Source organism: Bradyrhizobium sp. USDA 4341 (genome assembly GCF_054063755.1).
Genome location: NZ_JBSSGO010000002.1, coordinates 3,031,964 through 3,088,708, shown reverse-complemented (window position 1 = coordinate 3,088,708; position 56,745 = coordinate 3,031,964). Strand labels below are relative to the sequence as shown.

52 protein-coding genes and 2 pseudogenes (2 of these 54 only partly in view) are annotated in these 56,745 nt (G+C 65.3%); 38 read left to right on the top strand and 16 right to left on the bottom strand.

The annotated features are described in order from the left end of the window. The 5 genes from ACVIGB_RS20640 to ACVIGB_RS20620 all read left to right on the top strand — a co-directional run. Positions 1–506 carry the 3' portion of an NAD(P)H-dependent flavin oxidoreductase gene (locus tag ACVIGB_RS20640; RefSeq protein WP_456721266.1) on the top strand. Its footprint begins 469 nt before the window's first position, so only the last 506 of its 975 coding nucleotides appear in the window; its start codon lies off the left edge, out of view; it ends in the stop codon at positions 504–506. Positions 507–534: 28 nt separating this feature from the next. Then, on the top strand, positions 535–1,752 hold the full coding sequence (locus ACVIGB_RS20635; RefSeq protein WP_456721267.1) for an ABC transporter substrate-binding protein: 1,218 nt from the start codon (positions 535–537) through the stop codon (positions 1,750–1,752). 167 nt (positions 1,753–1,919) lie between these two features. Next, on the top strand, positions 1,920–2,408 hold the full coding sequence (locus ACVIGB_RS20630) for a DUF417 family protein (protein WP_456721268.1): 489 nt from the start codon (positions 1,920–1,922) through the stop codon (positions 2,406–2,408). Between the two features lie 531 nt (positions 2,409–2,939). After that, positions 2,940–4,070, top strand: coding sequence for a serine hydrolase (locus tag ACVIGB_RS20625; RefSeq protein WP_456721269.1), 1,131 nt, complete (start codon positions 2,940–2,942; stop codon positions 4,068–4,070). A gap of 152 nt (positions 4,071–4,222) precedes the next feature. Then, on the top strand, positions 4,223–4,555 hold the full coding sequence (locus tag ACVIGB_RS20620) for a hypothetical protein (protein WP_456721270.1): 333 nt from the start codon (positions 4,223–4,225) through the stop codon (positions 4,553–4,555). Between the two features lie 7 nt (positions 4,556–4,562). Here the strand turns inward: ACVIGB_RS20620 and glgA are convergent, their stop codons facing one another. Together glgA and glgC are read right to left on the bottom strand one after the other, a co-directional pair. Then, complete coding sequence (gene glgA / locus ACVIGB_RS20615; RefSeq protein ID WP_456721271.1) at positions 4,563–6,017, bottom strand: glycogen synthase GlgA; 1,455 nt, start codon at positions 6,015–6,017, stop codon at positions 4,563–4,565. Continuing rightward, positions 6,014–7,277: pseudogene (gene glgC / locus ACVIGB_RS20610) on the bottom strand (glucose-1-phosphate adenylyltransferase). The gene glgA and the pseudogene glgC overlap by 4 nt, the downstream one beginning before the upstream one ends. Positions 7,278–7,524: 247 nt before the next feature. Here glgC and ACVIGB_RS20605 point away from each other — a divergent pair. After that, positions 7,525–8,757 carry a rhodanese-like domain-containing protein gene (locus tag ACVIGB_RS20605; protein WP_456721273.1) on the top strand — a complete coding sequence of 411 codons (1,233 nt, stop codon included), beginning with the start codon at positions 7,525–7,527 and terminating at the stop codon, positions 8,755–8,757. Positions 8,758–9,173: 416 nt separating this feature from the next. On the opposite strand, the gene ACVIGB_RS20600 is transcribed toward ACVIGB_RS20605, so the two are convergent. Then, complete coding sequence (locus tag ACVIGB_RS20600) at positions 9,174–10,103, bottom strand: hypothetical protein (protein WP_456721274.1); 930 nt, start codon at positions 10,101–10,103, stop codon at positions 9,174–9,176. A 347-nt stretch (positions 10,104–10,450) separates the two neighbouring features. On the opposite strand from ACVIGB_RS20600, the gene ACVIGB_RS20595 reads away from it, so the two are divergent. Then, the gene (locus ACVIGB_RS20595; RefSeq protein WP_092124662.1) at positions 10,451–10,651 is read left to right on the top strand and encodes a hypothetical protein; all 201 of its coding nucleotides are present in this window, start codon (positions 10,451–10,453) and stop codon (positions 10,649–10,651) included. Positions 10,652–10,667: 16 nt separating this feature from the next. On the opposite strand, the pseudogene ACVIGB_RS20590 reads toward ACVIGB_RS20595, so the two are convergent. Together ACVIGB_RS20590 and ACVIGB_RS20585 are read right to left on the bottom strand one after the other, a co-directional pair. Further along, positions 10,668–11,967 (bottom strand): annotated as a pseudogene (locus ACVIGB_RS20590) (serine hydrolase domain-containing protein). A gap of 106 nt (positions 11,968–12,073) precedes the next feature. Further along, positions 12,074–13,450, bottom strand: a complete 1,377-nt coding sequence (locus ACVIGB_RS20585) for an aminotransferase-like domain-containing protein (RefSeq protein ID WP_092124663.1) — start codon at positions 13,448–13,450, stop codon at positions 12,074–12,076. 75 nt (positions 13,451–13,525) lie between these two features. Here ACVIGB_RS20585 and ACVIGB_RS20580 point away from each other — a divergent pair, with 75 nt between their 5' ends. Continuing rightward, the gene (locus ACVIGB_RS20580; RefSeq protein ID WP_456721275.1) at positions 13,526–13,987 is read left to right on the top strand and encodes a DUF983 domain-containing protein; all 462 of its coding nucleotides are present in this window, start codon (positions 13,526–13,528) and stop codon (positions 13,985–13,987) included. A gap of 120 nt (positions 13,988–14,107) precedes the next feature. Here the strand turns inward: ACVIGB_RS20580 and ACVIGB_RS20575 are convergent, their stop codons facing one another. Further along, positions 14,108–15,307 (bottom strand): multidrug effflux MFS transporter, encoded by a 1,200-nt coding sequence (locus ACVIGB_RS20575; protein ID WP_456725118.1) that lies wholly within the window; start codon positions 15,305–15,307, stop codon positions 14,108–14,110. A 315-nt stretch (positions 15,308–15,622) separates the two neighbouring features. Between ACVIGB_RS20575 and ACVIGB_RS20570 the strand changes: the two genes are divergently transcribed. Beyond that, positions 15,623–16,957: an MFS transporter gene (locus ACVIGB_RS20570; protein WP_456749197.1), complete on the top strand. Its 1,335-nt coding sequence runs from the start codon at positions 15,623–15,625 to the stop codon at positions 16,955–16,957. A gap of 35 nt (positions 16,958–16,992) precedes the next feature. Here ACVIGB_RS20570 and ACVIGB_RS20565 read toward each other — a convergent pair whose 3' ends face one another. Beyond that, positions 16,993–17,187, bottom strand: a complete 195-nt coding sequence (locus tag ACVIGB_RS20565; protein WP_456725119.1) for a hypothetical protein — start codon at positions 17,185–17,187, stop codon at positions 16,993–16,995. A 249-nt stretch (positions 17,188–17,436) separates the two neighbouring features. On the opposite strand from ACVIGB_RS20565, the gene ACVIGB_RS20560 reads away from it, so the two are divergent. Then, complete coding sequence (locus tag ACVIGB_RS20560; RefSeq protein WP_456721277.1) at positions 17,437–20,796, top strand: ATP-binding protein; 3,360 nt, start codon at positions 17,437–17,439, stop codon at positions 20,794–20,796. 22 nt (positions 20,797–20,818) lie between these two features. Here the strand turns inward: ACVIGB_RS20560 and ACVIGB_RS20555 are convergent, their stop codons facing one another. The 4 genes from ACVIGB_RS20555 to ACVIGB_RS20540 form a co-directional block, all read right to left on the bottom strand. Continuing rightward, entirely contained in the window at positions 20,819–21,454 is a 636-nt protein-coding gene (locus ACVIGB_RS20555) for an aspartate/glutamate racemase family protein (protein WP_456721278.1), read from the bottom strand. 90 nt (positions 21,455–21,544) lie between these two features. Beyond that, entirely contained in the window at positions 21,545–22,555 is a 1,011-nt protein-coding gene (locus ACVIGB_RS20550) for an amino acid ABC transporter substrate-binding protein (protein ID WP_092124669.1), read from the bottom strand. A gap of 13 nt (positions 22,556–22,568) precedes the next feature. Next, on the bottom strand, positions 22,569–23,918 hold the full coding sequence (locus tag ACVIGB_RS20545) for an aspartate aminotransferase family protein (RefSeq protein ID WP_456725120.1): 1,350 nt from the start codon (positions 23,916–23,918) through the stop codon (positions 22,569–22,571). A gap of 17 nt (positions 23,919–23,935) precedes the next feature. Continuing rightward, the gene (locus ACVIGB_RS20540; protein ID WP_456721279.1) at positions 23,936–24,811 is read right to left on the bottom strand and encodes a MurR/RpiR family transcriptional regulator; all 876 of its coding nucleotides are present in this window, start codon (positions 24,809–24,811) and stop codon (positions 23,936–23,938) included. Positions 24,812–25,005: 194 nt separating this feature from the next. On the opposite strand from ACVIGB_RS20540, the gene ACVIGB_RS20535 reads away from it, so the two are divergent. From ACVIGB_RS20535 to hemC, 14 genes are all read left to right on the top strand, one after another. After that, positions 25,006–26,118: an amino acid ABC transporter permease gene (locus ACVIGB_RS20535; RefSeq protein ID WP_456725121.1), complete on the top strand. Its 1,113-nt coding sequence runs from the start codon at positions 25,006–25,008 to the stop codon at positions 26,116–26,118. 1 nt (position 26,119) lies between these two features. After that, positions 26,120–27,241 (top strand): ABC transporter permease subunit, encoded by a 1,122-nt coding sequence (locus ACVIGB_RS20530; RefSeq protein ID WP_456721280.1) that lies wholly within the window; start codon positions 26,120–26,122, stop codon positions 27,239–27,241. A 126-nt stretch (positions 27,242–27,367) separates the two neighbouring features. Continuing rightward, complete coding sequence (locus ACVIGB_RS20525) at positions 27,368–28,162, top strand: FadR/GntR family transcriptional regulator (protein WP_456721281.1); 795 nt, start codon at positions 27,368–27,370, stop codon at positions 28,160–28,162. A 44-nt stretch (positions 28,163–28,206) separates the two neighbouring features. Then, positions 28,207–29,625 (top strand): amidase family protein, encoded by a 1,419-nt coding sequence (locus ACVIGB_RS20520; RefSeq protein ID WP_456721282.1) that lies wholly within the window; start codon positions 28,207–28,209, stop codon positions 29,623–29,625. A gap of 39 nt (positions 29,626–29,664) precedes the next feature. Beyond that, entirely contained in the window at positions 29,665–31,095 is a 1,431-nt protein-coding gene (locus ACVIGB_RS20515; RefSeq protein ID WP_456721283.1) for an amidase family protein, read from the top strand. 219 nt (positions 31,096–31,314) lie between these two features. Further along, the gene (locus tag ACVIGB_RS20510) at positions 31,315–32,535 is read left to right on the top strand and encodes an ABC transporter substrate-binding protein (protein ID WP_456721284.1); all 1,221 of its coding nucleotides are present in this window, start codon (positions 31,315–31,317) and stop codon (positions 32,533–32,535) included. A gap of 494 nt (positions 32,536–33,029) precedes the next feature. Next, positions 33,030–33,782, top strand: coding sequence for a 2-amino-5-chloromuconate deaminase CnbZ (cnbZ, locus tag ACVIGB_RS20505; RefSeq protein WP_456721285.1), 753 nt, complete (start codon positions 33,030–33,032; stop codon positions 33,780–33,782). A gap of 123 nt (positions 33,783–33,905) precedes the next feature. Next, positions 33,906–35,498 (top strand): flavin monoamine oxidase family protein, encoded by a 1,593-nt coding sequence (locus tag ACVIGB_RS20500; protein ID WP_456721286.1) that lies wholly within the window; start codon positions 33,906–33,908, stop codon positions 35,496–35,498. Further along, positions 35,498–35,905, top strand: coding sequence for a c-type cytochrome (locus ACVIGB_RS20495; protein ID WP_456749380.1), 408 nt, complete (start codon positions 35,498–35,500; stop codon positions 35,903–35,905). The genes ACVIGB_RS20500 and ACVIGB_RS20495 overlap by 1 nt, the downstream gene beginning before the upstream one ends. 19 nt (positions 35,906–35,924) lie before the next feature. Next, complete coding sequence (locus ACVIGB_RS20490) at positions 35,925–36,413, top strand: Rid family hydrolase (RefSeq protein ID WP_456721288.1); 489 nt, start codon at positions 35,925–35,927, stop codon at positions 36,411–36,413. A gap of 143 nt (positions 36,414–36,556) precedes the next feature. After that, positions 36,557–37,975, top strand: a complete 1,419-nt coding sequence (locus tag ACVIGB_RS20485; protein WP_456721289.1) for a M20/M25/M40 family metallo-hydrolase — start codon at positions 36,557–36,559, stop codon at positions 37,973–37,975. After that, positions 37,975–38,793: an aspartate dehydrogenase gene (locus ACVIGB_RS20480; RefSeq protein WP_456721290.1), complete on the top strand. Its 819-nt coding sequence runs from the start codon at positions 37,975–37,977 to the stop codon at positions 38,791–38,793. Before ACVIGB_RS20485 ends, ACVIGB_RS20480 begins: the two co-directional genes overlap by 1 nt. Continuing rightward, positions 38,793–39,413 carry a bifunctional nicotinamidase/pyrazinamidase gene (gene pncA / locus ACVIGB_RS20475; RefSeq protein ID WP_456721291.1) on the top strand — a complete coding sequence of 207 codons (621 nt, stop codon included), beginning with the start codon at positions 38,793–38,795 and terminating at the stop codon, positions 39,411–39,413. Before ACVIGB_RS20480 ends, pncA begins: the two co-directional genes overlap by 1 nt. Positions 39,414–39,478: 65 nt before the next feature. Beyond that, positions 39,479–40,489: a hydroxymethylbilane synthase gene (gene hemC, locus ACVIGB_RS20470; protein ID WP_456721292.1), complete on the top strand. Its 1,011-nt coding sequence runs from the start codon at positions 39,479–39,481 to the stop codon at positions 40,487–40,489. 8 nt (positions 40,490–40,497) lie between these two features. On the opposite strand, the gene ACVIGB_RS20465 is transcribed toward hemC, so the two are convergent. The 3 genes from ACVIGB_RS20465 to ACVIGB_RS20455 are packed head-to-tail and all read right to left on the bottom strand — an operon-like array spanning position 40,498 to position 43,042. Next, complete coding sequence (locus tag ACVIGB_RS20465; protein WP_456721293.1) at positions 40,498–41,187, bottom strand: DUF1045 domain-containing protein; 690 nt, start codon at positions 41,185–41,187, stop codon at positions 40,498–40,500. A 20-nt stretch (positions 41,188–41,207) separates the two neighbouring features. Continuing rightward, positions 41,208–42,380, bottom strand: a complete 1,173-nt coding sequence (locus ACVIGB_RS20460; protein WP_456721294.1) for an alpha-D-ribose 1-methylphosphonate 5-triphosphate diphosphatase — start codon at positions 42,378–42,380, stop codon at positions 41,208–41,210. 23 nt (positions 42,381–42,403) lie between these two features. Further along, the gene (locus ACVIGB_RS20455; protein ID WP_456721295.1) at positions 42,404–43,042 is read right to left on the bottom strand and encodes a chloramphenicol acetyltransferase; all 639 of its coding nucleotides are present in this window, start codon (positions 43,040–43,042) and stop codon (positions 42,404–42,406) included. A gap of 209 nt (positions 43,043–43,251) precedes the next feature. On the opposite strand from ACVIGB_RS20455, the gene phnC reads away from it, so the two are divergent. From phnC to phnE (ACVIGB_RS20435), 4 genes are all read left to right on the top strand, one after another. Continuing rightward, positions 43,252–44,067, top strand: a complete 816-nt coding sequence (gene phnC / locus ACVIGB_RS20450; RefSeq protein WP_092126925.1) for a phosphonate ABC transporter ATP-binding protein — start codon at positions 43,252–43,254, stop codon at positions 44,065–44,067. A 75-nt stretch (positions 44,068–44,142) separates the two neighbouring features. Continuing rightward, a complete protein-coding gene (phnD, locus tag ACVIGB_RS20445) occupies positions 44,143–45,072 on the top strand; it encodes a phosphonate ABC transporter substrate-binding protein (RefSeq protein WP_456721296.1) in 930 nt (309 codons plus the stop codon). Between the two features lie 81 nt (positions 45,073–45,153). Then, positions 45,154–46,038 (top strand): phosphonate ABC transporter, permease protein PhnE, encoded by an 885-nt coding sequence (gene phnE / locus ACVIGB_RS20440; RefSeq protein ID WP_173641362.1) that lies wholly within the window; start codon positions 45,154–45,156, stop codon positions 46,036–46,038. Continuing rightward, entirely contained in the window at positions 46,035–46,883 is an 849-nt protein-coding gene (phnE, locus tag ACVIGB_RS20435; RefSeq protein ID WP_456721297.1) for a phosphonate ABC transporter, permease protein PhnE, read from the top strand. Before phnE (ACVIGB_RS20440) ends, phnE (ACVIGB_RS20435) begins: the two co-directional genes overlap by 4 nt. A gap of 177 nt (positions 46,884–47,060) precedes the next feature. Here the strand turns inward: phnE (ACVIGB_RS20435) and phnF are convergent, their stop codons facing one another. After that, a complete protein-coding gene (gene phnF / locus ACVIGB_RS20430; protein ID WP_456721298.1) occupies positions 47,061–47,786 on the bottom strand; it encodes a phosphonate metabolism transcriptional regulator PhnF in 726 nt (241 codons plus the stop codon). Positions 47,787–47,902: 116 nt separating this feature from the next. On the opposite strand from phnF, the gene phnG reads away from it, so the two are divergent. From phnG to ACVIGB_RS20385, 9 genes are read left to right on the top strand one after another with little or no spacing between them, the layout of a single operon-like run. Then, complete coding sequence (gene phnG / locus ACVIGB_RS20425) at positions 47,903–48,364, top strand: phosphonate C-P lyase system protein PhnG (protein ID WP_092124689.1); 462 nt, start codon at positions 47,903–47,905, stop codon at positions 48,362–48,364. 4 nt (positions 48,365–48,368) lie between these two features. Next, positions 48,369–48,977, top strand: a complete 609-nt coding sequence (phnH, locus tag ACVIGB_RS20420; RefSeq protein ID WP_456721299.1) for a phosphonate C-P lyase system protein PhnH — start codon at positions 48,369–48,371, stop codon at positions 48,975–48,977. A 3-nt stretch (positions 48,978–48,980) separates the two neighbouring features. After that, positions 48,981–50,084, top strand: a complete 1,104-nt coding sequence (locus tag ACVIGB_RS20415) for a carbon-phosphorus lyase complex subunit PhnI (RefSeq protein ID WP_456721300.1) — start codon at positions 48,981–48,983, stop codon at positions 50,082–50,084. Further along, a complete protein-coding gene (locus tag ACVIGB_RS20410) occupies positions 50,081–50,965 on the top strand; it encodes an alpha-D-ribose 1-methylphosphonate 5-phosphate C-P-lyase PhnJ (RefSeq protein WP_456721301.1) in 885 nt (294 codons plus the stop codon). The genes ACVIGB_RS20415 and ACVIGB_RS20410 overlap by 4 nt, the downstream gene beginning before the upstream one ends. Further along, positions 50,958–51,755: a phosphonate C-P lyase system protein PhnK gene (phnK, locus tag ACVIGB_RS20405; protein ID WP_456721302.1), complete on the top strand. Its 798-nt coding sequence runs from the start codon at positions 50,958–50,960 to the stop codon at positions 51,753–51,755. Before ACVIGB_RS20410 ends, phnK begins: the two co-directional genes overlap by 8 nt. 8 nt (positions 51,756–51,763) lie before the next feature. Then, positions 51,764–52,462: a phosphonate C-P lyase system protein PhnL gene (gene phnL / locus ACVIGB_RS20400; RefSeq protein ID WP_456721303.1), complete on the top strand. Its 699-nt coding sequence runs from the start codon at positions 51,764–51,766 to the stop codon at positions 52,460–52,462. A gap of 13 nt (positions 52,463–52,475) precedes the next feature. Further along, entirely contained in the window at positions 52,476–53,630 is a 1,155-nt protein-coding gene (locus ACVIGB_RS20395; RefSeq protein ID WP_456721304.1) for an alpha-D-ribose 1-methylphosphonate 5-triphosphate diphosphatase, read from the top strand. After that, complete coding sequence (phnN, locus tag ACVIGB_RS20390) at positions 53,627–54,220, top strand: phosphonate metabolism protein/1,5-bisphosphokinase (PRPP-forming) PhnN (RefSeq protein WP_456721305.1); 594 nt, start codon at positions 53,627–53,629, stop codon at positions 54,218–54,220. The genes ACVIGB_RS20395 and phnN overlap by 4 nt, the downstream gene beginning before the upstream one ends. Positions 54,221–54,255: 35 nt before the next feature. Beyond that, complete coding sequence (locus ACVIGB_RS20385; RefSeq protein ID WP_456721306.1) at positions 54,256–54,867, top strand: pyridoxamine 5'-phosphate oxidase family protein; 612 nt, start codon at positions 54,256–54,258, stop codon at positions 54,865–54,867. A 211-nt stretch (positions 54,868–55,078) separates the two neighbouring features. Here the strand turns inward: ACVIGB_RS20385 and ACVIGB_RS20380 are convergent, their stop codons facing one another. Further along, positions 55,079–55,678: a TetR/AcrR family transcriptional regulator gene (locus tag ACVIGB_RS20380; protein ID WP_456721307.1), complete on the bottom strand. Its 600-nt coding sequence runs from the start codon at positions 55,676–55,678 to the stop codon at positions 55,079–55,081. Between the two features lie 203 nt (positions 55,679–55,881). Between ACVIGB_RS20380 and ACVIGB_RS20375 the strand changes: the two genes are divergently transcribed. Next, a protein-coding gene (locus ACVIGB_RS20375; RefSeq protein WP_456721308.1) for an efflux RND transporter periplasmic adaptor subunit crosses the window boundary here: on the top strand, positions 55,882–56,745 show its 5' portion. The gene runs 381 nt beyond the window's last position; 864 of the gene's 1,245 nt are visible here — the first part of the coding sequence; the start codon lies at positions 55,882–55,884; the stop codon falls past the right edge of the window.

The following is a 56,745-nucleotide window of genomic DNA, read 5'->3' as shown; positions in this document are numbered from 1 at the left end:
GGCAGACCGGCTGGGCCAATCCATTCGCCTTCGTGCGCGCGGTGCGCGCCATGTTCGATGGCCCGGTCGTGCTCGCGGGCGGCGTGACTGATGGCACCGCGCTCGCCGCGGCGCGGCTGCTCGGCTGCGATCTCGCCTATATGGGAACGCGCTTCATTGCAGCGCGCGAGAGCATGGCGAGCGATGCCTATCGGAGGATGCTGGTCGACAGCTCACTCGACGACATCATGCTGACGAAGGCCTTCACCGGCCTCGAGGCCAGCATGCTGCGGCCCTCGATCGTCGCGGCGGGTCTCGATCCCGCAAATCTCGATGAGTCCGTGTCGGAGGCGCGCGCGCGCGAAAAGTTCGGCGGAAAGGGCGACGCGGGAGCGCCGCGGCGCTGGATCGAGGTCTGGAGCGCCGGTCATTCGGTCTCCGGCGTGCGCGCGGTGACGGGAGCGGCCGACATCGTCGACGAGATCGCCGCGCAATATCACGTGGCATTCGAAAGAGGCGCCGCATAAGGCGCCCTAAATCCAGTGGAGGAAACCGATGAAGACGATCAGCCGTCGAACGCTGCTCGGGACGGCAGCGGCTGGGCTCGCGGCATGCATTGGCGGCAAGGCACTTGCCGGCGCCTCCTATGATCCCGGTGCCAGCGATCAGGAAATCCGCATCGGGCAGTTCGGCCCGCTCAGCGGCCCGGTGTCGTCGTTCGGCGTGCTTGCGAACGCCATGGATGCCTATTTCCGCATGCTGAATGACGCCGGCGGCATCAACGGCCGCAAGATCAAGTTCATCAACTATGACGACGCCTACAGCCCGCCGAAATCGGTTGAAGCGGCGCGGCGCCTGGTCGAGGGCGACGAGGTGCTGTTCATCGCGGGCGCGATGGGAACGCCGGGCAACATCGCCGTGCAGAAATACATGAACGCGCGCAAGGTCCCGCAGCTGTTCCTTGCGGCAGCCGCCAGCAAGCTGTCGGACCCGGCGGCCAATCCATGGACCATGGTCGGCGGATCGACCTACGAGATCGAGGGAGGTGTCGTCGGCCGCTACATTGCCGCCACCATGCCCGATGCGAAGATCGGCCTGTTGTATCAGAACGACGATGCCGGCAAGGCAACGCTGGCAGGCCTGAAGACCGGTCTCGGCGCCAGGACCGCGCAGATCACGTCGGAGCTGAATTACTCGGTCGGCGATCCGACCATCGATTCCCAGATCGTCCAGATCAAATTGTCCGGCGCCGACGTGGTGTTCCTCATCACCATCCCGAAGATGGCGAGCCAGGCATTGCGCAAGATGGCCGCGCTCGAATGGCGGCCGCAGATATTTCTCGGTGCCGGCAATGCCTCGGTCCGCGCGACGCTGAAGCCCGCGGGCTTCGCGACCGCGCAGGGCATTCTCGCTTTCGCGACGAGACAGGACCCCGGCAATCCGCTCTGGGCCGACACGCCGGATATGAAGCAATACATGGCGTTCCTCGACCGTTACGTCCCGAACGCCGATCGCGCCGACGACCTCTACGCTATCGGCTACACGGCGGCGGCTACCGCCGCCCACGTGATCAGGCAATGTGGCGACCAACTGACGCGGGCCGATATCCTGCACCAGGCGACCAGTCTGAACAGCTTCGCCGCGCCGCTGCTGATTCCCGGGATCACCCTCAACACCACGCCGAACGACTATGTGCCGATCAAGCAGTTTCAGCTGATGCGGTTCAAGGGCGAAGCCTACGAGAAGGTCGGCAAGTTGTTCACCGCGGCCTGAGGCTTCCGCCGTCCGCCGGCCCTGCCGATCACCTCGTCTGCACATCCTTGTGAAGGACGTGACGCCCTCCCTCGCGTAACGCGCGCGGGGCGCGCTGCGTAATCCTGCCACGAACACCGTAACCGCGGCTGATGATGGCATCGCAGCGAGAGGGAAGAAACATCCGCATGAATCTGTCGTTCAACATCGCCGAACAAGGCGACGGGTCCTATCGTCTGCTCGCGATCCTGCGCTGGGTTATGGTGGTGATCTTCGTGTCGTTCGGCATGCAGAAGTTCACGCTGCAATCGGCGCAAGGCATCGTGCAATTCATCAGCAACAGCCCGTTCGTCTCGTGGCTGTCGGTGTTCGGCCTTCGCGGCGAGGCCTATGTGCTCGGCGTCACCGAGTTCGGCATCGCCGTGCTGCTCGCCGCCGGCGCGTTCAGCCCGATCCTGTCCGCAATCGGCGCATTGATGGGCGTGATCACCTTTGCAGTGACCTGGTCGTTCTTCTTCACGACACCCGGGGTGGTGAAATGGAGCCTGTCGACCGACCCGATGGCCTGGAACCTGGCCGGCGAGTTCCTGTTCAAGGACATCGTGCTGCTCTGCGTCTGCCTCGTGCTGCTGCTGGCGTCGTTGCCGCGGTCGATCGTCCGGTCGCGGACTGGATAAGTGCGCGCGCCGCGGGTTCGATAGTTAAGCCATGCTTAACCACGGCATCGCGCGCGTCCCGCATCGGGAACAGGACAATCCGTCGCACGCAGCCGTGTCTTGCAAATCGAATCCCATGGGCCTACTCAACCCTTGATTGACGAATTGTTGCTAGTAAGAAACCGTCCCCCGGTTGGAGCGGAATGTGACGAAGTCAGACATATCGGCGGCGAGCCCGGCAAGCGTCGGTATTGCCTCTCCGTCGCTGCACGTTTCTGGTATTTTCAAGCGCCCCGCATTTTTTAGTTCCATTGCAGTTCCCGCGCCGTGGCTGGAGTGGGAGGGCGGTCGCGATCGTGGTTTCCGGGAGTGACCGCCGGAACAGCGATCGGGCCGCCCGTTCCCCAGCTGGAATGGGTAACGGTGCAAGACGCGCGATCGTGAATTCGGACGCGTGGGTTCCACCGCTAGGATCGCGATGTCGCCATTTCTCGATGGCTAAACAGGTCCGCCTGCGGGTCACATCGCAACATCGTCCCGAATTCGTTCTACATGAGACAATGGCTCTTCGTCCGGATCGCGGCTGTCCTGCTTGCCGTTGCCGCTAGCGTGCTGACGGGCGCGCGGGCTGATTCCGACATGGATGCGCAGATCAGGGACATCGTCACGACGGAACTGGCGCCGACCGCGACCGCGGTCGATCCGGGCGGCTTGGCCGCGGCGGTCTATGCCGGCGGCCGGGTCGCCTTCTTCAACTACGGCTTCGCCGACACTGCGGCAAAACGGCCGGTCACCTCGGACACGCTGTTCAATCTCGCCTCGCTGCGCAAGCTGTTCGAGGCAACACTGGTCGCACTCGGCACCGAGCGCGGCGAATTGCGGCTGGACGATCCCGTCGGCAAGTATTTGCCGGAGTTGCACGGCGACTATATCAGCCGCGTCACGGTCGGCGAGCTCGTCAACCATACATCGGGGCTGCTGCTGCCGACCGATCATCCGCCATGGCCGAACGAGGCCTTCAGCCAGGATCAGTTCATCGCGATGCTCAATGCCTGGACGCCCCAGACAGGAGAGCAACCGGGCAAGCAGCGCATCTACAGCCATGCCGGCTATGTCCTGCTGCAGCTGGTGCTGGAGCAGCGCTATCGCATGCCGATCGCAACGTTGATCGAGAGCCGTATCCTCAGGCCGCTCGGCATGACCTCGACCTTCGTTCCGGATCGTGGCGAGGACAATCGCGCGGCGATGGCGCCGGAAATCATGCAGCGCATAGTCCAGGGCTACTCCCATGACGGCACGGCGATCGGTCCACCCGGCAATCAGCAAAGCTATTACGATTTTCCCGGCACCGGCCAGATGTTCTCGTCGGCGCGTGATCTCGGCATGCTGCTGCGCGCCTGTCTCGACGGCGCGGTGATCGATCCCGAATTGCGCGCGGCATTGCAAGTGACCATGCGCGAGAGTTTTCGTATCGATGCGACGTTCGGGCAGGCGATGGCGTGGGAGCACGTGCGGCGGGACGGCGTCACCGTCATCGACAAGCCGGGCGGCCTCAACAATGCCTCAGCCTATATCGGCCTGGTGCCGGCGCGCCGGTTCGGCATCGTGCTGCTCGCCAATCGCGGCGACTATCCGCACGAGATCGCGCGCTACAGGATCCTGCCGGCACTCGCGCGACTTTGATCAAAACCAAGATACTCTAGCGATGCCGCGCGCCAATCCGATGACACGGCCTGCGCGGCCGGGCAGGGGATGCTATGCAAAATTCGTCATGGCGCGGAACCGTGTTCGGCTATATAAACCGGTAGCTTCTTCTCCTGCTTGAAGAGGCTGATATGACTGATTTACAAAATTCTGATTTGCGCGCTGCTGATTTGCATACTTGGCTTTCGCAGCAACCGCCCGGCCTGCGGACCTTTAGGACCTTCCAGCAAAAGCTCGAGACCCTAGGCAAGGACGACCCGGAGCAACGCGGCGTTTGCCGGCTGCTGAGCGGCCTCGTCGGCAATTACGTCGAAATCTTCGACGAGGAGCCGCTGCCGGTCGCGGTCGCCGACCGCGCCTATGGCCGCCTGCTCGATCTCGTCGCAAGCCTCGATCTCAAGGGCAATCCCGATCGCCGCCTCGCCGACATCAACCGCATCGCGTCCTGCGATCTGCTGAATTGATCGCGCGTCATCCTCGCGCGGCGGCGAGCTCGCGGTAGAGTGCGGCGTAGCGGCCGGCGCGATTGTGCCAGGAGACATCGGTGGCCATGCCGGCCTGCTGCAGCCGGCGCCAGGTCACCTTGTCGTTGAACAGCAGGTTCGCCGTGCGCAAGCCATGGGCGAGCGCTTCCGAGGTCACGGGTGCGAACTTGACGCCGGTCGCAGCACTGCCGGTGACTGCGGCTTCGTCGAAGCCCAGCACGGTGTCGGCAAGGCCGCCGACATTGGCAACGATCGGGACCGCGCCGTAGCGTAGCGCGCAGAGCTGGGTGAGGCCGCACGGCTCGAACCGCGACGGCACCGCGAGCGCATCGGAGCCTGCCTGGATCAGATGCGCCAGCGCCTCGTCATAGCCGATCACCACCGCGATCCGCCCGGGATTGTCGCGCGCTAGCGCGGCGTAGCGATCCTGCAGATCGCGATCGCCGCTGCCGAGCAGCGCGAGCTGAATGCCTTCGCCGAGCAATGTCGGAATGTTCTCCAGCAGCAGGTCGAGCCCCTTCTGCCATGACAGCCGGCTGATGACGCCGAGCAGCATCGCATCCGGCGCCGGATCAAGCCCGAAGCGCTGCTGCAGCGCGGCCTTGTTGGCCGCGCGCCCCGCCATTTGCCCGGTGCTGAAGCGCGCCGCGATGTCGGGATCGGTGGCCGGATTCCACACATCGATGTCGATGCCGTTGAGGATGCCGCTCAGCACGTCGGAGCGCTCGCGCAGCAGGCCGCCGAGTCCCATGCCGCCTTCGTCGCTCTGGATCTCCTGCGCATAGGTCGGCGACACCGTGGTGATGCGGTCGGCGAATTGCAGGCCGGCCTTCAACAGGCTGATGGTGCCGTAATATTCGACGCCGTGAAGCGAATAGGCCTCGCTTGGCAGGCCGAACACCGCCAGCATGTCCGGCGAGAATTGTCCCTGATAGGCGAGGTTGTGCACGGTCATCACCGTGCCCGGCCGCGGCTGCGCGCCATAATGCAGATAGGCCGGCGCGAGCCCGGCCTGCCAGTCATGCGCATGCACGATGTCGGGGGCGAAGCCCTCGATCGCACCCCGGCCGATTTCGGCCGCCATCCGCGACAGCGCCGCAAAACGGATGCCGTTGTCGGGCCAGTCGCGTCCGTCGGGACCGACATAGGGATTGCCGGGGCGCGCATAGAGATGCGGCGCGTCGAGCGCAACAAGATCGAGACCGTCATGGGTGCCGCCGAGCACGCGGATCGGCCCGCCGTAAAATTCTCCCCAGTTCAGCAGCGTCTCCGCCGAGGCCAGCGCCTTGAGCACATCGGGATAGCCGGGCACCAGCGTCCGCGTCGCGACGCCGTGCTGCTTCAACGCCGCCGGCAGCGCGCCGACCACGTCGGCGAGGCCGCCGGTCTTGACGATCGGGTAGACTTCCGAGGCGACCGCGAGGACGCGGATGGGCGTCATGTCGGGAGCCTGTCGATCATCGTTTGCGTGATCAGCGTGATCCCGTTCTCGGTGGTGCGGAAGCGCTTGCCGTCGAATTCGGGATCCTCGCCGACCACCAGCCCTTCCGGAATCCGCACGCCGCGATCGATCACGACGTTTCGGAGCCGTGCGCCGCGGCCGACATTCACATAGGGCATGATCACCGCGTTCTCGACATTGGCGTAGGAATTGACGTGGACGCCGGTGAACAGCAGCGATCGGCGCAGCGCCGCGCCCGAGATGATGCAGGCGCCCGAGACCAGCGAGGTGACGGCCTGGCCGCGCCGTCCGTCCTCGTCGTGGACGAATTTGGCGGGCGGGGTGATCTCGGCATAGGTCCAGATCGGCCATGCGCGGTCGTAGAGATCGAGCTCCGGCACGACGTCGGTGAGATCGATATTGGCGCCCCAATAGGCGTCGACGGTGCCGACATCGCGCCAGTAGGAGCGGGGATCGTCGCCGGAGCGGACGCAGGAATCGTTGAACTGATGCGCCACCGCGCGGCCGTGCTTGACGATATAGGGGATGATGTCCCTGCCGAAATCATGGTTGGAATTCGGATCGGCGGCATCGCGGCGCAATTCATCGAACAGGAATTGCGAGTCGAACACGTAGATGCCCATGCTGGCGAGCGACTTGTCGGGCTTGCCGGGCATCGGCGGCGGATCGGACGGCTTCTCCAGGAACGACTGGATCAGGCCGTTGTCGTCGACATGCATGATGCCGAAGCCGCTGGATTCCGTGCGCGGCATTTCGAGGCAGCCGACCGTGACGTCGGCGCCGCTCTCGACATGCTGCTTCAGCATCACCTCGTAGTCCATCTTGTAGATATGGTCGCCGGCGAGCACCAGAATGTACTTGGTGCCGTGCGCCTCGAGGATATCGATGTTCTGATACACGGCGTCCGCCGTGCCGAGATACCAGTTGGTCTCGGAGACGCGCTGGCTTGCGGGCAGGATGTCAAAACTCTCGTTTCGTTCCGGGCGGAAGAAGTTCCAGCCGCCTTGCAGATGTCGGATCAGGCTGTGCGCCTTGTACTGGGTCGCCACCGCGATGCGGCGGATGCCCGAGTTTACGGCGTTGGAGAGCGCGAAATCGATGATGCGGGACTTGCCGCCGAAATACACCGCCGGCTTGGCGCGCCCTGTCGGTGAGCTCCTGAAGTCTGCTGCCGCGTCCGCCGGCCAGCACATAGGCGAGGGCGTGACGCGACAATGGTTCATTTCCGACTGATCTCATGGTCATCCTCCCAGAACTCCAGGCGTGGCCCCGCTACCTTCTCTTGTCCGGAAGGCCTGATCGGGCGCCAACGGGGCCGATTGGAACGTTAGCAAGCGCGCCCCGGTTGGGCAAAGCGGGATGGCGGATTTTCGTTCCCGGACCCCGGCTCGTGAAGATCGGGGTTGCGGGCTGGTTAAGGCTATTGACGGCGCGCGATTTCGGCCTAGAGCAGGCCTGCGCATTTCCTGCCCAAGGCCGCCATCTCATGACAGTTTCTTCCGTCACACCCCAGACCATCCGCACAACGCTGCTGCTGCGCGAGGAGATCGCGCTGCTCGATGTCAGGCATGAGGCGGACTTCGCCACCGGCCATCCGCTGTTTGCCGCCAACATGGCGGCCGGCCGGATCGCGCTGGAAGCCGAGCTGCGATTGCCGCGCAAGGATGTGCCGATCGTTCTCTATGACAATGGCGAGGGACTGGTCGCTGCCGCGGCCGGCGAGTTGCAGGCGCTGGGCTACAGCAACGTCGCGGCGCTTGCCGACGGCCTGCAGGGCTGGAAGTCGGCCGGTTGCGAGGTGTTCGAGGACGTCAATTCCTACGCCAAGGCCTTCGGCGAGCTGGTCGAGGCGCGCAGGCACACGCCCTCGCTGAGCGCCGACGAGGTCGCCGCGTTGATATCCGACAAGGCAAACATCGCGATCCTCGATGTCCGCCGCTTCGACGAATACGCCACCATGAATATCCCGGGCTCGGTCAGCGTGCCCGGCGCGGAGCTGGTGCTGCGCGCAGGGAGCGCGGCGCCCGATCCCGACACCACCATCATCGTCAACTGCGCCGGCCGCACCCGCTCGATCATCGGCACGCAGTCGCTGATCAATGCCGGGCTGCCGAACAAGGTGCGGGCGCTACGCAACGGCACGATCGGCTGGACGCTTGCGAAACACGATCTCGAACACGGCGCCGGCAAGCGCGGCGGCGTCGGGCCGTTCGAAGGAGCCGCCGACAATGCGCGCGACGTCGCCTATCGCGCCGGCGTCCGCCGCATCGGCGCGGCTGAACTCGCCGCGCTGGAAAACGACGCACACCGCACGCTGTATCGCTTCGACGTCCGCGACGCCGAGGAATACGCCGCCGGTCATCTGGCCGGCTTCCGCCACTATGCGGGCGGCCAGCTGGTGCAGGAAATCGACATGGCCGCGCCGGTGCGCGGCGCCCGCATCGTGCTGACCGACGACAAGAGAATCCGCGCCGACATGACGGCGTCCTGGCTCGCGCAGATGGGCTGGGAGGTTTACGTGCTCGACGGCGGCTATGACGGTCCGCTGGAATTGGGGCCGCCGCGCGTCGTGCCGCGGCCCGATCCCGCGCATCGTTACCGCCGTCCCTATGAAGGCACCGGCGTCGCGGAAAAGGCGATGCAGGCCTATCTCGATTGGGAGTACGGCCTGGTCGACCAGCTGCGCCGCGACGGCACGCACGGGTTTTATGTGATCTAGCGGATGACATGGTGACGGCGGTGCGACCGCATCGGTGCCGAGTTGCTGGGGCACGCCGCCAAAATATCGAAAACAACCCCATGCAAAGTAGCCGGTGGCTGCCGGCGGACACGGCAACTTGACTCGTCGGGCAACTCAGCGGTATTGTTCTATTATTCAGAAATCGTGCAAGCCATCGTCGTCCCTGCGAAAGCAGGGACGACGATGAGGATGGCGCTCGATTCAAGGCGTCACACCACGCAGTGTCATCACCCGCGCAGGCGCAGGCGGGTGATCCGGCATTGCAGAGACCGCAGTGCTTGAGCCGAGCGGCCGCGGCGTACAGGGTGGCCCGGTCCCGTCCACGCCAAGGCTTCGACGCGGCGACGTATCCTCGGCGCGCCGAAGTCTGCTGCGAAACGTAACTCGACCCGCCGCTACTTCGGCAGCGCCACCGGCGTCAGCTTGAACGGGCCGGGGTCTTTGCCCTTGTTGTCGCCGATCACGTAGGACAGCTTGCCTTCGGCAACCCAACCGACATCGCCGACCTGCGTCACCGAGACCGGCTCGGCCAGGCCATCCTTGATGGTGTCGATGGTGGCCTCGTTGCCATTCACCGTGACCTTGTCGAGCTTGCCATTGCCCTCGATCAGTAGGAAGCCGTTGCCATGGGCGCGCAGCGCGTCGGCATGGTCGAGCGGCCGCGACGGCTTCAGCTCCGTCACCGCGCCGGCCTTGCCGTCCTTCATCTCGATCTTGAACAGCTTGGCTGGAATGAAGGTCGTGACATAGAGGTTGCCGTCGGCGCCGATCGCGACGCCGTCGAGGCCGACGCCGTCCTTGGCCGGCGCGAGCTGCGGATCGGTGGCGAAGGTCGCCAGTGCCGTGCCGCCGGGCTTCAGGCTGTAGACGAACGGCGCGAAGGAATCGCTGACATAGGCGGTGCCGTCGGCGCCGACCACGATATCGTTGCAGAACGACTTCGGATCGCTCAGGGCGAAGCTGCCCTTCGGCGCGCCGCTCTTGAGATCGAAGGTCTTCAGCCAGGCGCCCTTGGCGTCGCTCGGCCCCGCGACGCCCATCGCGCTGATGTCGTTGGAGCAGACATAGAGCGTGCCGCTCTTCTCGTCGGCGAGCACGCCCAAGGTCGAGCGGCTGTCGGCGGCACCGGGCTTGACCAGTTGCTCGGCCTTGCCGCCCGAGATCTTGGTCACCCCGCCTTGGTTGAAGCTGCCGACGTAAAGCGCCCCGTCGGAGGTCGAGGTCACGCTCTCCGGAAAGCTCTTGTCGGGGACGCCGACCGGAGCCGTTTCGGCGCGGGCTACGGCGGCCGTGCCGAGCGCGAGGATGATGGAAGCAGCGCTCACTAGAGTCTTGGTTTGACGCGTTTTCTTCACGCGAACCGGTATCCACTTCGCTCGAAAACGCTGCAGAGATGCGCGGCGGATCTTGAGCAGTTCTCCCGTTGCGCGCGGATGTCCCGCGTCGCCGTTATTTTTTATCATGATCGCGTTTCCTCGATGAACCTGGTTGGACCAGGCAGGAATTGTGAGGCGATCGTCTCCGGTCGATGGTTGTTGTCTGCAGGGTTCCCGACCGGATTGCTCACCCGCCTGCCTTGTCGTCTCGATATATACGATAGTATATAGCGCAAGGAAAGCTGCAGAGAGGGAAGCCCGCGGAGAAGGAAGCTGCGACGGCGGGAGAGCGCGTCATGGAGCGGGAACTGGCGTCACGCCGCCAATGCCTGTGCCGCGGTGGCGTCATCGATGGGCTGGCCGACGATGGTGCGATCGGATTCGAACCACGGATCGGCCTGTTTACGGATGAGTGTGCGTTCGTCTGCAACGAATGCACCGCGAGCCTGATCGCGGCCGCAGCACGGCGCAGGCAGGAGACGGTTCGGCGCAAATAGATGAGTGCGACGCAACTCAGTCGGGGCTGAATGCGTCGTACACCAGTTTCCTGAACGCCGGCGTGATGCGCTGGCGTTCGTTCTGGGTCTGCTCGAGCATGATGTAGATCATGTCGAGCTTCGGATCGACGCCGAAATAGGTGCCGCTGCCGCTGTCCCATTTCAATTCGCCGATCGAGCCGGGCGGCGGCGGCTTTGCAATGCCGGGATCGGTGCGCACGGCGATGCCGTAGCCATAACCGAAGCCGTCGCCGGGGAAGTACCAGTAGTCGCGGCCGACGCCGGAGCCCGGCCCGATATGGTCCGTCGTCATGGTCTTGAAGGCTAACGGGCTCAGATAGCGTTTGCCGTCGAGCTCGCCGCCATTGAGCAGCATCTGCGCGAAGCGCGCATAGTCGAGGATGGTCGACACCAGGCCGCCGCCGCCGGATTCCCACTCCGGATGCGCGCGCCGGTCGTTCTCCCCCGCGATCAGGATCGTGTCCGACGGCAGCGGCTCGGCCAGCCGCGTCCGTTCGGTTTCCGCATCGAGCACGTATCTGGTGTCGTTCATCTTCAGGGGATCGAAGATGCGCTCCTTCTCGAACTGATAGAGCGTCTTGCCCGCGACGATCTCGATCACCCGGCCGAGCACGTCGGTGGAATGACCATAGCGCCACATCGTGCCCGGCTGCCGCGACAACGGCAGCTTGGCGAGCCGCGCGGCGAATTCCTTGTTGTCGAACTTGCCGTCGAACAGATGTCCTGCGCGGTAGAGCTTCTGGATCCAGTCGGCGCCGATATATTCGTAGGTGATGCCCGAGGTATGCCGCATCAGGTCCTCGATCGTGACCGGGCGGATCGGCGGCACCAGCTCCAGTTTGCTGATATCGTTGCCGCCATCCGGCTCGATGCCGACCTTTACGTCGGCGAACGCCGGAATGTATTTCGACAGCGGGTCCTGCGGCGACAGCCTGCCTTCGTCGACCAGCATCATCGCGGCGGTGTTGGTGATCGGCTTGGTCATCGAATGCAGCGCGAACATCGTGTCCGCGCCGCATCGGCGACCTGGTCGTGACGTCGCGATAGCCAAAAGTCTTCAGATAGACCGGCTTGCCGTGCTGCTGGATCAGGATGGCGGCGCCCGGAATTTTTCCTGTCGCAACCTCGTTGTCGAAGAACGCGGTGATGCGTTCGAGCTTCTCCGGCGACGGGGCAGGGGCATCGGTCGCGCGCACGGCACTTGATGTGACAAGTGCAAGACACACGATCGCGGTCACTACCTCACGAAGCGTCCGCACGGCAGTGTGGAATGCTCGATCGTATCCGCCTGACATTGAAAGCCGCCCCTGCCTGATGCCCTGGACGCCGCAGTTTTAGCGCAGGCGCCCCCGCACCATAATCATTTTCGGGCGAGTTTATTCCCTGACGATGGTTGAAAATTTACACAATTTGCGTGGCGCCGACCGGCGTGCGCACGGCATTCGACAGCACCTGCAGCGCCTGGCTCAGTTCGGCACGATTGCGCGCTGCGCCGAGCGAGACACGCAAGCCGCGCGGCGCGGCATCGCCTGCCGCAAAGGCGTCTTCGCCGACTACGGCGAGGCCATTGCGCATCAGGTGCGACAGCAGGTCGGTGCCGTCGAAATGTTTTGGCAGCGGCATCCAGAGATGGTGGCTCGCCGGCCGCGCCGCATAGGTGACGCCCTTGAGGAAGCGAGCCGCGAGCTGCTGGCGCGCCGCCGCCTCGTTGCGGATGGCGCGGATGATGTCGGCGGCGACGCCGGAGCGCAGCCATTGCGTGACCAGCGCGACCATCAGCGATGGCGGCATCTGCATGGTGGCCTGCATGCCGGCGCGCATCCGCTGCTCAGCGCTCGCATCGGGCGCCAGCAGATAGGCGACGCGCAAGGCCGGCGCGATGCATTTGGCGATGCTCGCGGCAAGGTAGGTGCGTTCGGGAATCAGCGTGGCGATCGGTGCCACCTGCGGTTCGAGTGGGCCGTACACATCGTCCTCGATCAGGACGCAGCCGCGCTTCCGGATGATGTCGGCGATCGCCTTGCGTCTGATAGCGCTCATCGTCGCCGTGGTCGGGTTCTGCTGTGTCGGCACCAGATAGACGGCCTTCGGCTTGTGCTTGCGGCAAGCGTCGTCGAGCGCATCGGGCCTGGCGCCCTCGGCGTCCATGGCAACGCCGACGAGGCGGACATCGAGCCGCGCGGCCGCGGCCTTGATGCCGGGAAACGTCAACGCCTCCGTCACCACGACATCCCCGGGCGAAGTCAGCGCCAGCAGGGCATTGAAGATGATCGCCTGCGATCCCGGATAGATCACGATGCGGTCGGCCGATGCCTGCGGCACGCGCGGCTGCAGCCACGCGGCGCCGACCTCGCGTTCGTCGGCGGTGCCGCCGGGGCGCGCATAGCCGAGATAGGCGGAGAACCCGGCTTCGGAGCGGATGGTCGCCAACCCCTGCGCGATGCGCAGGTCGAGATTGGCCTCGACCGGCTGCGGCGGCAAATTCATCGACAGGTCGATGTTGACTGGGGCGGGCAGATCGGACGCCGCGCGCGCCGTGGTCTCCGAGACGAAGGTGCCCTGGCCGACCCGGGCGTCGAGCAGCCCGCGCCGCCGCGCCTCGCCATAGGCGCGCGTCACCGTGGTGAGATCGATGTCGAGCGCCGACGCCAGTGCGCGGTGGGTCGGCAGCCGCTGGCCGCGCACCAGTCGGCCGCTCGCGATGTCGGCGGCGAGCGCATCGACGATGCGCAGGAACATCGGGCCGTGCCATTCCGAAACTGTAGGGATCCAATCCATGCAATCTGGCGCTTTGTCTTTGATTGTATGCTCGATAATGCATATTGTATGGATCATCAGATCAGGTCAAGGACGATGGTCATGACGGAGACAGTTTCCCTTCCCAAGGCAATGTGGCGCGGCTTTACGATGAAGTGCCCGAACTGCGGGCGCGGCCAACTGTTCGGCCGCTTCCTCAAGGTGGCGGATCATTGCGAGGTCTGCGGCGAGGACTTCACCCCGCAGCGCGCGGACGATTTTCCGGCCTATCTCGTGATCGTCGTGGTCGGCCACGTCGTGGTGCCGGCGCTGCTCTGGATGGAAATGACCTACGCGCCGCCGGCCTGGCTGCAACTGGCGATCTGGCTGCCGTTCACGCTGTTCAGCGCGCTCGGACTGCTGCAGCCGACCAAGGGCGCGATCGTCGGCTTGCAATGGCAGCTCGGGATGGAGGGATTTGCGGCGACGCGGCGTGCGGCTGCGCCGGTGCGGGCGCGCAGCAATGTCGGCACTGTAGGCGGATTAGCGGAGCGTAATCCGCCGCGCTACTCGCGATAAAGATGGTGGGTTACGTCTTCGGCTAACCCACCCTGCACAATTGCGTAGCCCGGATGAGCGAAGCGAGATCCGGGAACAGTAGCCCCGCATATCGCTTCGCTCCATCCGGGCTACGGATCGTCAAATCGGATGGTGATGCGGCCGGAACATGCGGCCCTTTTCCGTCACCAGCACCACGGCGAGCGCGGCCAGCGTGCAGAGGAAGAAGCCGGTCGCGAACGGCAGCAGCGTGCCGTCGTAGTCCTGGCCGATCGTGGTGCCGACACCGATCCCGAGCAGGGTGGTGATGGTGCCGTAGAGCGACGACGCGGTGCCGGCGATCTTGCCTTGCGGCTCCATCGCAAGCGCGGTGAAGTTCGCCATCATCAGCCCGAATGCGAACATCATCAGGCCCGACAGCACCATGAACAGCGGCAGCGACAGCGTGTCGGTCTTCACCGCGATGAACAGCGCGCCTGCGACGACGGCAAAGCCGGTCAGCGCGGCGTGCGAGATCACCCGCATGCCGATGCGGCCGACGATGCGCGAATTGAGGAAGCCGGCGATCGCGACGCCGACCGCGCACGCGGCGAACGCGACCGGGAAGTAATGTCCGAGCTTGAAGACCTCGGTGAAGATCTGTTGCGACGAGAACACGAAGGCAAACAGCGAGCCCTGCACGCCGCCGGCCGCGAGCGCGTAGCCGAGCGTCTGGCGGTTGGTGACGGTCTGGCGGAACGCGGACAGCACGTCCGGGATCGCCAGCGACTTGCGGTTCTCCGGCGCCAGCGTCTCCGGCATCCGGAGCGCGCTCCAGGCCAGCGCGATCACCCCGTAAATCATCAGGATGACAAAGATGCCATGCCAATTTGTCAGCAGCATCACGGCCTGGCCGAATGACGGCGCGATGACGGGGACCGCGATGAACACCATCATCGCAAGCGACATCACGCTCGCCATCCGCCGTCCGGCGTAGCAGTCGCGCACGATTGAGGTCGCGATCACGCGGGTTGCCGCGGTGCCGAGCCCTTGCAGTGCGCGCGCCAGCAGCAGCGTCTCGAACGAGGGCGCCATGATCGCGAGCAGGCCGGCGATGGTGTAGACGGTCATGCCGCCGAGCAGCACCGGGCGGCGGCCGAAGCGGTCCGACAGCGGGCCCATCACGAACTGGCCGACGCCGAAGCCGACCAGGAAGATCGACAGCACCATTTGCGGACGGTTGGCGTCGGCGATCTGGAACGCAGACCGGATGTTCGGCAGCGCCGGCAGCATCATGTCCATCGCCAGCGGGTTCAGCGCCATGATGGATGCGATGACGACGACGAATTCCGGAAAGCCCATCGGGCGGTGGCCTGAGGACACCCAGGCATCGGCATTGATGTCAGACACTTAAAACCTCTTGGAGACTCCCAGCATAACGGCCTTGCTGCATTGCACAATCGGCGTTTTGGGATGGGAGACCGTCGGCGGCGGGTGAGGTAGCCGGGTCATGGAACCGGCCCCGAGGGCATTGGATGGCGCAATATCGTTGCTTCTGCAACTATTTTGCTCGTCCCGCGCCGGAAGCTCTGCTATCCCGGTACCAGCATCCGTGCGGGCAGGCGCATCGCGGCCGGTCAAGCCCGCACGGCCAAAAACGGGTTTTGGGGAGGCCACATGTCCATCGAAATCTCCGCGCGCTCGCGCGGCGCTACGCTGTCGGATGAGGAGCGCAAGGTCCTCACCGCAACGCTCGTCGGTACCACGATCGAGTGGTACGACTTCTTCGTCTACGCTCAGGCCGCGGGCCTGGTGTTCGGCGCGCTGTTCTTTGCGCCGATGAACGCAAACAATCCGCTGCTGGCGCAGATCGTCTCGTTCGCGACGCTCGGCCTCTCATTCCTGTTCCGCCCGTTAGGGGCCATCGTCTGCGGCCATCTCGGCGACCGCTTTGGGCGCAAGAATATGCTGGTCGTCACGCTGCTGTTGATGGGCGCTGCGACCGCGCTGGTCGGCCTGCTGCCGACCTACGCGCAGATCGGCGCCTGGGCGCCGGCACTCCTTATTCTGCTCCGCATCCTGCAGGGCTTCTCGGCCGGCGGCGAGTGGGGCGGCGCGGCGTTGATGTCGGTGGAGTCGGCGCCTCGCGACAAGCGCAGCTTCTTCGGCTCGTTCCCGCAGATCGGCACGCCGCTCGGCATGATCCTGGCAACCGGCGTGTTGTGGGTGCTGACGGCGACGCTCGGCAAGCAGGCGATGATCGAGTGGGGTTGGCGGATTCCGTTCCTGCTCTCGATCCTCCTGATCGTCGTCGGCATCATGATCCGCCGCACCGTCGAGGAATCGCCGGTGTTCCTGGCAATGCAGCGCCGGCACAAGGAATCCTCGGCGCCGCTCAAGGAGCTGATGCGCAATCACAGCAAGGAGATCCTGCGCACGGCGTTGATCTTCATGGCCAACAATGCGGCCGGTTACATCCTGATCGCGTTCATCATCAGCTACGGCACCAACACGCTGAAGATGCCGTCGGAGCAGCTGCTGCTGATCGGCACGCTGGCGGCGGTGAGCTGGTTCATCTTCACGCTCTTGGGCGGCATCCTCGGCGACAAAATAGGCCGCGTGCGCTGCTTCCAGATCGGCTATGGGCTGATGGTGCTGTGGGCGGTGCCGATGTGGTTTTTGATCGACAGCAAGAACCTGCTGCTGTTCTTCGCCGGCGCCGTCGGGCTCACCATCGCGCTCGGCCTGTCCTATGGCCCGCAGGCGGCGCTCTATGCCGAGCTATTCCCGGCCAAGGTGCGCTATTCCGGCGTCTCGATCGGCTACGCGCTCGGCGCCATCTTCGGCGGCGCCTTCGCGCCGATGATCGCGCAATGGATCATCGGCACCTATGGCCAGTCCTGGCGCGTTGGCGTCTATATCGCGGTGCTGTCGCTGATCTCGCTGATCACGGTGTCGACGATCAAGGATCCGCAGGGCGTCGATCTGAATGTGAATGACGCGGGCGCGTAGTGGCTCTGTGGATGGGGTGGATCAGCGTCAAGGCGTCATCCACCTCTTTGTCGCGGTAGATTACGCCTTTGGCTACAGCGTGAACCTAAATACGGAGCGGTCGGGGACGTCCGCTTCCGTGCGCATTCTGAACGCGAACGAGCGGCAAATCGTCCCCATGGCGGCAAGTCGTTCGGCAGCAGGCGCCACGGGCAGCCCGCTCGCGTGACACAGAAGACGCTGTTGACGATCTCGCGCGTCGATCATTCGCGCAGCCTGCCCGTCACGCCAGGCCTTGGCAGGCGCGGCGCGATCACGCGCCACTCGACGTATGTCAGATCGGTCTGGTACCGGGCGACAATGCGGCTATGCTAGTGTCCGATAGTTGGCGTCCACACGGCGAATCCAGGTCGGCTCGGGAAACCCCTGAAATCGCGGCGGGTGCCAAAGACACAACCCTTTTTCAAGAACTGCCTTTAACAGGGCCTAGGGGATTGAAATTGGACATCGACGGTTGGCTCCGCGGGATCGGCCTCGCCCAGTATGCCGAGGTGTTCCGTGCCAACGACATCGACATCGAGCTGCTAGGCCGGCTGACCAACGACGACCTCAAGGACCTCGGCGTCGCATCGCTTGGTCATCGCAAGAAGCTGCTGGAAGCTATTGCCGGGCTTGCCGCCGTTCCGGTGTCGCTGCAGCCCGCGTTGATTGGACCGAAGGCGCAGGATGCTGCCGAGCGCCGCCAGGTCACGGTGATGTTCGCGGACCTTGTCGGCTCGACAGCCCTCTCCACCCACATGGACCCGGAAGACCTGCGCGATATCATTTCCGCCTATCAGAAATGCGCCGCCGAAGCCGTGCGCCGCTTTGGCGGGTTCGTGGCCAAGTACATGGGCGACGGCTTGCTCGTGTATTTCGGCTATCCGCGGGCGCATGAGGACGACGCCGAGCGGGCAGTGCGGGCAGGGCTGGAGCTGGTCGCTGCGGTGAGCGCACTCAAGTCACCCGTTTCGTTGCGAACCCGCGTCGGCATTGCAACCGGCCTCGTTGTAGTCGGCGACCTGATCGGATCGGGGGAGGCACAGGAGCGCGGCATCGTTGGCGAGACGCCGAACCTCGCGGCGCGTTTGCAGGGGATCGCCGAGCCGAACATGGTCGTCATTGCGGAGAGCATGCGAAAACTTCTCGGCAATCTCTTTGAGCTCACGGACCTCGGGCCGAAGGATCTTAAGGGCATCGGCGGGCCGGTACGGGCCTGGGCCGTGCTCCGGACGAGTTCGGTGGCAAGTCGCTTCGAGGCGCTGCACGCGGCCGGCCTGACCGCGCTGGTAGGGCGGGAAGAACAATTCGAGTTGCTGCAACGGCGCTGGTCGAGAGCAAAGACCGGTGAAGGCCAGGTGGTGCTCATTTCCGGCGAGGCCGGTATCGGTAAATCACGACTCACGGCCGCACTGCTGGAAAGCCTCGCCGAGCCGCACAAGCGCTTGCGCTATTTCTGCTCGCCGCAACATACTGACAGCGCGCTTTATCCGGTGATCGGGCAGATGGAGCGGGCCGCGGGGCTAGCGCATGACGACACCCCGCAAGCTAAGCTCGACAAGCTCAATGCCGTACTCGCGCAGACCTCAACCTCTATCCAGGACGTCGCGCTCTTTGCCGAGATGCTGTCGCTGCCGAATGATGGACGATATGCCGCGCTTGAGCTGACCCCGGAACAGCGCCGGCAAAGAACCCTGGAGGCCTTGACGACACAGTTCGCCGGATTGGCCACGCGGCAGCCGGTGCTGGTGATCGTCGAGGATGCGCATTGGGTCGATCCGACGAGTCTGGAAGTGTTCGGCCGGACGGTGGACCAAATCAAGACTCTCCCGGTGTTGCTCATCGTGACTTTCCGTCCCGAGTTCAGCGCGCCCTGGGCCGGGCAATCGCATGTGACCAGCCTGAAGCTGAACCGGCTTGCGGAGAACGAAGCAGCCGCCATCGTTGCAGGCCTGGTCGGCAGCAGGCAGGTGCCGGCAGATGTCGTGGCTGAGATCATCGACCGCACCGACGGTGTCCCGCTGTTCGTAGAGGAAATGACCAAGGCGGTGTTGGAGGCTGAGAGCGAAGGCGAAGCACGAAGGACCGCTGCTGCGGTCCCATCCTCGGTCCTGGCTGTCCCTTCAAGCTTGCACGCAACGCTGATGGCGCGACTTGACCGCCTTGGGTCAGCGAAGGAGATCGCACAAATTGGCGCAGCGATTGGGCGGGAATTTTCGCATGCCTTGCTGGCCGCCGTTGCGATGTGGAACGAGCGCCGCCTGTGTACTGCGCTGGATCAACTCCTGGACGCTGGGCTGTTATTCCGGCAGGGCGTGCCGCCCGGAGCCTCCTATCTATTCAAGCACGCCCTGGTGCGGGACGCCGCCTACGGCTCTCTTTTGCGCGAGCCGCGTCGCAACCTGCACGCTCGCATAGCGGGAGCCGTGGAAGGCGCCTTCCCGGAAGCGGCTCAAAGCCGCCCCGAGTTGTTAGCGCACCACTACTCGGAGGCAGGAATGATCGAGCGGGCAGCGAAGCTCTGGGGGATTGCCGGCCAGCGCTCGATCTCCCGCTCTGCGCTGGCCGAGGCAGCCGCTCAACTGAGCCGCGCGGTGAGCCAGATGGCAAGCCTGCCAGAGACATCCGCGCTGCGCCGCGAGCAGATCAAGTACCAGATCGAGCTCGTGACCGTCCTTATGCATGTCAAAGGTTATGGGGCGCCGGATACCAAGGCGGCGGTCGATCATGCCCGCCTTCTGATCGAGAAGGCCGAGGCGCGGGGTGAGCCTTCCGAGGACCCGCTGTTGCTGTTCTCCGTACTCTACGGCGCCTGGGTGCTTAATGTGGCCGCGTTCAACGGTGAAGCTGCCGGCGCTCTTGCAGCCCAGTTCATGGCCCTCGCCGAAAAGCAACGGATGACGGGACCGCTGATGCTTGCGCACCGTATGGTCGGAATGACCGCGATGTCCACCGGGGACCAGGTCGCAGGACGAAGGCATCTTGATCGGGCGCTCGCGCTTTATGATCCCGCGGAGCACCGCGCACTGGCAACGCGTTTTGGCACCGACGCAAGGGTCGCTATCCTGGAGTGGCGTTCGCGGACGCTATGGCTCCAGGGTTACCCCGATGCTGCCCTCAAGGACGTCGACGAGTCGTTTAGGGGGGCGCGAGAGATAGGTCAGGCTGCCACGCTGATGCATGCTCTGGCCCATTCAATTGCCACCCTGATTCTCTGTCGTCATCACAAGTCTGCAAGCGTCCGAGCAGCCGAACTCGTCGACCTGGCGGAAGAAAAAGGCTCTTTGTACTGGAAAGCGAATGGATTGATCTGGCAGGGCTGCCTGTCGGCGCTGACTGGCCGGTCGTTGGATGCGATCGAGATACTCACCACAGCAGTCGCAGCTTACCGATCGACCGCGGCAACAATTTATATGCCTTTCGTGTCGCTGCACCTGGCGCGCGCCCATGCGGAACTAGGGAACTTCACTAACGCCTGGCATCACATCGACGATGCGATCGCAGGAACGGAAAGGAGCCAGGAAAAATGGGCCGAGTCGGAAATGCACCGTACCGCTGGCGAGATCGCGCTGATGCTTCCTGAGGCCGACGAGACCAAGGCCGAAGCCTGTTTCGAGCGCTCCCTTACGGTGGCGCGCGGACAGAAGGCCAAATCCTGGGAACTTCGCACGGCAACAAGCCTTGCACGGCTCTGGCGCGACCAAGGCAAGCGACCGGCGGCCCATAATCTTCTTGCCTCGATCTACGGCTGGTTCACCGAGGGCTTCGATACGCTCGATTTGAAGCAAGCCAAGGCACTACTGGACGAGCTGAACACCTGACAAATCAATTTCGAAACGGCCTCTAGGCGGACCCGAGCATCGCCTTCAGCTTCTTGACCGCGCTGTCGGGCGTCGTCAGCACCTCGCGGCCGGTGACTTCGGCGACGCGCTCGGCCGCCGGCGCCATGCTGTATTGCGCGAGCGCGATCAGATCGCAGTCGCGTAAATCCCTGGCTGCCTCGACCACGATGCGGTCGTGCTCGGCGCGGTCGCCGCGATCCAGCGCCGCCAGCGCGCCCTCGGCGAGTTTCGGCACCAGCGTAACGTGTGATGGAAATTCCGGCGGCATCGACACCAGCGTCGGCGGGAAGGTCGAGAGCAGTCCGATCCGTTGTCCCTTGCCGACCGCCTGCTCGATCATCGCCTCGTTCGGCTTCAGCACCGGCATCGGCGCATGCGCGCGCGCCACCGCCTCGATGCAGGGGCCGAACGCCGAGCAGGTGAAGAGAATGCCGTTGGCGCCGGTGCTGACCGCATAGCGGCCCATCGTGAGGAACCGCTCGGTCATGCGCTCGCTGAGCTTGCCGTCGCGCGCAAGATCGGCCGAAAGGCTGTCGTCGAGCAGGTTCATCAGCCGCGCCTCCGGCCAGTGGCGCGCGAACGAGGCTTCGATCGGGACGATCGAGTGCTTCAAGGCGTGAATGAGAGTGATGCGCATTGATGTTTCTTGTTCTCCCTCTCCCCGCTCTTCGCGGGGAGAGGGTTGGGGTGAGGGGCTCTCTCCCCGTATGCGGGGCGAGGTGATCGGTTACTTGAACGGGATCGCGTACATCAACCCACCTTTGCTCCAGGTGCCGTTGAGGCCGCGCTCGAGCTTCAAGGGGCTCGCCTTGCCGACATTGCGCTCGAAGATCTCGCCGTAATTGCCGCCGGCCTTGATCGCCGCGACCAGCCATTTGTTGTCGAGGCCGAGCCGGCTGCCGAGATCGCCGGACGCGCCGAGCAGGCGCTGGATCGCCGGGACCTGCGACTTCGTCATCTCGTCGACATTGGCCTGGGTGACGCCGAGCTCTTCGGCTTCGACGAGGCCGTAATGCAGCGAGGTGATGATGTCGCTCCAGACCTCGTCGCCGTTGCGGGTGAACGGGCCGAGCGGCTCCTTGCTGATGGTCTGCGGCAGCACGACGTAATCTTCAGCCTTTGGCGCGGCGGTCGCGACCGCGCCCGCGAGCGCCGAGGCGTCCTGGGTCATGGCATCGCAGCGGCCGCCGAAGAAGGTCTGGTACATGGTGTCGGGCCGGTCGAACACCAGCGGCTTCCAGTCGATGCCGTTGGCGCGGCCGTAGTCGCCGAGCGTCACCTCATGCGTGGTGCCCTGCGCGACGCAGACGGTCGCGCCCTTGAGATCCTTCAACTCCTTCACGCCGAGGTCCTTCTTCACCACAAAGCCCTGGCCGTCGTAGAAATTGACCGGGCCCTGGCGCAGGCCGAGCGTGGTGCCGCGCAGATAGGTCTGCGTCGAGTTGCGGTAGAGCACGTCGATCTCGCCGGACTGCAGCGCGGTGAAGCGGTTCTGCGCGGTCAGCGCAACGTAGCGCACCTTGGCGGGATCGCCGAGCACTCCGGCGGCAAGCGCGCGGCAATAGTCGACATCGAGGCCCTTGAAGTTGCCCTGTGAGTCCGGCGCCGAGAAGCCGGCAAACCCGGTCGAGACGCCGCACACCAGCGTGCCGCGCTGCTTGATGGTGTCGAGCGTCGCCGCGCTTGCGCCCGCGATGCCTGCGATGAGAACAGCTGTAGTGATCAATCCCCTGTACATTTTACACCTCCTCCTAATGACCAATGTCCTTGAGCGCGCTGTCTACCGCAGCGCCGAGCCTTTCGACGATCATCTCGATGTCGCCGGAAGTTGCGATATAGGGCGGGGCGAGCAGCACATGGTCGCCGCGCTGGCCGTCGGCGGTGCCGCCCGACGGATAGCAGCCGAGCCCGCCGGCAAACGCTGTGGACTTGATCCGCTGATGCAGCTTCAGCTTGGGATCGAACGGCTGCCGCGTGCCGCGGTCGGCAACCAGCTCGATGCCCCAGAACAGGCCACGGCCTCGGATGTCGCCGACATGGCGGTGATTGCCGAAGCGCTCGGTGAGCCGCTGCTCGAGCTGGCGGCCGCGCGCCTTGATCTGGTCGAGCAGCTTCTCCTCGCTGATCACCTTCTGCACCTCGAGCGCGGCGGCGCAGGCGAGCGGATGCGCGAGATAAGTGTGGCCGTGCTGGAACGCGCCGGAGCCGTTGCGTACGGTGTCGACGATGGTGCTGCTGGCAAGCATCGCGCCGATCGGCTGGTAGCCGCCGCCGAGCCCCTTGGCGACCGCCTGGATGTCCGGCGCGATGCCCTCCTGCTCCCACGCATGCAGCGTGCCGGTGCGGCCCATGCCGCACATCACCTCGTCGAGGATCAGGAGCGCGCCGTGACGGTTGCAGATCTCGCGCACCGCCTTGAAGTAACCTTCCGGCGCCGGCACGCAGCCGGCGGTCGCGCCGACCACGGGCTCGGCGATGAAGGCGGCAACGTTCTCGGGGCCGAGCCGCTGGAATTCCGCCTCGAGCTCGGCGGCGAGCCGCGCCACGAAGGCGGCCTCCGATTCATCGTCGCGCTTCTCGTGATAAGCAAAAGCGGGCGTGACATGGCTGAACGCCGGCGACAGCAGCGGCGCATAGGGCTCGCGGCGCCAGGCATTGCCGCCGGCCGACAGCGCGCCCAGCGTGTTGCCGTGATAGCTCTGGCGGCGCGCGATGAAGCGGGTGCGCTTCGGCTCGCCGCGCTCGATGAAATATTGCCGCGCCAGCTTGATCGAGGCCTCGATCGCCTCCGATCCGCCGCTGACGAAGTAGACATAGCCGAGACCGCCGGGCTCGTGGCCGACCAGCCGCTCGGCGAGCTCTTCCGCGGGCTCCGACGAGAAGAAGCCGGTATGCGCATAGGCAAGCTTGGACGCCTGCTTTGCGATCGCGGCGAGAATCCGCGGATGCTGATGCCCGAGACAGGACACCGCGGCGCCGCCGGAGGAATCCAGAATGCGGTGGCCGTCCTCCGCGATCAACCAGACGCCGTCGCCGCCGACCGCTTTCGGCGGGGTTTCGCGCAGGCTGCGATGCATCACGCGGCTCTTGTTGGCGGCCAAGGGGACTGCCATGACGCTCATCCTTTCTCGACAAAGTATTGTGACATCTCGGTTAGCCGACCCTCGGTCTGCTCCAGCTTGCGCTTGGCGCCCGCGCCGCCCAGCGTGAAGGCGACGGCGGCCAGCGACTGCGCCACCGCAATTGCGCCGGTGAGGCTCGGGAAGAAGCCGGGCGAGGAGGCGGCCTCGAACAGCAAGAGATGATCGGCGCCCTCGGCCATCGGCGCGCTGATCGTGTCGGCGATCGCGATCAGCGTGGCGCGCGCTTGGTGCGCCGCACGCGCGGTCTCGACGCTGACCAATGTGTAGGGCGCAAAGCCGATCACGACCACGGCGTCGCCTGAGCGGAAGGCGCCATGGTCGAGATCGAACGGGCCGGAACCGCCGACCAGCTGCACGGTGTCGGGGCGGAACAGGCGAAGTTGATAGGTCAGGAGTTCCGCAACGCTGCGGCAACTGCGAAAGCCGGTGATCCAGATTCGATCAGCGGCGTGCAGCGCACGCGCGGCGTCCGCAATCGCGCTCGCGGAAATCCGCGCCAGCCCCGCAGCTTCAGCCTCGATCTTGTCGTGCACCAGTTTGACATCGGCATTCGGCCCGGCGCGGCGGCCCTTGGCGCGGCCGGAGAACGGCGAGCCCTGCGCCGGCCGTCGCGCCTCGGTGAGTGCGGCGCGCAATTCGTCCCAGCCGGAATAGCCGAGTGCCTTGGCAAGACGGGTGAAGGATGCAGGATCGGCGCCGGCGACCGAGGCGAGCTCGCGCATCGAGCGGGTGGTGGCGTCGTAATCATTGGCTGCGACAAAACGCCCGACTTCCTGCAAACGCGTCGGCAGCGACGGCAATGCGCTGCACAATTCGTTCAGGGGCGATGGTTTCGGCTGAGCCTGGGCCATGAAACATATGTTGCACGAATATCAATTTGGTGCAACATATGAAGTGCGCAGCCCGAATACGCTCTTGCGCATGGCAGAAGATCGCTTCTCACTGGGATCCTTGTGCTGTGACGACATCGACGCCGAAACGCACTCCCGCCCGGGCTCCAAGTCGGTCCTGGCGGCTTTCGCTCAGCGATCCCCGCGTCGCCGGCCTGTTCTGGCAGGTCCTGGTGGTCGCCATCGCGGTCGCCATCGTCGCCTGGCTGTGGTCGAACGCGATCCATAATCTCTCGGTGCGGCGCATCTCGACCGGCTTCGCCTTCCTCGGCCGTGAAGCCGGCATGCCGATCGCGGATTCCTGGATCGATTACTCGCCGAAGAACACCTACCTGCGCGCGTTCATCGTCGGCATCGCCAACACGCTGCGCGTCGCTGTCATCGGCATCGTGCTGGCGACCGTGATCGGCACGCTGGTCGGCATCGCGCGGCTGTCGTCGAACTGGCTGCTGGCGCGGCTCGCCGCTGTTTATGTCGAGGTGCTGCGCGACTTGCCGCTGCTGCTGCAGCTGTTGTTCTGGTACGTGCTGATGCAAGGCCTGCCGGCGGCGCGCCAAGCGTGGAAGCCGGTCGAGGGCGTGTTCCTCTCCAACCGCGGGCTGATATTGCCATCGGTCCCGCTGGACGCGGCCAATTGGTGGACGATCCTGGCGCTGGTCGCTGGCGTGATCGTCTTCACCTTCGTCAGGCGCCGCCTGATCGCGCAGCAGGTGCTCGACGGCAGAGTGCGGCCGGCCTGGCCTTACGCGCTCGGCCTCGTGATCGCGCTGCCTGCGCTGGTGTCGTGGCTGTCGGGCGCGAGCTGGAGCATCATGCTGCCGGAGCTGCGCGGCTTCAACTTCGTCGGCGGGCTGACCCTGGCGCCGGAATATTTTGCGCTGCTGATCGCGCTCGTCACCTACACTTCGGCGTTCATCGCCGAGATCGTGCGCAGCGGCATCCAGGCGGTGCCGCGCGGCCAGTCGGATGCCGCCAAGGCGCTCGGGCTGAAGCGCAGCTTCGTATTGCAGCAGATCGTGCTGCCGCAGGCGCTGCGCGTCATCATCCCACCGATGACCAGCCAGTATCTGAACCTGACCAAGAATTCCTCGCTCGCGGTCGCGGTCGGCTACCAGGACGTCGTCTCGATCGCCAACACCACGCTGAACCAGACCGGGCAGGCGATCGAGTCGATCGCGCTGATCATGATGGTGTTCCTCACCATCAGCCTCGGTATCAGCCTGTTCATGAACTGGTACAATGCGCGGATCGCGCTGGTGGAGCGCTGACATGAGCTCGGTCGCGCACCTTCCGCAGGATCCGTTGCCGATCGGGCCGCGGCCCGCACCACGGGCGCTTGGCGGTCATCTCACCGCGTGGCTGCGCGCCAATTTGTTCGCCTCGATCCCGTCCAGCATCATGACCTTGCTGCTGCTGTTCGTGCTCGGCAAGGCCTGCATCGGCCTCTGGCAATGGGGCATCGCCAACGCGGTCTGGATCGTCCCCGGCAATGACAGCAGCGCCTGCCGCGCGCTGCGCGGCGCCGGCGCCTGCTGGGCCGTCGTCCCCGAGAAGTACCGCTTCATCCTGTTCGGCACCTATCCGTTCGACGAGCAGTGGCGGCCGGCGCTCGCGGTCCTGATCTTCATTGCGCTGTTCGCGGTCTCGAGCCGCCGCAGCTTCTGGCGCAAGGAGCTGTTCCTGCTGTGGGCCGCAGCGTTGATCGCAATCGGATGCCTGATGTGGGGCGGTTTCCTTGGCCTCACCTTTGTCACGCAGGACCGCTGGGGCGGGCTGCCGGTGACCTTGATCCTCGCGACCTTCGGATTGGCGTTCGGCTTCCCGCTCGGAATATTGGTGGCGCTCGGCCGCCGTTCGAGATTACCGGCAATCCGCTCGCTCTGCGTGCTCTATGTCGAGTTGATCCGCGGCGTGCCGCTGATCAGCTTGCTGTTCATGGCGAGCGTGATGTTTCCGCTGTTCATGCCGGACGGCGTCAACATCGACAAACTGCTGCGCGCGCAGATCGCCTTCATCCTCTATGCCGGCGCCTACCTTGCGGAAGTCGTGCGCGGCGGCCTGCAGGCGGTGCCGCGCGGACAGTATGAGGCCGCCGACGCGCTCGGGCTGTCCTACTGGGAGAAGAACGCGCTGATCGTGCTGCCGCAGGCGATCCGCCACGTCATCCCGCCGCTGGTCAACACCTTCATCGCCTTCTTCAAGGACACCAGCCTGGTCCTGATCATCGGCATCTTCGATCTCCTGACGACCGCCAAGACCGCGATCGTCGATCCGGCCTGGCAGTCGTTCAGCGTCGAGGTCTACGTCTTCGTCGGCGTGATCTACTTCGCGTTCTGCTTTGCGATGTCGCGCTACAGCCGCGGCCTCGAGGCACAGCGCGGAACCAACTGAGCGATCGTCTCTCGCCAATTCCTGAATGTTCGGTTTGCCGTTGTGCCCGGGAGAACTCCGGGCATGACGACTTGGGGGCGATCAAGCCCCTTGCCAAGCCATCTCGATCCTATTTATGATCATAAAATGGATAAATCGGCTCTTCCCTCCCTGGACCCGTCGCGGCGCGCCTCGATCAAGCGCAAGCGCTCGGATGCGGTTGCCGATCTGATCCGCAGCCACATCTTCCAGGCTGGCTTGCAGCCGAACGACCGGCTGCCGCAGGAGGTTGAGCTGATCGAGATGTTCGGCTGCAGCCGCTCGACCATCCGCGAGGCCCTCAAATCATTGGAAGTGCAGGGGCTGGTGCAGAACACCACCGGTCCCGGCGGCGGCGCGCGGGTGGCGCCGGTGTCGATCAACCGGATCGTCGGCCTGCTCAGCAACTACTTCTATTTCCAGTCGATCAGCACCGCGCAGATCTACCAGATCCGTCGCCTGATCGAGCCGGAGCTCGCCTTCAGCGTGGTCGGCCACCTCACCGCGGAGCATTTCGCCGCGCTCGACAAGGCGATCGCGGTTCAGGAGCATCATCCCGGCGGCATCGCGGACTGGGAGCACCACCGCCACGCCGAGATCGATTTCCACGACATCCTGATCGAGGCCTGTCCCAATCCGCTGCTCGGCCTGGTCGCCCGCTTCGTCAACGAGGCGATCCGGCATTTGATCGGCAAACTCGGGGTGCAGGAATTCGCCTCGAGCTTCACCTGCGAGAATATCGAGTTTCACAAGCGCCTGATGGCTGCGTTCCGTTCCGGCAATGCCGCGCGCGCCCGGCGCGTGATGCTCGACCATGTGCTGAGCGCCGAAGCCGTGGTCGTCCCCGCGGAAGACCGCCGCATGGATCTGCCCGTCTTTCACCAGCCGTTGCGGCTCGACTGAACCGCATCGGCTGACTGTTGCATCACGCGTTGGAGGAAACAACAATGGTTACGCGGCGCGAGAATGAATTGTGGAGCTGGTCGGCCGTCGATCTGGCGCGCGCGATCGCGACGCGTGTGATCTCGAGCCGGGAGGCCGTGCAATCCAGCCTCTACCGGATCGCGCAGGTCAATCCGGCATTGAACGCCATCGTCGAGGTACTCGCCGATGAAGCGCTGGCCGCGGCAGATGCTGCGGATGCCGCGGTGAAATCCGGCGCGGCGCTCGGCATGCTGCACGGCGTGCCGGTCACGATCAAGGTCAATGTCGATCAGCGCGGCCGCGCCACCACCAACGGCGTCGTCGCCTTCCGCGACGTCATCGCGACCGAGGACAGCCCGGTGGTCGCGAATTTCCGCAAGGCCGGCGCCGTCATTGTCGGCCGCACCAACACGCCGGCCTTCTCGCACCGCTGGTTCACCAACAACGATCTGCACGGCGCGACCTATAATCCGTGGAGCCGGCGGCTGACGCCGGGCGGCTCCAGCGGTGGCGCCGCATCGGCCGTGGCCTCCGGCATGGGCGCGATCGCGCACGGCAATGATTTCGGCGGCTCGATCCGCTATCCCGCCTATGCCTGCGGCGTCTCCGGCCTGCGTCCGACGCCGGGACGAATTCCTTCGTTCAATCCGTCGGCGACTTCAGATCGTCCGATCACGGCGCAGATGATGTCGGTGCAGGGGCCGCTCGCGCGCTCGGTCGCCGATCTGCGCACAGCCCTTGCCGCGATGGCGCAGCCGGACGCGCGCGACGGCACATGGCTGCCGGTGCCCTTGCAAGGTGCGCCGCTCAAGCGTCCGGTCGGCGTTGCGATCGCGGCGGCGCCGTTCGGTGACGAGGCGTCGGAGGTCAGCGCAGCGGTGCGTGCCGCCGGACACTGGCTCGCCGAGGCCGGCTTTGCCGTGGAGGAGACCGTGCCGCCGCGGCTCGCGGAGGCCGCCGATCTCTGGCACCGGCTCGTCATCAATGAGGAGCGGCGCGTGCTCGCGCCGATGATCCGCAAGTTCGGCGACGTGAGGGCCCGCTACAATCTCGACGGCCATATTGCCTATGCACCTGAGCTCGATGGCGATCAGGTGCTGGCCTGCTTCGAGCAGCGGCTGGCCATCGTGCGGGCCTGGCAGCTGTTCCAGGAACGTTGCCCGGTCATCATCCTGCCGGTCTCGGCGCAACTGCCGTTCCGCTTCGATCAGGATCAGGAGGACGCAACGGTGGTGCGTGCGCTGCTCGATGCGCAGCGGCCGCTGCTCGCCGTCCCCGCGCTCGGCTTTCCGTCGGTCGTGGTGCCGACGGGGACCGCCGGCGGCGTGCCGGTCGGCGTCCAGGTGATCGCCGGCCGCTTCCGCGAGGATGTCTGTCTCGCGGTCGCCGAGGTGATCGAGGCGCGTGCGTCGACGCTGACGCCGATCGACCCGCGCGACTGAACCAACAACAAAGCACTCAACATAACGGGAGAACACCACGTGACGAATGCACCGATCTGGCAATGGTCCGCCGTCGAGACGGCCGGGGCGATCAGGAACAACGAAGTGACGTCTGAGCAGGTGGTTCGCGCCCATCTTGACCGCATGCAGGAGGCCAACCCTGCGCTCAACGCCGTCGTCATCGACCTCGGCGCGTCAGCGATGAAGGCGGCCAAGGCGGCGGACGAGGCGCTGGCGGCGAGCAAAGGGAAGGGCGGCACCGTCGGACCGCTGCACGGCGTGCCGGTCACGATCAAGATCAACATCGACGTCGAAGGCCAGGCCAATTCGAACGGCGTGGTCGCCTTCAAGGACAATATCGCGCCGGGCGACTCGCCGGTGACGGCCAATCTCAAGAAGGCCGGCGCAATCATCATCGGCCTGACCAACACGCCGGAATTCTCGCTCCGCGGCTTCACCGACAACCCGCTGCACGGCTTGACGCGCAATCCCTGGAACGCGGACGTGACCTGCGGCGGATCCTCGGGCGGCGCCGGCGCGTCAATCGCGGCCGGCATCGGCACCATTGCGCATGGCAACGACATCGGCGGCTCGTTGCGCTGGCCGGCGCACTGCAACGGCATCGCCACCATCAAGCCGACCCAGGGCCGGATTCCGGCGTTCAATCCCAGCGCCACGGCAGAACGGCCGCTGATGGCGCAGTTCATGTCGTCGCAAGGACCGCTGGCGCGCCAGGTTGCCGACGTGCGCCTCGGCCTCGAGGTGATGGCGCAGCGCGACCCGCGCGATCCCTGGTACGTGCCGGCGCCACTGACGGGGCCGAAGCCTGCCGCACCGGTCAAGGTCGCGGTCGCAAAGATCCCCGAGGACATGGCGACCGATCGCGGCGTGATCGCGCTTCAGCGCAAGGCGGCCGATTATCTGGCCGACGCCGGCTACGCCGTCAGCGAGGTCGAGGTGCCCGATCTCAACAAGGTCTGGCAGCTCTGGTGCGATCTGATCATGACCGAGACCCGCATCCTGCAGCAAGACCAGATGCTGGCGACCTCCAGCGCCGACTTCCAGAAGACGTTCCACGGCTTCATGGCGCTGGCAAATCCGTTGGACCAGGCCGGCTACATGAAGGCGATTGCCGAGCGGTCGCGCCACATCAGGAACTGGATGACCTTCCTCGAACAATATCCGCTGGTGCTGATGCCGACCTCGGTGCGCCAGACTCCGGAGGTCAATGCCGATCTCGGCGGCGACCAGCGCGTCAAGGAGTTGTTCTGGAACGACCTGCGCTTCATTTCGTCGATGAACGTGCTGGGGCTGCCGGCAGCCGTGGTGCCGGTCGGCCTGCATGAGGGATTGCCGGTCGGCGTCCAGATCGTCGGCGCGCGCTATCGCGAGGACATGTGTCTCGATGCGGCCGAGACGATCGAGCGCAAGGTCGGCATCCTGGCAAGGCAATTGTGGGAGCGGCGCTGAGGCGATTTCGAAACCATCGAGCACTGTAAGGAACGCCGCGGCGAGATCTCGCCGCGGCGTTCGCATGATCGGCGACGCGCGCCTGTCGGCGCCCCGGCCATGTTCCTCCTCCCGGAATTCTTGCGCGGAATCGCAGGGCGCCATGCCGGCCACGGGGTTGTCGGCGATCCCTGATTGCTTCAGGAGTTCGTCCGAACCATCCGAACCTTTGGGAACGAAATGTCCATCACGAAACGCTCGCATGTCCTGGTCGCAATCGCCGCGATGTGTCTCTCCTTTGCGGCCGGCGGAGCGCGCGCGGAGGACGGTGTTCTGCGGGTCGGCATCATCACCGACATGAGCGGGCAATATTCCGACGGCAATGGCCCGGGATCGGTGATCGCGGCGCAAATGGCCGCGGAGGAGATCGGCGGCAAGGTCGCCGGACGCAAGATCGAGATCATTTCGGCAGATCACCAGAACAAGCCTGACGTCGCGACCGGCATCGTGCGCAACTGGATCGACAACAAGGGTGTCGACGTGATCGCCGAAGGCGTCAACTCCGCGGTGGCGCTCGCGATCCAGACCGTGACGCGCGAACGCAAGAAGCTGTTTCTGATCTCGGGCTCCGGCTCATCCGACCTCACCGGCAAGCAGTGTTCGCCGACCAGCGTGCAGTGGACCTACGACACCTATGCCTCCTCGAACGCCACGGCGAAGGCCGTGGTTGCACGCGGCGGCTCGCCCTGGTTCTTCCTCACGGCGGATTACGCGTTCGGCCAGGCGCTGGAGCGCGACGCGAGCAAGGCCGTGACATCGGCCGGCGGCAAGGTGCTCGGCGCGGTTCGGCATCCGTTCGACACCGCCGATTTCTCGTCCTTCCTGCTGCAGGCCCAGTCCTCCGGCGCAAAAATCCTGGCGCTCGCCAATGCCGGCTCCGACTTCCGCAACGCGGTGTCGCAGGCCGACGAGTTCAACATCCGCGCCAGCATGCAGCTCGTCGCGCTGCAGGTGACGCTCACCGACGTGCCCGCGCTTGGCCTCGCGCATGCGCACGATCTGCTCTTCACCGATTCCTTCTATTGGGATCGCACGCCCGAGACCCGCGTCTTCGCCCAGGAATTCTTCAAGCGCCATGGCGCGATGCCGACGGCCTACCAGGCCGGCGTCAACTCGGCGCTGCGGCATTATTTCAAGGCGGTCGCGGCGACCAACTCGGTGGATTCGGAGACCGTGATCGCGCAGATGCGCAAGACCCCGGTCAATGATTTCTTTGCCCAGAACGGTGTGGTGCGCGAGGACGGCCGCATGGTGCACGACATGTATCTGATGCGCATCAAGAAGCCGGAAGAGTCCAAGAGCAAGTGGGATCTCTACGAATATCTCGCGACGGTGCCGGGCGACCAGGCCTTCCGTCCGCTCGATGAAGGCGGTTGCCCCTACGTCGCCAAGGCGCATTAGAGCGGGAGGCGCCGCAGAACGCTGTGAGGTGAGCCCGTCTCTCAGGCTGCCTCTCCCCTTGCGGGAGAGGGTGGGGAGAGGGGTGGCCCCGGGCGAGCTGAACGATCAGGGCACCAACCGCGCAATCGCGTTCACTCATCGCTGTGACGAATTCGGAGAGAGCCCGTCGTGTGGCACCCCTCTCCCTAACCCTCCCCCGCAAGGGGGAGGGAACCCGGCCGCCGGTGCGTCCCTCACGCGCGCCACTGAGTTGCCCGACGGCGCAAGCCCCTTCGCTTTCGCTGCGCCCTCTTCAGCATTCGATGTCGTCCCTGCGAAAGCAGGGACCCACAACCACGAATGGTTATTGTTGCGCGCCGCTGGAACGACGAGTCCCCTTAACAACATCCGCCGCGGAGTATGGGTCCCTGCTTTCGCACGGACGACGGCTGTGATGAAATCAAGCGGAACGTAATCGTGGCGGCCGTAGCACGGCGCTCACATCGAGAGGCACCATGACCAACACCATCGAGGCTCCCGACGGCGGCTACCGCTTCATGCCCGGCGTCAGTCAGTATTCCTGCGGCGTCGGTGCGCTGCCCGGTTATGCCATCGAGCGGGTCAGGTTCTCCGAACCGGTACCCCTGAGCGCAGGCTTTGAACGGATAGCCGAGATCATCAGGGACGCGGGCCGTCCGCTGACCGCTTTCGCGGCCTGCGAACTGCGCTCGCCGGCGCCGTTCACCGAGGCGGGGTTCACGGCCTTCAACGAGATCTACATCAAGACGCTGATCGCCTGGGGCGTGATGCGCGACGGCGTCAATCCGGTGGCGCGCAGCAATGTCTGCCCAAAGCTCGATCCGCCCGCCGAGCCGTCGTTCCACGCCTTCTGCTACACGGTGCCGGCGGCGAAGGACGCGCCGACGAGCTTCGTCGTCGCTGGCAGCGGCGAGTCGGTCGAGGGCAAGGCCAATTATCGCGATCATACTGTCGCGCTCGGCGATACCAGCCCGGCTGGCATCCTGGCGAAGGCGAAATTCGTGCTTGGCGAGATGGAACGCCGGATGAGCGCGTTCGGCGCCTCCTGGCGCGACACCACGGCGGTACAGCTCTACACAGTGCATGACGCTTATCCGGTGCTCGAAAGCGAGCTCGGCCGCCGTGGCGTGCTTCGCAACGGCCTGACCTGGCATTTCGACCGGCCGCCGGTGGTTGGACTCGACTATGAAATGGATTGCCGGCGTGTGCAACTCGAACGCGTAGTGTGATGGTCGGTCGCGTGCTGCATCAAAAGCGCGTGTGGGCACATGTGTAAGCGCGTGCCCTTTCTTGACATGCGTCGCGTCAACCGTTTCCCTTCGCCATCGAAATCAGCGGCTGGGTGAACGCGGGTGCAGAACCAATCTGTGATCAGGCGGCGGGATTTGCTGGCGCTGATCGGGACCATCGCCGGCAGTTCGGCGATGTATCAGGCGATGACGAGCCTCGGCTTCGCGTCCGAGTCCGCCTACAAGGGGCCCCTCAAGCTCACGGGCGACGTGAAGGGCGCTTCGGTGCTGATTCTCGGCGCGGGGCTTGCCGGCATGACGGCGGCGCTGGAACTGCGCAAGGCCGGTTACAAGGTCCAGATCCTCGAATTCAACAACCGCGCCGGCGGCCGCAACTGGTCGATCCGCGGCGGTGACAGTTTTACCGAGCTCGGCGGCTTCAAGCAGACCTGCCAGTTCGAGCAGGGGCTCTATCTCAATCCCGGCCCGTGGCGGATTCCCTATCATCACCGCGCGCTGCTCGATTACTGCCGCCGGCTCAACGTGGCGCTGGAACCCTTCATCCAGCTCAACCACAATGCCTATCTGCACGCGACGCGTGCGTTCGACGGCAAGCCGCAACGCTTTCGCAGCATCAAGGCGGATTTCCAAGGCGGAGTGTCGGAACTGCTCGCGAAAGTCAGCCAGCAGGGCAGGCTCGACGAGTTCGTCAGCAAGGAAGATCAGGAGATCCTGCTGCAGTCGCTGCGCGACTGGGGCGCGCTGGATCGCGACTACAAGTACAATGCCAACCTGGGCTCGGCCGAGTTCCGCGGTTATGCACGCGATCCCGGCGGTGGCTTGATGGGTGATCCGCTGCCGAGCGACCCGATCTCGCTGCAGGAGCTCTTGCGGTCGCGGATGTGGCGCTATTTGCAGAGCTATGCGCGCTACGATTTCCAGACCACCATGTTCCAGCCGGTCGGCGGCATGGACATGATCGGCAAGGCGTTCGCGCGCGAGGTCGGCGATCTCATCCGCTATAACGCCAAGGTGACGCAGATCCAGCAGAACGGCTCCGGCGTCACCGTGAGTTATGTCGACACCGCCAGTGCATCCGCGGTGCAGCAGGCGACCGCCGACTGGTGCATCTGCACCATTCCGCTGCCGATCCTGAGCCAGCTGCCGCTCGACGTCAGCGGGCCGATGAAGAATGCGATCGATTCCTTGCCCTACGCCGCCTCGGTGAAGGTCGGGCTGCAGTTCAAGCGGCGGTTCTGGGAAGAGGATGAGGCGATCTATGGCGGTATCAGCTACACCGATCTGCCGATCCGGAACATCGGCTATCCGAACTATGGTTTCAACCGCGGCGGCCGCGGCGTCCTGCTCGGCGCCTATTTGTACGAGGGCGCCAATTCCTTCGAGTTCACGGCGATGACGCCGGCCGAGCGGGTCGCCAGCGCGGTCGAGTTCGGCGCCAAGATCCACCCGCAGTACAAAAGCGAGTTCGAGAATGGTGTCGCGGTGGCGTGGCATCGCGTGCCGTTCACGCTCGGCTGCGCCGGTGAATGGACCGAAGCCGGGCGGGCGCAGCATTACCGCAATCTCTGCCAGATCGACGGCCGCATCGCGCTGGCGGGCGAGCACGCTTCGCAGTTGCCGGCCTGGCAGGAGGGCGCCATCCTGTCCGCGCTCGATGCGATTACCCGGTTGCACGAACGCGTGGTGAAGACATGATGGTGCGGACAGGAACATCGGTTATCGCGGCGTTGGCAGTGCTGTCGGCGACAGCGGCCCTCGGGCAGGACAGCGGGGTGACCAAGCGCACCTTCTCTTCAGGCTACCGTTTCGTGGAGATGACCGGGGAGGAGCTGTTCGGCAATGTCTGCCAGGGCTGCCACATGCCGGATGCGACGGGCGCGAGCGGCGCCGGCACCTATCCCTCGCTCGCCGGCAACAAGAATCTCGAAACCGGCAGCTATCCGATCTACCTCGTCGTCAACGGCCGCCGCGGCATGCCGGCGTTCGGCGACATGATGACCGATGGTCAAGTCGCCGCTGTTGTGAACTATCTGCGGACGCACTTCGGTAACACCTATCAGGACGCGGTGACGACCAAGGACGTCCAGGACGCCCGCCGCTAACCACTTTGGAGAGAGTTCGATGAAATTCATCGGTATCGCATTGGGCGCCGCGCTGTCGGCGATGGCGACCGCTGCCCCGGCTGACGTGGTCAGGCATCCGATTCCCAACTCGACATTCCCGATCGCGCAGGCGGTGACGGTCACCGGCAACACCACGACGGTCTATGTCAGCGGCCAGGTGCCGCCGGTCGTCAATAAGGATGCCGATCCGTCGAGCCCGCAGGCCTATGGCGACACCAAGACCCAAACGGTCGGCGTGCTCAACCGCATCAAGGCGGTTCTGGAAGGCCAGGGGCTTGGCATGGGCGATGTCGTCAAGATGCAGGTGTTCCTGGTGCACAACACGGCTGCGCCGATGGACTTCAAGGCCTTCATGGAGGGCTACACCCAGTTCTTCGGCGGCAGTCAGCCGAACCTGCCGGCGCGCTCGGTGGTCGGCGTCGCCGCGCTCGCCAATCCCGGCTTCCTGGTCGAGATCGAGGTGATTGCGGCCAAGGAGGCTAAATAAGGACACTAAATAAGGACTCCAAATAGCGTGCGCGAAAGCGCGGAGCATGCGCGCGGAAATTGAAGGGCTCGCCGTCTTGCCAAAGCGCGTGCCGCCTGTCTGAATTCATCTCCAATCAGGTGGTGGAATTCTGGGAGAGCACGATGTCGCACAGGCCCCGAAACATGGTTCGATCGCTGCAGATCGCGGCAGCGTTCGCTCCGCTCCTGCTCGCGTCCGGCGCCAGCGCGCAGGGACTGACCGAGCAGCAGCAATTTGCCCGGGGCATCTACCAGGAGCTGGTCGAGATCAACACGACCACCGCGACCGGCGATACCCAGAAGGCGGCGGAGGCGATGGGCGCGCGGCTGCGCGCGGCGGGCTTTCCCGAGGGCGACGTCCACGTGTTCTCGCCCGCCCCGCACAAGGGCAATCTGGTGGCACGGCTGCACGGCTCCGGTGCGCGCAAGCCGATCCTGCTGGTCGCCCATATCGACGTCGTCCCCGCCCTCCGCGAGGACTGGTCGGTCGATCCGTTCAAACTCACCGAGCAGGACGGCTATTTCTATGGCCGCGGCTCGAGCGACGACAAATACATGGCGTCCGCCTTCATCACCAATCTGATCCGTTACAAGAAGGAGGGCTATAAGCCCGACCGCGACATCATCGTCGCCCTCGAGACCGACGAGGAGATCCTCGATGCCAACGGTCTCGGCATGCAGTGGCTGATCAAGAACCACCGCGACCTGATCGACGCCGAGTTCGCGCTCAATGAAGGCGGCGGCGTCGGCCTGAAGAACGGCAAGGCGATCCGCAACAGCGTGCAGACCAGCGAGAAGGTCTCGATCGGCTACCAGCTCACCGTGAAGGATCGCGGTGGCCACTCGTCGCTGCCGCGCAAGGACAATGCGATCTATCGGCTCGCCGAAGGCCTGGTGCGGCTCTCCAACTACGACTTCCCGATGAATCTCAACGAGACCACGCGGATCTATTTCACCAAGACCGCCGAGGTCGACAAGTCGCATGCCGACGATATCAAGGCGATCCTGGCACCGCAGCCTGACCCGGCGGCGCTGGTGCGTTTGTCGGAGAATCCCGGCTACAACGCGCAGCTCCGCACCACCTGTGTCGCGACCATGCTGGAGGGCGGCCATGCCATCAATGCGCTGCCGCAGCTGGCAACTGCCAAGGTGAATTGCCGAATCCTGCCCGGCGAGCCGGTCGAAGGCGTCCAGGCGACGATCGAGCGCGTGCTCGCCGACAAGCAGATCGAAGTGACCCCGACCGGCAAAGCCGTGTTGAGCCCGCCGTCGCCCTTGAACGAAGAGATCATGGGATCGGTCGAGAAGCTGTCGAAGGAGTTCTGGCCGAATGCCGAAATCGTCCCGGTCATGAGCACCGGCGCCACCGACGGCAGCTATCTGCGCAACGCGGGGATTCCGACCTATGGTCATTCCGGGCTCGGATCCGATGTCGATGACAACAGGAACCATGGCAAGGACGAGCGCGTGCTCGTCAAATCGTTCTACGAGGGCGAGGAGTATCTCTATCGCCTGGTCAAGATGCTCGCCGGCGGGAAATGATGGCTGACAACAAGGCAAGGATGCGGGTTGCGGTCGCCGGCCTCGGCGCGATCGGCACCGAAATCGTCAAGGCGCTCGATCAGGGCATCGAGGGCCTGACGCTGGTTGCGGTGTCCGCGAACAGCCCGGACAAGCACCGCGGCTGGGTCGCGGGGCTCGAGTCTGCGCCGAAGCTGGTGCCGATCGATGAGCTTGCCGAGGTCGCCGACATTGTGGTCGAGTGCGCGCCGAGCAAGCTGGTGCGCTCGATCGTGGCGCCGGTGGTCGAGCGCGGCAAGACCGCCGTCGTGCTCAGCGTCGGCGCGCTGTTGCAGAACGAAGACCTGGTCGACCTCGCGAAGGCGCATGGCGGCCAGATCATCGTGCCGACCGGCGCGCTGATCGGGCTCGATGCCGTGACCGCGGCCGCGGTCGGGACCATCCATTCGGCAAGGCTGGTGACGCGGAAGCCGGTCGCGGGCCTCGTCGGCGCGCCGCATCTGCTCGAGAACAACATCCGGATCGATGACATCACCGAGCCGCTGCGCATCTTCGAGGGCAGCGCGCGCGACGCGGCAAAGGGCTTTCCGGCCAATCTCAACGTCGCGGTGGCGTTGTCGCTCGCCGGCATCGGCCCCGACCGCACAAGGGTCGAGATCTGGGCCGATCCGACGGTGACGCGCAACACCCATCGGATCGAGGTCGATTCCGATTCCGCGCGGTTCTCGATGATGATCGAGAACATCCCCTCGGAGAATCCGAAGACCGGCCGCATCACGGCGCTGTCGGTGATCGCCTGCCTGCGCAAGCTGCGCGCGTCGTTGCGGATCGGGACGTGATGAAGATCGGGCCCGACGATCTGTTTCTGATCATCGACGTGCAGAACGATTTCTGCCCCGGCGGCGCGCTGGCGGTGGCCGACGGCGATGCCGTCGTGCCGGTCGTCAACCGGCTCGCCGCGCGCTTCGACCATGTCGTGCTGACCCAGGATTGGCACCCGGCGGGCCACAGCTCGTTTGCGAGCTCGCATCCGGGCGCGGCGCCGTTCTCCTCGATCAGCATGCCCTATGGGCCGCAGACGCTGTGGCCGGATCATTGCATCCAGGGCACGGCGGGCGCCGCGTTTCATCCCGAGCTCGAAACCGACCGGGCCGAACTCGTGATCCGCAAGGGCTTTCGGGTCGCGATCGATTCCTATTCTGCGTTCTTCGAGAACGACCGGACAACGCCGACCGGGCTCGCCGGCTATCTGCGCGAGCGCGGCCTCAAGCGCGTCGTGATGGCCGGGCTCGCGACGGATTTTTGCGTGCAGTATTCGGCGCTCGATGCGCGGCGGCTCGGGTTCGAGACCGCGGTCGTGCTGCCGGGCGGCCGCGCCATCGATCTCGGCGGTTCGCTTGCTTCCGCCACCGCGGCGATGCGCGAGGCCGGCGTGGCGCTCGTTGAGGAGATTCCCTGAGCGTGGCCGGGCCGGGGCAAAAACCATTGTTTTGACTGGCCTTTTGTTCTAATCCCCAGCCGTTGATGATCACGCGCAGCGGAGCTTTCGTGTCGGGACAGGTTTTGCGGATAGGGACGCGCAAGAGCGCGATGGCGCTCGCGCAGACGGATGAGGTCGCGCGGCTGCTGCGCGCCTCGGCGCCGGACCTTGCCGTCGAGATCGTCAAGTTTGAGACCCGCGGCGATCAGGACCAGACCAGCAAGTTGTTGCGTCACGGCGGCAAGGGCGGCGCCTTCGTCGCCGAGATCCGCGAAGCCATGCGCGCCGGCACGCTGCAGGCCGCGATGCATTCGCTGAAGGACGTGCCGGGCAATGAGGAGACGCCGGGTCTCGTCCTCGCCGCGATGCTGGCGCGCGATGCGGCCAATGACAGCCTCGTGCTGCGGCCGGGCCTGACGCTGGATGCGTTTCGCGCCTCGCGCGGCAAAGGCTTCATGATCGGCACCAATGCCGTGCGCCGTGCCGCCTATCTGCGGAGGCTGTTTCCGGAGGCGACGGTCATTCATTTCCGCGGTGCCGCCGACACGCGAATTGCAAAACTCGATCGCGGTGCCAAGCAGCGTCTGCCCGATGGCGGCGAGGTGGGGCCGGCGGATGCGCTGGTGATGGCGCGCTCCGGCCTCGAGCGCATCGGCATGACCGCGCGCATCGCGCATGATTTCTCCGTCGACGAGATGCTGCCGGCGGTCGGTCAGGGCATCGTCGCGGTCGAATGCGTCGAGACCGACTGGGCGACGCGAGCTCGGCTTGCCGGGATCGACAACGTGCAGTCGCGGCTTGCCGCCGAGGCCGAGCGCGAGGTGCTGTGGGTGCTCAACGGCCATTGCAATTCGCCGATCGCCGGCCACGCCACGCTCGCCGGAAACGAGATGACGCTGCGCGCCTCCGTGCTCGACGAGGCCGGCGCCGGCTTCATCGAGGTGACGCGGCGCGGACCGGCGGACCGGCCGCGCGAGCTCGGCCGCGCCGTCGGCATGGAGCTGCTCGCGAAGGGTGCCGCCGAGATCATCGCCCGGACCCGGGTGGACGAGTAGCGCTGCCGTTACGCCCGCAACGGCCAGCTGCCGATGATGCGGAAGCGAGAAGCTGGATCCACTTGCTTGAACAGCGCGATGTGGTCGATCGCGAGTGTCGCAAGGTCGATCGCCGCGAACCGCTCGCGCAGCCGCGCCACGATCGGGCCCCGCCGCTCGTCGCTCAGCCGTCCGGTCAGCGTCATGTGGAAGCGGAATTCCTCCATGACATAAGGATAGCCCCAGCGATCGAGATAGTCGCGCTGCCGCTGCGTGAGCCGCTCGGGCTTGCGCCGCGCGCGATCGTCCGGCGTCAGCGGCGCACGGAAGGTGTCGAATTCGGTGACGCAATCGGCGGCGAGCTGTTGCAGATCATCGGAGCGGCTCGCCGGGATCACGGCGATGAAGCCGCTGATGGCATCGACAACAGGTTCGATCACCGGAATGCGCCGCGCGCGGCCGGCGAAGGCAGCGCAGGCATCGAGGAGCTCGGACTCGTTCCTGCCATCGGCAAGCGCAGTGGGTGCCTTCAGCGTGGCGTGAAAGCCGTATTTGCGCGGATCCTCCGTCACCTCGCGCCAGTCGGGCGCAACGCCATCGGGAAACGGCAGGTCGTCGCCTGACACGGCGTCATAGCCGAGCAGCGTCGAGCCGAAGCGGTGCAGTGCGCTGTCGGGTGACGGCGCATAATAGATCGCGTAGCGCGGAGTGTTGGCCATGGCGGCAGAATAGGTCCTGACTATGCTGCCGCAACCGTTTTGCGTGATGCGAGCGAATGAACGAGGCAGCTCGCGTCCGCCAGATGCGCCAGCCGTCCGGCTGATATCACGGCGACGATGCGCGGCCGCAGCGGCACCTTGTCGTCGACGACGATGATGTCGGCACGGCGGCCCGCAGCGATCACGCCGCGATCGGCAAGCCCTGCCGCGCGTGCCGGCGCCGACGAGATCAGATCCCACGCCTTGGCAAGCGGCAGGATCCCATCGGCGGCGAGGCGGAACGCGGCGAGCAGCTGCGCCGGATAATAGTAGTCCGACGCCAGCACCGAGCAGAGGCCCTGTGCGATCATGTCGGATGCCTTGGTCCAGCCGGTGTGGCTGCCACCGCGCACCACATTGGGCGCGCCGAACACGATGAAGTCGCCCGCGGCGGCGGCATCGCGCGCGGTCTCCTCATTGACGGGGAATTCGGCGATCGTGGCACCGAGCGCGCGAAACTCCTGGCGCATCGCCGGGCTGTTGTCGTCGTGCGAGAGCATCCGAATGTTCGCCGCACGCGCAGCGGCCGCCAGTCGCGCGATCGAGGCCGGTACCTCGGGACGGCGCGCCACGATCCGATCGAGCATGTCGTTGACGGCTTCGAGCGAGAGCCCGGTGCGTTCGGCCAGCTGGTTGCGCTTCTTCGGCTTGACGTTGCTGTGGTCGTTGAAGGCGAACAGGTCGATGCGGCCTTCGGTGAGCCATTGAATGATCTCGGCTTCGGCTTCGAGATTGTGGGTCTCGTGACGCAGGTGGAAGCGCGCATCGGCGGCGAGCTGCGGCCGCAGCGCCTCGATCGCATCGAGCAGCTTGCGCGCATTCTCCGCGCTGCGCAGGCCGGGCTCCCACGACCAGGTCGTGCCATGGAAGACGGTGGTGATGCCGTTGGCGATCGCCTGCCGGTCGCTGTCGATCAGCGCCACGTCGGTCGGGAAGTCGACGCCGGGGCGCGGCATCATCTGCCGCTCGAACGCATCGCCGTGCAGGTCGATGATGCCGGGCAGCACCAGCAGGCCGCCGGCATTGATGTGGAGCGCGGCGCGGCCCTGTTCGGCGTCGAGAGCGCCGATGTCGCGGCCTGAGGTCCGCAGCGAGGTCTCGACCAAGGCGCCGTCAACCAGCGTGCGTCCGCCTTCGATAAAAATGTCCGTCACGATACGGCGCTCCGTTATTGATTCTATGATTGGGATACGGCCTCGGTCTCGTACTTGTCGAGAAATTCCTCGACAGCGAGCGTGCGGAAGTCGGGCAGGACACGACGAAGTGTTTCGTGATCCCAGTCCCACCACGCGAGCGCTGTGAGGCGATCCGCTGTTGTCTCGGAGAAGCGCCGCTTGACCGGACGCGCCGGATTACCGGCAACGATGGTGTAGGCGGGGACATCCTTGGTCACGATCGCTCCGGCAGCGACGACGGCGCCGGTTCCGACGTTCCGGCCCGGCAGCAGGATCGCACCGTGACCGATCCAGACGTCATGGCCGATATGCACGTGATGCGCACGTCGCCAGTTGAAGAAGTCGGTGTCGTCGCTCTCTCCGGGAAAATAGGCGCTGGCGCGGTAGGTGAAATGCGCCTGCGTCGCGCGATGCATCGGGTGGTTGCCGGGATTGATGCGGGTCATCGCCGCGATCGAGCAGAACTTGCCGATCGAAGTGTAGGTGATCTGGCTGTCGTTCACGACGTAGGAATAGTCATCCATGCTGACTTCAAGCAGGGTCGTGCGCGCCCCGACCTCGGTATATTTGCCGAGCTTGCTCTCGCGCACCGACGCAGTCGGGTCGATCGTCGGCACAACCGAGAGTGTTTTTCCGGCCATCAGGGCCTCCGCAAATCTTGTAAATCTTTGGCTTCCGGGGAGATGCGGGCTCGTCATCGGGACGCTTGATGACAACATCATGACGTTACGATGACGTCAAACGAACGGCAGGGAGGGGTGTGGACGATCGCCGCACTGCAACGTCACGTCACATAACTGTTAAACACCGGGGATAGCGATGGCTCAACGCGACGCGGTTGGAGCATTACATGCTGGTGGTGGAAGGTTTGACGTGCCGGTTCGGTACAAAAGCCGCAGTCGACAATGCGTCCTTTTCGATCGCGCCGGGGAGCTTTGTCGGCGTGATCGGCCGCTCCGGTGCCGGCAAGTCGACATTGCTGCGGATGATCAACCGTCTCGCCGATCCGACCTCCGGCCGCATCCTGTTCGAAGGCACTGATGTGACCGCGCTGCGCGGCAAGGCGCTGCGGCAGTGGCGGGCGCGCTCGGCGATGATCTTCCAGCAATTCAATCTGGTCGGCCGCCTCGACGTGCTGACCAACGTGCTGATGGGCCGGCTGGCGCAGATTCCGTCCTGGCGTTCGCTGGCGCAGGTCTGGCCGGAGCAGGACCGGGCGCTCGCGCTCTCGGCGCTTGAGCAATTCGACATCGCCCAATTGGCGGCGCAGCGCGCCGACCAGCTCTCCGGCGGCCAGCAGCAGCGGGTCGCGATTGCCCGCGCGCTGGTGCAGGAGCCGGACATCATTCTTGCCGACGAGCCGATCGCTTCGCTCGATCCGCGCAACACCAAGATCGTGATGGACGCGCTGCTGCGCATCAACAAGCATTTCGGCATCACGGTGCTCTGCAACCTGCACTCGCTCGACCTGGCGCGAACCTATTGCGATCGCCTGATCGGCATGGCGGCGGGTCGCGTGGTGTTCGACGGCGCCCCCGCAGCGCTGACCGACCATATTGCCCGCGAGCTCTACGACCTCGAGGCCAATGACGTCATGGGCGCGGCACCGCTGCCCGTGCCCGATGGCGCAACTGCTCCGGCGCTCGGCACCGCAGCCGCGGCCTGAGCGGCGCATTTTCGAAAAACAGGGCAACCGGGCATTTCGCCCGGCCAACAGGCGTAACTACCAAAGAGGGGTAATATGATCACTCGTCGCATCATTCTGGCCGGCGCCGCCGCGCTGGCATTCGCAGGATCGGCTTCGGCCGAGGACTGGAAGGCCAAGTATCCGGAGATCACCTTCGCGGTGATTCCCGCCGAAAACGGCTCCGGCGTCACCGAGCGCTACGGTCCGCTCACCGAGTATCTGTCCAAGGAACTCGGCATCAAGGTGACCCTGCGCGTCGCCAACGACTACGCTGCCGTCATCGAGGGCCAGCGCGCCGGTAACATCCACATCGGCTACTACGGCCCGGCGTCGTTCGCCCGCGCCCGCCTCACCGGCGTCAAGACCGACGCGTTCGTGATCGACGTCAATGCCGACGGTTCGAAGGGCTATTATTCGGTGTTCTACGTGCTCGCCAAGAGCCCGTACCAGAAGGTCGAAGACCTCAAGGGCAAGAATATCGGCCTGGTCGATCCCAACTCGACCTCCGGCAACAACATGCCGCGCTTCAAGCTGAACCAGATGGGGATCGATCCGGAGACCTATTTCTCCAAGGTCGTCTTCACCGGCAGCCACGAGAACGCCGTGCTGGCGCTGGCGCAGGGCACCGTCGACGTCGCCGCCAACTGGTGGAATGCCGACGACGATTCCAACCTGACCCGCATGCTCGCCAAGAACATGGTGAAGTCGAGCGACGGCACGCCGCTGAAGAAGGAAGACTTCCGCATCATCGTGAAGTCCGACCTGATCATCAACTCGCCCTACGCCTATCTCGAGAGTCTTCCCGACGACATGAAGGCGAAGATCAAGCAGGCCTTCCTCGACATGCCGACGAAGGATCCGGAAGCCTTCAAGAAGCTGTCCGACGGCAAGAACCGTCCGTGGCAGCCGGTCACCAACGCCGACTACGACAAGACCATCGAACTGATCAAGTTCGTCGACGCTCTGCGCAAGAAGGGCTCCTGATCGCACGTCGCCGCTGAATTGGGCCGGGTTTCGACAACCCGGCCCTTTTCGTTCACCCCTCGAGCAGACTGGCCCGCATCGATGGCGACCGCCATTTCCATCCTTCCCGCGCAGCAATTGGCGACGCTGAACGATGCCTATCGCAAGGCGGTCGCGCGCAAGCGGCTGAAGGCGACGGTGGCGGCCGCGGTGTTCTGCGCGGCGCTGTTTATCGCGGCGCTCGGCGCCGACGTGAACCTGCACACGTTCTTCACCTATTTCGGCAACTTCGTCAGCTATTTCGACCGCATCCTGACGCTGGATTCCGGTGCGCGGGTCTGGACCGATCCGGTGGAATGGTTCTGGGGCCTGAAGAAATGGTTGCGGCTGCTCGGTGAGACCCTCCTGATCAGCTATGTCGGCACCTTGACCGGTGCTGTGTTTGCCTTTGCGCTGAACTTCTTTGCCGCCCAGAACACCTCGCCGGGACCGTGGGTGCGCTTTACCGTCCGTCGCCTGCTCGAATTCGCCCGCACCGTGCCAGGCATCGTGTTCGCGCTGATCTTCGTGATCGCGTTCGGCCTCGGGCCGATGGCCGGCGTGCTGGCGATTGCGATCCACACCACCGGCGCGCTCGGCAAGCTGTTCGCCGAGATCGTCGAGAATGCCGACATGAAGCCGGTCGAGGGCATCCGCTCCACCGGCGCGAGCTGGCTGTCCTGCATGCGCTTTGCCATCCTGCCGCAGGTCTCGGCGGGCTACGCCAGCTATGCGCTGCTGCGCTTCGAGATCAATGTCCGCGAGGCGTCGGTGATGGGCTTCGTCGGCGCCGGCGGCATCGGCCAGGAGCTCGTGGTCGCGATCCGCAAGTTCTACTATTCCGACGTCAGCGCGATCCTCGTCACCATCATCGTCACCGTCTTCATCATCGACATCTCGACCGGCTGGCTGCGCGGCCGGCTGTTCGGCAAGGAGACCCGGCGATGAGCCAGCTGCCGAAGCCGGACACCGCGGACTTGCGTGCGAAATACCCCGGCGTGTTCGAACGCCCCGCGTCGGCGCGGCTGGCGATGCCGGCCACGATCGTGGCCGCGCTCGCGATCTTTGCATACGGCCTGGTCGATCTCGACTTCTCGCCGTCCAGGCTGATCTCGGGAATGAGCCAGCTCGGCTGGATCACCATGATGATGATCCCGCCGAACCCCGGCGCGTCGTTCCCGCTCTACATGCAGGCGCTCGGCGAGACGCTGTCGATCGCGCTGCTCGGCACCACGCTTGCGGCGCTCTTCGCGCTTCCGGTCAGCCTCTTGGCGGCGCGCAACATCATCCCCTCCAACCTGATCCGCTTTCCGGTGCGCCGCTTCCTGGATTCGATCCGCGGCGTCGACACGCTGATCTGGGCGCTGGTCTGGATCAACGTCGTCGGCCTCGGCCCGTTCGCCGGCGTGCTGGCCATCATGGTCTCCGACTTTGGCGCGTTCGGAAAGCTGTTCTCCGAGGCGATCGAGGCGGCGGACCGCAAGCAGGTCGAGGGCATCCGCGCCTCCGGCGGCAACGCGCTGCACGAAATCCGCTTCGGCCTGCTGCCGCAGGTGCTGCCGGTGATCGCCGGCCAGGTGCTCTACTTCATCGAATCGAACACCCGGTCGGCCACCATCATCGGCATCGTCGGCGCCGGCGGCATCGGGCTGCAGCTCGCCGAGCAGATCCGCGTGCTGGAATGGCAGAAGGTGTCGTTCCTGATCCTGATGATCCTGATCGCGGTCGCCGCGATCGATTTCATCTCGAGCAAGCTGCGCTTTGCCATCATCGGCCAACGGGCAGTGGTGTAGGAGGTCACCTCGCCCCGCGTTTGCGGGGAGCGGTCGGATTGCGCTCGGCGATGCGAAGCATCGTCCGGTGCAATCCGGGTGAGGGGTGTGTCCCCGTGCTCACATCTGTCGGATTCGCGGAGGCAGCTCCTCACCCCAACCCTCTCCCCGCAAGAGCGGGGCGAGGGAGCCGAGAGATCAGCTATTCTCGACCAGGAACTCCACGCGTTCGGCGGCAAAGCGCGAGCGCTTGGTCACCAGCGGGCGGTCCAGCATATCGACGTCGGTCGCGTCGACCACCAGCACTGGCCGGCCCAGCGGCAGATCGAGCCGTGCGGCGTCGGTCGCATCGGCAATCGCCGCGGTGATCCGGGTCGAGGCGCGGTGGTAATCCTTCACGCCGTAGTGCCCGAGCAGCTTCGTCATCGAGCGAACGTCGGCGAAGACGCTGCCGGCATCGGGAAAGCGCTCGGCCGACAGCCAGGTGGTGGAAACGCAGATCGGCGTCCGGTCCGCGAGCCGCACCGCCTCGATCCGGATCAGCGGCGCGCCGATCTTCAGGCCGAGCTCGCGCGCGATCTCGCGGTTGGCAACGTCGCTGCTCGCATCGATCAGCTGGCCGCGCGGCTCGTGGCCGCCGGCGCCGACGATCTCCGAAAATCGCGTGCGTGAACGCAGCGGATAGGCGAGGCGCTGGGCTTCGACATAGGTGCCGCTGCCGCGCTCGGCGCGCACCAGGCCGCGCTCCGCCAATGCGGCGAGCGCTCGCCGCACGGTGTGGCGGTTGACCCGGTAAGTGTCGGCGATCTCCATCTCGCCGGGCAGCTTTTCGCCCGCAGCAAAGCGGCCGTCGGCGATGCCGCGCTCGATGCCGTCAGCGACCTGCCGCCACAAGGCGACGCCGGAACTTTCCTGCATGCTCATGGCGCGGTGATACCAGAAATCTTCGATTTGTCACGAAACAGTCATGGCGCTCGGCTATCAAGTTGTCTATTATCATAGACAACTTGATGCAAGCAAGGTTGCCCATGAATTCGACCATGAATTCGACCGGACCGGACAGCAAACAGGCCCAGCGCAAGGCCGCGATGACGGTGCTGGCGCACTCCGCCGCGGCCGACATCGCAGGCAGGCTGGCGGCGATCGCGGTGCCCACGCATGAGAACCTGCGCGAGCCGGAAAATGGCCTCGTGATGATGCGCGGGCGGATCGGCGGTGACGGTGCGCCGTTCAACCTCGGCGAGGCGACGGTGTCGCGCGCGGCGGTGCGGCTTGCGACCGGCGAGGTCGGCTTCGGCTACACGCTCGGCCGCGATGCGCGGAAGGCGCAGATGATCGCGCTGTGCGACGCCATGGTGCAGTCGGCGGAATTGTCCGGCGAGGTGGAGGCCAAGGTGATCGCGCCGCTGCGTGTCGCGATGAATGCCGAACGCGCCCGCAAGGCCGCGGAGACCGCGGCGACGCGGGTTGATTTCTACACGATGGTGCGCGGTGAGGGATGATGCAATGACGACGATTGCCGAAATGCCCGCAGGGTTTGCCGACAAGGTGCTGTCGGCGCAATCTACGTTCCGCACCGTGATGGATGCGATGGCGCGCCCGGGCAGTGTGCAGCGCGTCGCGGCAAGCGTCGGAACGCCCGCCGGCATGATGCGCGGCGCGGCCGCGATCGCGCTGACACTGTTCGATCACGATACGCCGATCTGGCTCGATGCCGCGATGTCGGCGACGCCGGACGTCGCCCGCTGGCTGAAGTTTCACGCCGGCGCGCCGGTGGTTGCGGATTCCGTGATCGCGAGCTTTGCGCTGATCGGCGATGCGGCGAACCTGCCGGCGCTGGAGCGTTTCGCGTTCGGCAGCAGCGAATATCCTGACCGGTCGACCACGCTGATCCTGCAGGTCGACGGCCTGACGCAGGGGCCGGCCTTCGAGCTGAAGGGGCCCGGCATCGACGGCAGCGCGGTGTTGCAGGCGATGATCAAGCCGCGCGACCTGTTCCAGCGGCTGTCGATCAATGAAGCGCTGTTCCCGCGCGGCATCGACGTCGTGCTGGTCCATGACGACAAGATTGTCGCGATCCCGCGCACCACGCGGCTGATCGCAAGCGGAGTGTGAGCGATGTATGTAGCCGTCAAGGGAGGCGAGCGCGCCATCGAGAACGCTCATCGTCTGCTCGCGCATGAGCGGCGCGGCGATCGCGATGTGCCCGAGGTGACGCTGGCGCAGATCTCCGAGCAGCTCGCGCTCGGCGTCGACCGCGTGATGACCGAAGGCTCGCTCTACGACCGCGAGCTGGCGGCGCTCGCGATCAAGCAGGCGCGCGGCGACATGATCGAGGCGATCTTCCTGGTTCGCGCCTTTCGCGCCACGCTGCCGCGCTTCGGGGCCACCGAGCCGGTCAACACCGGCGCGATGCAGGTGCGGCGGCGCATCTCCTCGACCTTCAAGGACGTTCCGGGCGGCCAGATCCTGGGGCCGACCTTCGACTACACCCATCGCCTGCTCGATCCGCAGCTTGCGGAAGGTTTTGTGCCGGAACAGCCGATGACCGCGGAAGCCTCGCAGGCGGCAACGCCGCGGGTCACTGACATTCTCGGCCGCGACGGCTTGATCGAATCGTCGCCGCAGGCCGACGCCGATGCGCCGGTCGGTGACCTCACGCGCGAGCCGCTGAACTTCCCGGCCGATCGCGATCTGCGGCTGCAGAATCTGGCGCGTGGCGACGAGGGCTTTCTGCTCGCGCTCGGCTATTCGACGCAGCGCGGCTACGGCCGCAATCATCCCTTCGCCGGCGAGATCCGCTTCGGCGAGGTCGAGGTCGAATTCTCAGCCGAAGACGTCGGCTTCGCCGTGCCGCTCGGCTCGATCGAGCTCACCGAGTGCCAGATGGTCAACCAGTTCAAGGGCTCGACCACCGAGGCGCCGTGCTTCACCCGCGGCTATGGCCTCGCCTTCGGACAGAGCGAGCGCAAGACCATGTCGATGGCGCTGGTCGACCGCGCGCTCCGCGCCCGCGAGCTCGGCGAGGAGGCGGCGGCGCCGGCGCAGGACGAGGAGTTCGTGATGTCGCACTCCGACAATGTCCAGTCGACCGGCTTCGTCGAGCATCTGAAGTTGCCGCATTACGTCGACTTCCAGTCCGAGCTCGGCCTGCTCCGCAAGCTGCGGCAGGAGTTCGCGGAAGCCAACGAAGCCGTCGAACTGCAGGAGGCCGCGGAATGAACGCGCCGACGTATAATTTCGCCTATCTCGACGAGCAGACCAAGCGGATGATCCGCCGCGCGATCCTGAAGGCGATCGCGATCCCCGGCTATCAGGTGCCGTTTGCGAGCCGCGAGATGCCGATGCCTTATGGCTGGGGCACCGGCGGCGTACAGGTGACGGCGGCGATCCTCGGCCCCGACGACGTGCTGAAGGTGATCGACCAGGGTTCGGACGACACCACCAATGCGATCTCGATCCGCAAGTTCTTCGGCAAGACCGCGGGTGTCGCGACCACGACCTCGACGACGGACGCGACCGTGATCCAGACCCGGCACCGCATTCCCGAAGCGTCGCTGCACGCCGGACAGGTGCTGGTCTATCAGGTGCCGATCCCCGAGCCGCTGCGCTTCCTCGAGCCGCGCGAGACCGAGACGCGGCGCATGCACGCGCTCGCCGAATACGGGCTGATGCACGTCAAGCTCTACGAGGACATCGCGCGCTTCGGCCACATCGCGACCGCCTATGCCTATCCGGTGAAGGTGAATGCCCGCTACGTGATGGACCCGTCGCCGACGCCGAAATTCGACAATCCGAAGATGGACAATTGCGCGGCCTTGCAGCTGTTCGGCGCCGGCCGCGAGAAGCGCATCTACGCGATCCCGCCCTACACCACCGTGGTCTCGCTGGATTTCGAGGATCATCCGTTCACGCGCTACCGCTTTGATGCGCCCTGCGCGCTGTGCGGCGCCGATAATTCCTATCTCGACGAGATCGTCACCGACGACAAGGGCGGGCGGATGTTCGTCTGCTCCGACACCGACTTCTGCGAGCAGCGCCAGGCCGCCGGCTATCACGGCACCGAGAGCGCGGCGCCGCACAAGGAGAAGGCGCATGTCTGAGCTCTCGAGCCTTGACAACGATCAGCCGTTGCTGGTGGCCGAGGGGCTTGCCAAGAATTACGGCCGGCTCCCGGCCTGCCGCGATGTCTCCTTCGCGCTCTATCCCGGTGAGGTGCTGGCGATCGTCGGCGAGTCCGGTTCGGGCAAGTCGACGCTGCTGCAACTGCTCTCCGCGCAGCTCGCGCCGAGCGCGGGGCGGGTGTCCTACCGGATGCGCGACGGCCTGCTGCGCGATCTCGCCGAGCTCGGCGAAGCGGAGCGGCGCTTCCTGTTCCGCACTGACTGGGGCTTTGTGCATCAGGATTCCGCGCAGGGATTGCGCATGGGCGTCTCGGCCGGCGCCAATGTCGGCGAGCGGCTGATGGCGGTCGGCTGGAATCACTACGGCCGGATCCGCGACACCGCATCGACCTGGCTCGATCGGGTCGAGATCGATGTCGGTCGCATCGACGATGCGCCGAAGACCTATTCGGGCGGTATGCGGCAGCGGCTGCAGATCGCGCGCAACCTCGTCACCGAGCCGCGGCTGGTGTTCATGGACGAGCCGACCGGCGGCCTCGACGTCTCGGTGCAGGCGCGCCTGCTCGACCTGATGCGCAATCTCGTCAGCGAGCTCGGCCTTGCCGCCATCGTCGTGACCCACGATCTCGCGGTCGCGCGCCTGCTGTCGCATCGCGTGATGGTGATGAAAGGCGGCCGCGTCATCGAGACCGGTCTCACCGACCAGGTGCTCGATGATCCCCGCGAGCCCTATACGCAGCTGCTCGTTTCCTCGATACTTCCGCCATGAGCTTGCCAATGACCGCGATGATCGAACTTGCCAACGCCGAGAAGACCTTCACCATGCATCTGCAAGGCGGCGTCGAGCTGCCTGTGGTGCGGGGCGTCTCGTTCCACGCCGATCCGGGTGAGTGCGTGGTGCTGTCCGGCCCGTCGGGCGCCGGCAAATCCTCGATCCTGAAGATGATCTTCGGCAACTATCGCTGCGACAGCGGCCGGATCGGCATCCGCCACCGCGGCACGGTGGTCGATCTCGCGACCGCCGAACCACGGCAGGTGCTGAGCATCCGCCGCTCGACCATCGGCTATGTCAGCCAGTTCCTGCGCGCGGTGCCGCGGGTGGCGACGACCGATGTCGTCGCCGAGCCGCTGATCGTCAACGGCGTGGCGCGCGAGGAGGCCCGCGATCGCGCCGGGAAATTGTTGCGCCGGCTCAACATTCCGGAGCGGCTGTGGACCTTGCCGCCCTCGACCTTCTCCGGCGGCGAGCAGCAGCGCGTCAACATCGCGCGCGGCTTCATCTCGGACCTCCCGATCCTGCTGCTGGACGAGCCGACCGCTTCGCTCGATGCGGCGAATCGCGCAGTGGTGGTTGAGCTGATTGCGGAGAAAAAGACTAAGGGCGTCGCGATGGTCGCGATTGTCCATGACGACGAAATCCGCCATCTGATTGCCGACCGTATCGTCGATGTGACCTCGTTCGCTGCCGCTGCCTGAAGGACCGTTTGAAATGACCGCCAAGCAAGACACCATCATCGGCAACGCCCGGCTGGTCCTCGCCGATCGCGTGATCGAGCAGGGCTGGGTTGCGATCGCTGACGGCAAGATCGCCGAATTCGGCGAGGGCAGGGCGCCCGAGGCAGCCGAGGACGCCGGCGGCGATCTCCTGATGCCCGGGCTGATCGAGCTGCACACTGACCATCTCGAAATGCACTACGTGCCGCGGCCGAAGGTATTCTGGAATCCGGTCGCGGCCGTGATCTCCTATGACGGGCAGCTCGCGACCTCGGGCATCACCACCGTATTGGACTCGCTGCGGGTCTGGCGCGAGGACGGCGCCGAGGACGTCGACGGCCGTGCCGGCGTGCTGGCGGCGGCGATCTCGGCCGCGCGCGAGGAGGACCTGCTGCGTGCCGATCACTTTCTGCATCTGCGCTGCGAGGTGCCGATGCCGGATGTCGTCGCCGAGGCCAAGGAGCTGATCGACCGGCCGGACGTGCGCCTGATGTCGCTGATGGATCATACGCCGGGCCAGCGCCAGTTCCGCGACGAGGTGAAGCTGCGCGATTACTACCGCGGCAAGGGCGGCGGCATGACCGACACCCAGCTCGACGTGCTGTTTGCACGGCGCTTCGCCTATCAGAAGGAATATGCCGTGGCCAACACCCGCGCGATCGTCGCGCTGGCGCATCAGTACAAGATTCCGCTGGCGAGCCACGACGACACCACGGATGAAAACGTGGTCGACGCCGTCAACGACAAGGTCGCGGTCGCGGAATTCCCGACCACGATGGAAGCCGCGCGCGGGCTGCATGCCGCCGGCATCGACATCCTGATGGGCGCGCCCAATGTGGTGCGCGGCGGCTCGCACTCCGGCAACATCGCCGCCGTCGATCTCGCCAATGAGGGCATGCTCGATATCCTGTCGTCGGACTACATCCCCTCCAGCCTGCTGATGGCCGCCCTGCAACTGCCGCGGCATGTGCCGGCGATCGATCTTGCTTCCGCTGTCCGCACCGTGACCAAGACGCCGGCCGAGGCGGTCGGCCTCGCCGATCGCGGCGAGATCGCGGTCGGCAGGCGCGCCGATCTGATCCGCGTCCACGTCGCGCGCGATCTGCCTGTCGTGCGCAGCGTCTGGCGCGAAGGAGGGAGGGTCGCGTGACCGATGCGTCCGTCGTCGCCGAGCAGCGCGCCGCGATCGGTCCGGGCCGGTTGATCCTGGTGGTCGGCCCGAGCGGCGCCGGCAAGGATACGCTGCTGGGACTGGCGAAGGCGGCCTGCGCCGACGATCGCGACATCGTCTTTCCGCGCCGCCTGATCACCCGTCAGGCCTCGGCCTCGGAAGACAATGAAGAGGTCAGCGCGGAAGCCTTCCAGCGCGCGGTCGCCGCCGGCGACTACGCCATGCATTGGGAAGCGCATGGCCATCGCTATGCGCTGTCGCGCGCGATCAATGATGAGATCCGCGCCGGGCGCACCGTGATCGCGAACGTCTCCCGCACGGTGATCGCGGCGGCGCGCCGCAACTACGCCAATGCCGTGGTCGTCTCGATCACGGCACCGCCGGATGTGCTGGCGGCGCGGCTGGCCGCGCGGGCACGCAGCAGCGACGGCCTTCTCGCGCAGCGGCTGGCCCGCACCGTCGACGAAAGCGCGTCGACGCCCGATTTCACTATCGTCAATTCCGGCACCGCCGACTATCACGCGCGACAGCTTGTCCGCATCATCAAGGGCGAGCGCTGGGACGAGTAGCACGAGACGATTAGCCACAAAGGAGAACAGCACGAATGTCGGTGATTTCCACGATCGAGCAGCTTGAGGCGATCTACGGCTTCCCGAACGACGCGTCGACCGTGAAGGTCGCCGATCACGTGACGCCGCTCTATCGTGTGCTCATCGAGAAGTCGCCGTTCGTGTCGCTTGCGACCTCGGGGCCCGAAGGGCTCGATTGCTCGCCGCGCGGCGACCTGCCGGGCTTCGTGCGTATCCATGATGCGAAGACGCTGATGATGCCGGACCGCCGCGGCAACAATCGCTGCGATTCGCTGCGCAACATCGTTCGCGATCCTCGCGTCGGGCTGTTGTTCCTGATCCCGGGCTCGGGCAGCACGCTGCGCGTCAACGGCCGTGCCTATGTCACGGCCGAGCCGGAGCTCCTGGCCTCCTTCAAGATGGAAGGCAAGGCGCCGCGCACGGTCATCGTGATGAATGTGGACGAGATCTACTTCCAGTGCGCCCGCGCGATCGTGCGTTCCGACCTCTGGAATCCGGACAAGCGGGTCGATCCGAGGGCTCTGCCGACGCCGGGCCAGATCCTCGCCGAGATGAGCGAGCACACGGTCGGCGGCGAGAAATACGATCGCGAATGGCCGGAGCGCGCGCGGCAAACGATGTGGTGACGTTCTTTTCTCCCTCGCCCCGCTCTTGCGGGGTCGAGACGAGCGAAGCTCGCTCTTAGAGGGCAGGGGTGAGGGGTCGTGCCGCAACGACGGTGAGACTTTTGTTCGTGGAGAGTCCCCTCACCCGAATTCGAGCTTCGCTCGAATTCGACCTCTCCCCGCAAGCGGGGCGAGGTGACTTCCGACGGCTGCGCCGAAGCTCCTGTTACAACTACGTCTTCGCCTGCTCATCGAACGCCTTCAGCGACACCGCCGCGATCTCGCGTAGCGCATTGCGGTCGGCGCCCGAGGAGGCCATCACGCACATGCCCGACGTGACCGCGGAGAGATAGCGGGCAAGCATGGCCGGATCGGCGCTTTCGCCCAAATCGCGTTCGGCCTTGGCGCGGACAAAGCGTTCGCGCAACTGGTCTTCGGTATGGGTGCGGCGCGCCGCCAGTTCGAATGGAACGTTTTCCGAGCCGGTGCCGCAGGCGAGGCCGCCCTGGACCAGCAGGCAGCCGGGCGGGTTGGCGGGATCGGTCTGGGCGTCCGCATGCTCCATCAGAAATCGTTCGGCGACCTCTCGGGCGGTTGCGGCGCCCAAAACCTTTTCCATCCAGGCGTCGCGCTTTTCGGAGTAGCGGTCGAGCGCGGCCTTCAGTAGGCCTTCCTTGCTGCCAAAGGCGGCGTAGAGGCTCGGCGGATTGATGCTCATCGCCTCGGTGAGCTGCGCGATCGTGGTGCCCTCGTAACCGTGGCGCCAGAATACGTCCATGGCCCGGTCCAAAGCGGCGTCCGCGTCGAAGGCGCGGGGGCGTCCCATTCCCATTTTCGTTGCTCCGTAAGCCGGGCGCCGTTTCTGTGACGGATTGTCCCTGACTTATCCTCTTGTTGCACGTGATGTTTTTCCGCGTCTTCCCATTTCCCCACGAATGAGATAATAAATTCATAGTGCTCGATACATAAGTATCTTGCGCACCGGCGTCCAGCTCCACATCTGTAGCGAACACTACAGATATCTGGAGCGCGTCAATGCCTTCGTCAACCCAAAATCCCCGTTCCGGCCGTTTCCGACGAATCGTCGGCGGTGTCGTGATCCTCGGCGCCCTCGCGGTGGCCGGTTCGATCGCGACCGGCCACTATTTCCACGCTGCGCAGGCGACCGCGGCCGCCGCCGCCACTGAACCGGCGGTGCCGGTGACCGTCTCCGTGATCCAGCCGCGGCCGACCACCCTGTTCGATGATTTCTCGGGCCGGCTCGAGGCCGTCGACCGCGTCCAGCTTAGGCCGCGGGTGGCGGGCGCGATTCTGGCGACCAATTTCACCGAGGGCGCGCTGGTGAAGTCCGGCGACGTCCTGTTCAAGATCGACCCCGCGCCTTACGCGGCCGAGGTCGACCGGGCCCAGGCGCAGCTCGAGGCCGCGAAGGCCCGGGCGGTCTTTGCCGCAAACGAGGTCGAGCGCGGCGCACAGCTGGTCGGCAACAACATTGTCACCAAGCGCGATTTCGACCAGCGCGACAACACCAATCGCGAGGCGATCGCCAACGTCAAGGCCGCCGAAGCCGCGCTGCAGACGGCAAAGCTCAATCTCGACTACACCGAGGTCCGCGCGCCGGTCGACGGCCGGGTCGGCCGGATCGAGATCACCGTCGGCAATCTCGTCGCGGCAGGCACCTCGTCGCCCGTCCTCACCTCGCTGGTCTCGGTCAATCCGATCTATGCGAGCTTCGATGCGGATGAAGAGGTCGTGCTGCGTGCGCTGAACTCGATCGCGGACGCGTCCGGCAAGCGCGGCAATCTCGATCAGATCCCGGTCGACATGGTGACGTCGGGCGGCCTCAGCGCCAAGGGGCACATCCAGCTCATCGACAACCAGGTCAACGGGCAGAGCGGC

Excerpts from the sequence above, each read along its gene's own strand:
- phnK (WP_456721302.1), top strand. The coding sequence starts at position 50,958 with ATGTCTGAGCTCTCGAGCCTTGACAACGATCAGCCGTTGCTGGTGGCC.
- ACVIGB_RS20380 (WP_456721307.1), bottom strand. The coding sequence starts at position 55,678 with ATGGGAATGGGACGCCCCCGCGCCTTCGACGCGGACGCCGCTTTGGAC.
- ACVIGB_RS20580 (WP_456721275.1), top strand. The coding sequence starts at position 13,526 with ATGGTCATGACGGAGACAGTTTCCCTTCCCAAGGCAATGTGGCGCGGC.
- phnG (WP_092124689.1), top strand. The coding sequence starts at position 47,903 with ATGAATTCGACCGGACCGGACAGCAAACAGGCCCAGCGCAAGGCCGCG.
- ACVIGB_RS20385 (WP_456721306.1), top strand. The coding sequence starts at position 54,256 with ATGTCGGTGATTTCCACGATCGAGCAGCTTGAGGCGATCTACGGCTTC.
- ACVIGB_RS20495 (WP_456749380.1), top strand. The coding sequence starts at position 35,498 with ATGGTGCGGACAGGAACATCGGTTATCGCGGCGTTGGCAGTGCTGTCG.
- phnF (WP_456721298.1), bottom strand. The coding sequence starts at position 47,786 with ATGAGCATGCAGGAAAGTTCCGGCGTCGCCTTGTGGCGGCAGGTCGCT.
- ACVIGB_RS20550 (WP_092124669.1), bottom strand. The coding sequence starts at position 22,555 with ATGTACAGGGGATTGATCACTACAGCTGTTCTCATCGCAGGCATCGCG.
- hemC (WP_456721292.1), top strand. The coding sequence starts at position 39,479 with ATGATCACGCGCAGCGGAGCTTTCGTGTCGGGACAGGTTTTGCGGATA.
- phnH (WP_456721299.1), top strand. The coding sequence starts at position 48,369 with ATGACGACGATTGCCGAAATGCCCGCAGGGTTTGCCGACAAGGTGCTG.
- ACVIGB_RS20540 (WP_456721279.1), bottom strand. The coding sequence starts at position 24,811 with ATGGCCCAGGCTCAGCCGAAACCATCGCCCCTGAACGAATTGTGCAGC.
- phnE (WP_456721297.1), top strand. The coding sequence starts at position 46,035 with ATGAGCCAGCTGCCGAAGCCGGACACCGCGGACTTGCGTGCGAAATAC.
- ACVIGB_RS20570 (WP_456749197.1), top strand. The coding sequence starts at position 15,623 with ATGTCCATCGAAATCTCCGCGCGCTCGCGCGGCGCTACGCTGTCGGAT.
- ACVIGB_RS20635 (WP_456721267.1), top strand. The coding sequence starts at position 535 with ATGAAGACGATCAGCCGTCGAACGCTGCTCGGGACGGCAGCGGCTGGG.
- ACVIGB_RS20395 (WP_456721304.1), top strand. The coding sequence starts at position 52,476 with ATGACCGCCAAGCAAGACACCATCATCGGCAACGCCCGGCTGGTCCTC.
- ACVIGB_RS20575 (WP_456725118.1), bottom strand. The coding sequence starts at position 15,307 with ATGGGCTTTCCGGAATTCGTCGTCGTCATCGCATCCATCATGGCGCTG.
- ACVIGB_RS20415 (WP_456721300.1), top strand. The coding sequence starts at position 48,981 with ATGTATGTAGCCGTCAAGGGAGGCGAGCGCGCCATCGAGAACGCTCAT.
- ACVIGB_RS20510 (WP_456721284.1), top strand. The coding sequence starts at position 31,315 with ATGTCCATCACGAAACGCTCGCATGTCCTGGTCGCAATCGCCGCGATG.
- ACVIGB_RS20480 (WP_456721290.1), top strand. The coding sequence starts at position 37,975 with ATGGCTGACAACAAGGCAAGGATGCGGGTTGCGGTCGCCGGCCTCGGC.
- ACVIGB_RS20595 (WP_092124662.1), top strand. The coding sequence starts at position 10,451 with ATGGAGCGGGAACTGGCGTCACGCCGCCAATGCCTGTGCCGCGGTGGC.
- ACVIGB_RS20555 (WP_456721278.1), bottom strand. The coding sequence starts at position 21,454 with ATGCGCATCACTCTCATTCACGCCTTGAAGCACTCGATCGTCCCGATC.
- cnbZ (WP_456721285.1), top strand. The coding sequence starts at position 33,030 with ATGACCAACACCATCGAGGCTCCCGACGGCGGCTACCGCTTCATGCCC.
- ACVIGB_RS20605 (WP_456721273.1), top strand. The coding sequence starts at position 7,525 with ATGACAGTTTCTTCCGTCACACCCCAGACCATCCGCACAACGCTGCTG.
- phnD (WP_456721296.1), top strand. The coding sequence starts at position 44,143 with ATGATCACTCGTCGCATCATTCTGGCCGGCGCCGCCGCGCTGGCATTC.
- ACVIGB_RS20455 (WP_456721295.1), bottom strand. The coding sequence starts at position 43,042 with ATGGCCGGAAAAACACTCTCGGTTGTGCCGACGATCGACCCGACTGCG.
- ACVIGB_RS20625 (WP_456721269.1), top strand. The coding sequence starts at position 2,940 with ATGAGACAATGGCTCTTCGTCCGGATCGCGGCTGTCCTGCTTGCCGTT.
- ACVIGB_RS20520 (WP_456721282.1), top strand. The coding sequence starts at position 28,207 with ATGGTTACGCGGCGCGAGAATGAATTGTGGAGCTGGTCGGCCGTCGAT.
- ACVIGB_RS20465 (WP_456721293.1), bottom strand. The coding sequence starts at position 41,187 with ATGGCCAACACTCCGCGCTACGCGATCTATTATGCGCCGTCACCCGAC.
- phnC (WP_092126925.1), top strand. The coding sequence starts at position 43,252 with ATGCTGGTGGTGGAAGGTTTGACGTGCCGGTTCGGTACAAAAGCCGCA.
- ACVIGB_RS20530 (WP_456721280.1), top strand. The coding sequence starts at position 26,120 with ATGAGCTCGGTCGCGCACCTTCCGCAGGATCCGTTGCCGATCGGGCCG.
- ACVIGB_RS20410 (WP_456721301.1), top strand. The coding sequence starts at position 50,081 with ATGAACGCGCCGACGTATAATTTCGCCTATCTCGACGAGCAGACCAAG.
- ACVIGB_RS20490 (WP_456721288.1), top strand. The coding sequence starts at position 35,925 with ATGAAATTCATCGGTATCGCATTGGGCGCCGCGCTGTCGGCGATGGCG.
- ACVIGB_RS20630 (WP_456721268.1), top strand. The coding sequence starts at position 1,920 with ATGAATCTGTCGTTCAACATCGCCGAACAAGGCGACGGGTCCTATCGT.
- ACVIGB_RS20585 (WP_092124663.1), bottom strand. The coding sequence starts at position 13,450 with ATGGATTGGATCCCTACAGTTTCGGAATGGCACGGCCCGATGTTCCTG.
- ACVIGB_RS20485 (WP_456721289.1), top strand. The coding sequence starts at position 36,557 with ATGTCGCACAGGCCCCGAAACATGGTTCGATCGCTGCAGATCGCGGCA.
- phnL (WP_456721303.1), top strand. The coding sequence starts at position 51,764 with ATGACCGCGATGATCGAACTTGCCAACGCCGAGAAGACCTTCACCATG.
- ACVIGB_RS20620 (WP_456721270.1), top strand. The coding sequence starts at position 4,223 with ATGACTGATTTACAAAATTCTGATTTGCGCGCTGCTGATTTGCATACT.
- pncA (WP_456721291.1), top strand. The coding sequence starts at position 38,793 with ATGAAGATCGGGCCCGACGATCTGTTTCTGATCATCGACGTGCAGAAC.
- ACVIGB_RS20525 (WP_456721281.1), top strand. The coding sequence starts at position 27,368 with ATGGATAAATCGGCTCTTCCCTCCCTGGACCCGTCGCGGCGCGCCTCG.
- glgA (WP_456721271.1), bottom strand. The coding sequence starts at position 6,017 with ATGACGCCCATCCGCGTCCTCGCGGTCGCCTCGGAAGTCTACCCGATC.
- phnE (WP_173641362.1), top strand. The coding sequence starts at position 45,154 with ATGGCGACCGCCATTTCCATCCTTCCCGCGCAGCAATTGGCGACGCTG.